Below are 49,170 nucleotides of genomic sequence, written 5' to 3'. Positions count from 1 at the left end.
TACGCGAGATCTTAACCTCGGCGACCATCACCACCCTGGTCGATCTGCCGTTTGCACTGTTCTTCATGCTGATCATCTATATCGTTGCCGGCGATCTGGCCATCATCCCTGTGATAGGCGGCATCATTATCATTGCCTATACCCTGATCATGCAGCCGCGCCTCAAGGCGGCTATCGAAGAGAGCAACAAGTTCTCTGGCCTGAAACATGGCCATCTGATTGAGTCTCTGGCCTCTATCGAGTCGATAAAATCCAGCGGTGCCGAAGGCCTAGTGCAAAAAAGCTGGCAGCAGATGATTGGCCACACAGCTAACTGGCAGCTGAAGGTCAAGAAGATCTCCACCTCGGTCACCAACGTTGCCAACTTCACCGTACAGCTCTCTGTGGTCTGCGTGGTGATCTTAGGGGTATATCGCGTCGCCGATAACGATATCTCTATGGGCGGCATTATCGCCGCGGTGATCCTGTCGAGCCGGGCCATCTCCCCCATGGCGCAGCTGGCCGGCCTGATGACCCGAGGCAACCATACCGCCAGCGCGCTTAGGCAGCTGGATCAGATCATGACCCAAGAAGATGAGTTTGAGAACAAGGGCCATCTGGTCAGCAAACAGCGTCTCAAGGGCCAGATCAACACCGACCACGTCAGCTTTAATTATCCTGGCTCAGAGCGTCCCGTGCTGCACCCCATGTCCCTGTCGATTGCACCGGGTGAACGTATCGCCATCATAGGTCGCAACGGTTCGGGCAAGAGCACCCTGGCCAAGCTCTTAGTCGGTCTCTACCAACCCACCAAGGGCAGTTTGCGCTACGACGGCCTGGATTCGGCACAGATCCACCCAACCGACCTGCGTAGAAACTTCGGTTACCTGCCTCAGGACATCACCCTATTCCACGGCACTATCCGCGACAACATACTCTTCGGTACCCGACAGGTCACCGAACATCAGCTGATCCGTGCGGTGCAGTTGTCGGGCGTCAACCAGTTTACCGATATCGAGACCGAAGGCTTAGATCAGCAGGTCGGCGAAGGCGGTCAGTCTCTTTCTCGCGGTCAACGCCAAACCATAGCGTTAGCACGGGCGACCCTAAACGATCCGCCTGTACTCTTAATGGATGAGCCCACCGCCAGCTTAGATGCGCGCGCCGAAAAGCAATTTATTCGCGCCATGAAGAATGTCTCCAAGGAGCGCACCCTGCTGCTTATCACCCACAAGATGCACCTGCTGAATCTGGTTGACCGTATCATAGTCTTAGATCGCGGCCACCTGGTGGCCGATGGCCCGAAAGAGCAGGTACTCAACCAGCTCGCCAAGGGACTGCTATCGGGAGGGCCGAAGAGTGAGTAAGCACTTAACTACCCAAGATCTCGAGATGGTCGATGACGTCTACGGCGCCATGATGACAGATGCACCCACCAGTCACAGGCTGATCATCTGGGCCCTGACCGCCCTCGCCTTTAGCTTCCTGGTGTGGGCCTATTTTGCCGAGCTGGATCGGGTCACGACAGGCACAGGCAAGGTGATCCCCTCGTCTCAGGTACAGGTGATTCAGAGCCTTGACGGCGGCATCATGAAAGAGCTGTATGTCCGTGAGGGCATGACGGTCACCAAGGGCCAGCCCTTGGTACGCATAGATGATACCCGTTTTCGCTCAGACTTCGCCCAGCAGGAGCAGGAGGTCTATAGCCTGCAGGCCAACGTTATTCGTCTGCGCGCCGAGCTCAACAGCATCACCATTTCAGATGTGGCCGCCGACTGGCGCGAGCAGGTGAAGATTGCCAAGCAGCCGCTACAGTTCCCAGCTGAGTTAATCGAAAGCGAACACGACCTGATACAGCGTCAGCGCGACGAATACTCGGGCAGGCTGGACAACCTGAGCAATCAGCTGGAGATACTGGCGCGCCAGATCCAACAGAAGCAGCAGGAAACCGAAGAGCTGGCCTCGAAGATCAATACCCTGACAACCAGCTTCCAGCTGGTAACCCGGGAACTTGAGCTTACCCGTCCGCTAGCCGATAAGGGGATTGTGCCAGAAGTCGAGCTGCTCAAGCTGGAACGCAACGTCAACGACATTCGCGGCGAGCTCAGCTCACTCAGGCTACTCAGGCCCAAAGTCAAGGCGTCACAGGATGAGGCGATACTGAAACGCCGCGAAGCCGTGTTCGTCTACGCCGCAGAGGCCCGCACCCAGCTCAACGAGATGCAGACACGTCTGTCGCGCATCAACGAGGCTCAGGTGGGCGCACGAGATAAGGTGAGCAAGGCCGAGATCGTCTCGCCGGTAAACGGCACGATCAAAACAGTTCATATCAACACCTTAGGTGGTGTTGTTCAGCCTGGCATCGACATCATAGAGATAGTGCCATCTGAAGATCAGCTACTTATCGAAACCAAGATCATTCCGAAAGATATCGCATTTTTACATCCTGGCTTACCCGCCGTTGTTAAAGTTACCGCCTACGATTTCACTCGTTACGGTGGCCTCAATGGCGTTGTGGAGCACATCAGTGCCGATACAACACAGGACGAAGAGGGAAACAGTTTCTATCTTGTAAGGGTTAGAACTGAACTATCAAGTTTGACGAAGGACGACGGCACCCAGATGCCCATCATACCTGGCATGTTAACCACGGTGGATGTGATCACTGGGCAAAGATCCGTTCTGGAGTACATACTTAATCCAATTTTGAGAGCAAGAGACACTGCTCTACGTGAACGTTAAGTTCACAACAATAACCAGGGGGGTTACCAAATGAGTAAGCAAACCATGCATCAACTAAAGCGCAGTGCCATGGCACTCGCCATTAGTGCGATGTTGATACCCGGGGCAGCCTCTAGCCAAACGCTAGAACAGGCTGTCGCCCATACGCTGGATACCAATCCAGATATTCGCATCGCATTTAATCGCTTCAAGGCACGCGAAGAGCAGGTCAATCAGGCAATCGCCGGTTACATGCCAAGCGTTGATATCAGTGGTGGCTATGGCTGGGAGCAGACAAATAGTCCTTCTACCCGCCGCCGTGCAGGCCAGGGCGACGTTGACGAGGATGGTGTCATCGAATTGATGCGTGGCGAAGTAGGTTTTAGCATCAAGCAGATGCTATTCGATGGTTTCTACACCTCGAGCGAAGTGGATCGTTTTAGCTTCGAAGCCAGCGCCGATCAATGGGCCCTGTTTGCCGCTGCCGAAGATATCGCACTGGATGTAGCTAAAGTCTACGTCAACTATATCCGTAGTGAGCAAGTGCTGACCCTGGCAGAGAAAAACCTGCAGAGTCATAAAGACATCTATGATCAGATCAAACAGCGTACCGATTCGGGCCTGGGCTCAGTCGCCGATCTGTCTCAAATCACAGGTCGTCTGGCCCGCGCCAACGCCAACGTGATCGCGGCGAAGAACAACTTCTTCGATGCCAAGGCGCAGTTTGTTCGTATCGTCGAGAAAGAGCCGGAAAACCTCATCGTTCCCGTGCCTGACGACGATATGCTGCCGACTAATCTCTCCGATGGCCTCAAGGTTGCTCAGGAAAACCATCCTATTCTGAAATCCGCCGCCAGTGATATCTCGGCGGCAGAGAACGAGCGTTCATCGGCCCAGTCCAACTACTACCCTAAGCTCTCGCTGGAATTAGGTGGCAACTGGAATGACAACCTGGACGGTGAAGACGGCTACTCAATTTTTGCCAACCAGAATGTCGGCGGTCACAACAATGATCTTGTCGCCATGGTAAGGGTGAAATACAACCTGTTTGCCGGTGGTAAAGATCTGGCCCGCGAGAAAGAAGCCGCCTACAAGATAGGTGAGGCGAAAGAGATTCGCCAGCGTGCCTATCGTCAGGTGGTCGAAGGAGTCAACCTGGCCTGGAACGCCTATGAGATGCTAGAGCCACAGAAGCTCTATATCCGCGATCACGTCATCGCAGCCAAAGACACTCAAGTCGCCTATAGCCAACAGTTCAACCTGGGACAGCGCACCTTATTGGATTTGCTGGATACCGAAAACGAACTGTTTGAAGCGCGTAAGGATTACCTCGATGCCGAATATGACGAGATCCTCTCAGAATATCGCATCCTTAACGCTACAGGAAGACTACTGGAATCGCTTCGTGTGACTCGCCCCGATGTCTGGAAGGGTGAGCGCGAATACGAAGGGGGAGTAAAATAATGAAAGCCTTACTGATTATTCTTAGCGTCGCCTTACTGGGCGGCTGCACCTCGCGCGACATAGTGACCATGGATACCCCAACCAATCAGGTATTCGATCTTAACGACAAAGATAAAGATGGTGTTATTGTCGCTCGCGAACGCTGTAACGATACTGTGCTCGGTGCCAACATTGATAACTACGGCTGTGGTAAGATTAAGCCGATCAATGAGCGTCAAGAGCTTAAGATATTGTTCGCCAACGACTCTTACTACATTGATCCCCAGTACTATGATCAGGTAGAAATGGTTGCGACTTTCATGAGACAGTACCCCAATACTAAGGTGACCATCGAAGGCCACTGCAGTAAGACGGGTAGCTATGAGCACAACCTGACGCTGTCGCAAAACCGCGCCGATGCCGTAACTTCGCTGTTGTCTGAGCGATTCGGTATCGCCAACGACCGTCTGACCGCCATAGGCTATAGCTACGACAGACCGGTAGACCCTACTCATACCAAGATGGCACACACACGTAACCGCCGCGTGATCGCAGAGGTAACGGGTGAAGACACCAGAGCCGATATGAAGTGGCACATCTACACAGTTGATGAACAAGTAAAATAAAAAAATAGTCGGAGAAGATGAAGGCCAAAATTGGCAGGCAAAAACGCTTTCAAAGGGTCTGCCAACTTTGCGTTGTGGCAACGGCCCTGGGATTTTCTTGCCTATACGCTTCTCCGACACAAACACTCGACGCCAACTACATAAAGTCCACCCTAGAAGCCCGATACGGTGAGCGCGCAGGCATGCGCGTCGCCGCCTGGTTTAAGGTGCTGGACGAATCGCAGGGGCTGAGTGAACAAGAGAAGATCACCAAGGTAAATAACTTTTTCAATCTGTTTAGGTTTGTGGACGACATCAAGTTGTGGGGCGTCAGTAACTACTGGGCCACACCGATGGAGTTTATCGGGGTGAATGGTGGCGATTGTGAAGATTTCTCCATCGCCAAATATTTCACCCTACTGCAGCTGGGCATTCCCGATGACAAGCTGCGGATCACCATGGTCAAGGCCACCTCGGTCAACCAGTACCACATGGTGTTAGCCTACTATGAAACGCCCGGCTCCATCCCCTTGGTGTTGGATAACCTGGACAGACAGATTAAACCAGCCACCCAGAGACAAGATCTGATCCCCGTATACAGCTTTAACGGTCGTCAGTTGTGGCTAAACAAAGAAAAAGGTCGCGGTGTACTTGCAGGCTCATCGGGACGCCTTGAAAAATGGAATGATCTCAAAAATAGATTAGGTGTTGAGCGACTCAAAATGCCTAAGTTAAGATTGGAGTAGCGAAAACAATGACACTGTTTCGACAGATATACTCACTGCTTTTTGGCCTGTTCTTGGTCGTTGTCATCAGCCTGGCTTATGTACAATTTACAGAGACACAAAGCTTTCTGACCAAGCAGATGGAGTCCGATCTCAATAACACCAGCCACAGTCTGGGGATCATGCTGGTTCCCGATCTGGAAGCGGGTGACATTGTCGGCGCGGAGACGCTGATTAACGTCATCTTCGAAGGCGGCTATTACCAACAGGTGAAACTCACCTGGCTGGTCGATGGCAAACAACAGGTATGGGAAAACGACGTTAAGATTGAGGGTGTCCCCCAATGGTTTATCGACCTGGGGTTCTTCGAAACCATTAAACGCGAAAGCACCATTACCTCGGGTTGGATCCAACTGGCCAAGCTAGAGATCACCGCCCACCCCGGCTTTGGTTACAACGAGCTGTGGCGCACCCTGACCAACGCCATCATAGTCATCTCTATCCTGTTTTTACTCGCCATCATGCTGGCGCGCTTCGGACTAACCTGGATCCTGCGACCACTGCATGAGATTGCCGAGCATGCGACCGAAATAGCCCAGCGCAAGTTTGGCCCCGACATGGCAATTCCCAAGACCTCTGAGCTTAAATCCGTGGTCGAAGCCTTTAACAGCATGTCTCACCAGCTCAAGCAGATCTTCAGCTCTCTGGACGAAGAGGTGACAGAACTGCGCAAGAAGAACCTAGTGGATCAAGTCTCTAAGCTGCCAAACCGACAATATATGATGGGCCGCCTCAACAGCTGGTTGAATGAACCCAACAATGGCTCGCTGATGATGGCCAAGTTTGACTGGCTCGAAGAGGTGCACAGCAAGTATGGCTATCAGGTTCGCGATGAAACCATACGCCTGCTGGCCGAGAAGATGCAGGAGCAACTCGACGAGATCGCCCCTTCGGTCATCGCCCGTATCGCCGCCTATGAATTTGCCTTCCTGATCACCAGTGCCGAACAGGAGCAGAGTAGCAAGTACCTGCATACCCTGATCAGAACCGTGAATCAGGAGATCTCTAAGGCGGGCTGTAAGCCTAACGAGCAGTTTGCCATAGGTATCGCCCAGCGCACCGACAACATGACGGTATCGGACATTCTGGCGCAGACAGATAACGCATTGCAGAAGGCGATCGCCGACAACAAGGTGTTCCATTGGTTCGAGAGTAACGAGAAGCAGCTTTACACCCGTGAGCAGTGGCGAGAACATTTGAGCGCGGCCATCAGCAGCAAGCAGTTCCAGTTCAAATGGCAGCCGGTCTATCATACCCACAAGGATGAGGTGGTGCAGCGTGAGCTCTATTGTCAGCTCACCATAGGCGATAAAGAGATCCACGCGGGCCAGTTTATGCCTTATGTCGAGCTGCTCTCACTGGGGTCTATGCTGGACAGATGCCTGATCGAAACCATAGTGGAAAATGGTCTGCTGGAGCGTAATGATGAGCCTATCGCCATCAACCTGACCTTCAACAGTCTGAGCGATACCAGTTTCCATAAATGGCTCAACAAGTTCCTGAGCAGTACGCAGCAGGCCCAGCGTATCGTGTTTGATATTCCAGAGGCCGGCGTCTATAGCGATCCCGACGCCTGTCAGGCCCTGTGCAACATCATTCGTGATAATGGCGCCCACTTCGGCATCGATCACTTCGGTCGTCAGTTTGGCTCTATGTCTTACCTGCAGAACCTTAGACCTAGCTACGTCAAGTTAGATCAGTCCTTCGCCTACTATGACGAGAACGAGCACAACAGCGAGCTGTGCCGCGCCCTGGTAAACGTCGCCAGAGGCCTGGATATCCAGATCATCGTCACAGGTATTCAGGAGCAGCCACAATTGACACGTTTCGAGCCGCTCAAGGCCAACGCCTACATGGGCTACATCTACCCGCCCACTCGGGTTGAGCTGTAACGAAAAAAGCTGCCCAAAAGGCAGCTTTTTTTATCCCGATAATACGGCTTAATAAATAGAAAGAGGGCCTTATACCAATCACAGTAAGTATGTGATCAGAAATAGCGCAGGAAAAACGTTTGAGAACAAAGCAGGATTTTTAGATAAGTCGTTATTCTACAATTAAAAATTGCTAATACAGTTATTGAGCGTTTTAACAAGCTAGAATGATCAATTATTTATTACGATTGGTATTATTTACAAAAGACAGGCAAAGAAAAAGCCCCTCGATTGCTCGAGGGGCTTATCTATGATTGGTCGGTGATAGAGGATTCGAACCTCTGACCCTCTGGTCCCAAACCAGATGCGCTACCGGACTGCGCTAATCACCGAAAATCTTTTTGTATCAGTAAATGACATCTTAAAACATCACTCACTTGGAAACTGGTCGGTGATAGAGGATTCGAACCTCTGACCCTCTGGTCCCAAACCAGATGCGCTACCGGACTGCGCTAATCACCGAAACAATGGATATTTTACGAGGTGCCGCCTCACTTCACTTTATCAAAAATTGGAATGACTCGTGAAGTCTGTTGCAAGAAGAAGTGGGGTGACTGATGGGACTTGAACCCACGACAACCGGAATCACAATCCGGGGCTCTACCAACTGAGCTACAATCACCACTGATGTTGACTTCTTTACGCTAACTTGACCCTCATCCAACTGGTGCACCCAGAAGGATTCGAACCCTCGGCCTCACCCTCCGGAGGGGTGCGCTCTATCCAGCTGAGCTATGGGTGCCTGCCTTGTTAGCGCCGCATATAGTATGGATTATTTTACTGCGCGTCTATAGCAAACACATATTTTTTTACGCGTTTGCTCAAGTTTTAGCAGATTTAAGGAGATATTAAGCTGACGACGTCAAAATAATGACTTGGTGCTGGTGTTTTTTTATGCTATTTATAATCATTACCCCAAATCCTAGCGAAAAAATATAATTACTTGTGATTGGCGGAACCATGTTTAGGGATAAAACAGGTCAACATTCACCCCGTGAAGTTGGCCGTTTATACAAAAGGATATCTCGCTTAAAGAGCCTGGCTCGGAAGTACAAGCGTTCTGAGATCGTCCAACATACACTATTGGATATCTCCAATCTTGCCGCTCGGGTCGAGCGCGCCGAAGACTTCTACGCAGGTATCCAGACCAATCTCAATCGCCTCCTCCCCGCAGACAACTTCTTCATCGCCATCACAGACAGAGAAACCAACAAATTAGGTGTACCTTTCTTTGTCGATGAGAAAGATCAGCATCCAAGCCAGCTTTACCCAAGTGAAGAACTCTCTACCACCCTCAACAGCGGACTCACTGGCTATGTGCTGCGCAGCCAAAAGCCCCTGCTATGTGATGACGATAAGTTTGAACAGCTGCTCGCCAACGGTGAAATCGTCAGTCGCGGCTCGAGTTGCCACCAGTGGCTGGGCGTACCTATCTTCAGCAGCGATCAGACCATAGGGGTGATCGCGGTACAAAGCTATGATGCCAACATCACCTATGGCGACATAGAAGTTGAGCTGATGACCTTCATCAGCCAGCATATCTCGGGTGTTATCGAGCGGGTTCAGTACCAGCACAACCTAGAGGCCGCTATTGAGCACAGGACCAAGGAGCTGAGCGTCGCCTACGATAAGCTCAAGCAGGAGGTGACCGAGCGGCGACGGGCGGAAAACCTGCAAAAATCACTGTTTGAAATTGCCGAGCTCTCCAACTCGACCATAGACCACCACAGCTTCTACAGAGAGCTGCACAGGGTGCTCAGCCATCTGCTCCCGGCCAACAACTGTTATATCGCCTTGCTCGAGGACAATGGCCGCGAGCTACATTTTCCCTTTTATGTCTCTCAGCTCAACGTGGGAGCACCACAGAGGCGCCCATTGGCCGATGGCCTGACGGAGTTTATCCTCAAGCATAAACGCCCCCTACTGCTCGATGGCAGCGATATCAAGACGCTGATCAAGAACAAGCAATTGTACGCCAAAGCACCCCAGCTCAACTACGCCGAAACCATACACCAGTGGATCGGCGTGCCGCTGTTTATTCAGGGCATAGTCAAGGGTGCACTAACCATCTACAGCTTTACCCCGTCGCAGACCTACCAGGAGAAAGATCTGGATCTGCTCACCTTCGTCTCGCAACATATCGCGGCGGCGATCGAGCGCAAGCTATCGGCGGAATCACTGAAACAGAGCTACGAACAGCTGGAAGAGAAAGTCGCCCAGCGAACCCGCGCCCTGGCGATGCTCAACCAAGACCTGGAGAAAGAGATCGCCCAGCGCCGTAAGGTCGAACAACAGCTGGTGCATGATGCCAGCCACGACACCTTAACCGGCCTGCCCAATCGCGCCATGTTTATGGAGCGGCTGGCACAGGCGGTCAAACATGTCAGACGCCATGCCAGAGACAGATTTGCCCTGCTGTTTATCGACCTCGATCGCTTTAAGCTGATCAACGACACCTTAGGTCACCTGCAGGGCGATCGCTTTCTAATCGAAACCGCTCGTCGCCTCAACCTCTGCATCAGGAGCAACGACACCTTAGGGCGGATCGGCGGCGACGAGTTTGTCATACTGCTGGACAGCATCAATACCAATAGCGACGCCATCGAGGTGGCCGAGCGCATCTTAGGCGAGCTGAGCGAGCCCTACCAGCTGTCAAATCAGAGCTTTACCTCGGGCGCCAGTATTGGCATCGCCTTCAGCGGCCAAAGCAGTGGCGATACCAGCGAATCGCTCTTAAAAGACGCCGATGCCGCCATGTATCAAGCCAAGTCCAACGGCAAGGGCTGCTTCGTCATATTTGATCACAATACCAGTCACCAGCAGAGCCACGACATCACCCTAGAGATAGAGCTGAGGGAGGCGATAGCCAAGAAGGCGTTGGCACTACAGTATTTCCCCGTCATGGCGTTGGCGACCCAGGAGGTTATCGCGCTGGAACCCAGACTCTACTGGCAACACGAGCAACTGGGGAAGATAAAGCAAGATCAGCTAAGCAACATTGCCGAACACTGCAACCTGACCAAGGAGCTGGATCTCTACCTCTTCGATCAGCTCAATAGCGACTATGACAAGGTCATGCAGCAGGTCGATGGCAAGGTGCAGCTACATATCAAAGTCGCCAGTCAGCACCTCAAGCATAAGCATGCGGTGCGTAAGCTCAAGAATCGCATCAAGCAGAGCTACTATAAGCCAGCCAATATCTGGGTCTTCTTCAACGAAAAGGCCTTTGTCGCCGACAGCGACAGCCATATTCAGGCCTTCGACATCCTGGCCAAGCAGTCAATAAACATAGGCCTCTGCGCCTACGGCAGTGCCCACACCGCACTGAGCAGCCTAAGCTTCCTGCCCTTGAGCGGCCTGAAGCTCGACCCTAGCTATATCAGTCACCTGAATAATCCGCAGCAGAAGAGGCTGCTCAAGGCGCATCAGCTAACCGCATCGGCGCTAGAACTGACCCTGTTTGTGGAAGGGGTTAAGACGGATCTGCACAGGCAGCAGCTGGTCAGCCTGGGCTTCGAGCAAGGTCAGGGCCAGGCGCTGGGCGAGTCTATCGACCCCAGTAAACTGCCTGAACCAAGCCTGTCTCGCAGCGGCAGCATCTCTGCCTAGGCAGAGATATCCATCCACTTAAGCTAGCCCAATTATTTCTTCAGCATATCCCGTATGTTGGCAATATTGGCCCGGCCCGATTGCACTCTTTGCTGCTCGGACTGAGGGGGCTTGCGGTTTTCCCAGATGAGGTCGTCCTGAGGCAGCTCCATCAAGAAGCGACTAGGCTCACAGCGCATCACCTCACCAAACTGTCGTCGCTCGCGGCAGATCATGAACCACAGCTCCCGCTGGGCCCGCGTGATCCCCACATAGGCCAGGCGCCTTTCCTCCTCGACATTGTCTTCATCTATGCTGGTCTGGTGGGGCAAGATACGCTCCTCCACCCCCACCATGAAGACATAGGGGAACTCCAGTCCCTTAGAGGCGTGCAGCGTCATCAGCTGTACCTGATCTCCTGCCTCATCTTCGCTGTTGCGCTCCATCATGTCTCTCAGTGTCAGACGGGTCACCACTTCCGGCAACGTCATGCCTTCGTCCAGCTCATCGCCCTCGAGCATCTCGGTCACCCAGCGGTATAGCTCGGAGATGTTCTTCATCCGCATCTCGGCGGCCTTGGCACTGGTACTGGTCTCGTACAGGTAATCTTCGTAGTTGATATGGCGAATGAGCTGCTTCACCGCCTCGACCGGCTCGCCGCGGGTCGCCGCCTCCCCCGTGTCGACGATAAACTTGCCAAACTGGTACAGGGCCGACATGGCCGCCGGCGGCAGATGATCATTTAGCTCGGGCTTAAATATCGCCTCGAACATGGAGATGTGCAGCTCGTTGGCAAAGTTACCTAAACGCTCCAGGGTCGCAGGCCCAATGCCGCGTTTAGGCAGGTTCACCACTCGCAGGAAGGCGTTGTCGTCGTCAGGGTTCACCACCAGACGCAGGTAGGCCATGATATCTTTGATCTCGGCGCGGCCGAAGAAGGAGGTGCCGCCGCTGAGCTTGTAGGGAATACGGTTGGTCATCAGCGCCCGCTCCAGCAGGCGCGACTGGTGGTTGCCCCGATAGAGGATGGCATAGTCGCCAAACTGAGTCTTACCCACAAACTTGTGGCGAATCATCTCTGCCACCACACGCTCGGCTTCCTGTTCCTCGTTGGCGGCGATCAACACCCGCAGCGGCTCGCCATAGGCCAGCTCGCTGAACAGCGACTTGTCGTAGACGTGTGGGTTATTGGCGATCAATATGTTGGCCGCCCGCAAGATCCGCTGACTCGAGCGATAGTTCTGCTCCAGTTTAATCAGCTTAAGGGCGGGAAAGTCTTGTCCCAGCAACACCAGATTCTGCGGCTTGGCCCCACGCCAGGAGTAGATGGACTGGTCGTCATCACCTACCACGGTAAAGCGGGCGCGCTCACCCACCAGCAATTTCACCAGCTCATACTGACTGGTGTTAGTATCCTGGTATTCATCCACCAGCAGGTATTGAATGCGTTTCTGCCAGCGTTCGCGCACCTCCTGCTTGTGTCTCAGCAGCAAGGTAGGCAGCAGGATAAGATCGTCGAAATCCAGCGCGTTGTAGGCCTTCATATGCTGGGCATAGCGCTGATAGAGCAGGGCGAATAGCTGTGACTGTTCATCTCGGGCACTCTTGATGGCGCGATCCGGCGTCATCAGATCGCCCTTCCAGTTGGAGATCGCCGTCATCAGCATGCGCAACAGATCTTTATCGCCATCGAACTCCTTCTCGGTGAGTTCTTTCAGCAGCGCCAAGGTGTCCTGATCGTCAAACAGGGAGAAGCCGGGCTTGAGGCCCACCACCTTATACTCCCGCTTGATGATCTCAAGCCCCAGGGTGTGAAAGGTCGAGATCCACAGCCCTCTGGCCTCTTTGCGCCCCATCGACTGGGCTACACGCTCCTTCATCTCCCGCGCCGCCTTGTTGGTAAAGGTCACCGCGGCGATGTTGCGCGCCTGATAACCACACTTCTGTACCAAATAGGCAATTTTATTGATGATCACGCGTGTCTTACCACTGCCCGCGCCGGCAAGCACCAGACAGGGACCAGAGACATAGTGAACAGCATCATTTTGACCGGGATTGAGCTTCATTAACTAACGGCTACCAACTAGAGAAATCTTAAGATCGGCCAGGGATCATACCAGAATCTTTGCCATAGCTCAGACAAAAATATCCAGGCTTTGCCCTGAGCTTAACCGCAGGTGACCGGCCTGCCTCAGACGTGAGCCCGCCCCCAACACGGGGCCAAGCCACCGGTTTTTAGTTGTCATCCCAGTAGGCTTAGGTACAATTCGGGCATAGCATTAAACGGCCAATGGCGGACAGAAAAGATGATTAACCCCAAAAAGATCGAAGAAGTAGCTAAGCAGCTAAGCGATAACCTCCCCAGCGGGCTTAAGCAGTTTGCCGGTGAGTTTGAAGAGAAGAGCAAGCAGATACTGCAAAACCAGCTGATGAAACTCGATCTGGTTTCGCGCGAAGAGTTTGATGTGCAGCAGCACGTGCTCTTGAAGACCCGCGAGAAGCTGGAATCGCTTCAGGCCCAGGTCGATGCCCTGGAAGCCAGACTCAGACAGCAAGACGACGCCTAAGCCTGTCTGCGTAAGGCGGCGCCTATAGCGCCCATCCACAAGAAAAGAGCGCCCGACGCTCTTTTTTATTGCCTCTTCCGACAGTTTCCTCCGCTGGCCCGGCTTTCGATTGCTCATTTTCAATTGCCTCTGTTTTGCCACAATTTGCCATCCTAATGCCCGCCTGTCTGGCAAGAGTTATGGTGTAATGGCGCAATACACTCAGACCGTCATTGAGAGGGAATTTTATGTTAAGTCGGTTACCCCTAGCCAACAGCCCCCTAAGCAAGAAACTGATCTTCATCGCCATTCTCACCCTGGTGGCGATGATCCCCCTGGGACTCATCGAGAGCCTCACCTCGGACAGGCAGCATCTGTACCACGACGTGGTCCATGAGATAGGTCGCTCCTGGGGCGAGCGACAGACTATTGCGGGGCCGGCGCTGGTTATCCCCTACACCTATGAAGTGGTGCAGGAGAGTATCAGCGACACCGGCAAGATGACCAAGGCAAGGCACACCTACGACAGCGAGCTGGTCGTGCTACCCGAGCAGCTCAATCTCGCCGTCTCGCTCGACCATAGCTTTCTGTCGCGCGGTATCTTTCGCTCGCTCGTCTATCAATCTCGGGTCACCGGCTCGGCGCACTTTCGCCTCGAACCTTACACTCCGGCCAACTTAGTCAGCCTGCACCCCGAGCGAGCCAGGCTGGTGTTTGGCATCTCTGCCAACCAGGCCATCGACAAGATCAACCGCTTCACGGCTAAGATTGATCAACAGGAGGCCGCTCCCCAACGCCTCATGCCAGGCACAGGTCTGGAGCAGCTCGGCGGCCTAGACAGAGGGTTTCATCAGCCAATCACCTTGCAATCTGACAACCAGCAACTCTGGGTAAACTTCGATATCAGCCTGCGCGGCTCCCAAGGGATCTCAGTGCTGCCCATAGGGCAACAGACCCAGGTCACACTATCGGCAGACTGGCCTCATCCGAGCTTCCACGGCCTGCTACCGACCGAGCGGCAGATCAGCGCCGAGGGCTTTAGCGCCCAATGGGACGTGAGCCACCTGACCCGCAACTATCCGCAGGTATTCACCAAGATACAAGAAGTTAACCTGCAGGAGATAGCGGCTCAGGCGACCCTATTTGAGCCGGTTACCCACTACGGTAAGATCGAACGCGCGGTCAAATATGGTCTACTGTTTATCATGCTCACCAGCATCATGCTGCTGATCTTCGAACTTGGGCAACAACAGACCCTAAGCTCGATTCAGTATCTGCTGGTCGCCAGCGCCATGGCCCTCTTCTATCTGCTGCTCCTCTCTCTGTCGGAACATATCAGCTTCGGTTACGCCTACCTGATGGCCGCCTCCGTCCCACTGCTATCAGTCTCGGCCTATATCGCCAGCGTCACCGCCAGTCGCCAGCGGGGCGTCTTCATGGCCATCATGTTGCTGGCGCTCTACAGCGTGCTCTACTCCATATTGAAGCTGGAAGACTATGCGCTGTTGATGGGTTCAGGGCTGCTGATGCTAGTCTTGCTGGTTCTGATGTACCTGACCCGCCACCAGGTCGAGCCGCCGCGGGCCGCGAACGACTAAATACAACGCCGAGCTAGCCAGCATCACCGCGGCAGGTTAGCCTAGCGCTTTTTAGGGAGCATTTATGACACGAAACGATCGGCTAAATCCCTACGCTTATCTGTTACTCCTCTGGGGCGGCCTAGCACTTATTCCCGCCGCGCTCTATCTGGGTGGCCTCAGCCTATTTCCCTGGCTCGAGCTAGACTCCATCAAGGCGCAGCTACTCTATGGCTTAACCAGCCTGGGAACGGCGCCCTATGGCATACTCACTGTGCTTGCCCTGCTGCTCATCTGTTATCTGTTACTGCCGCGAAAACAGCTAGTGCCACTGCTGCTTAGCGTTAGCTTGGCCATGGGGATCGGCCTGGTGCTCAATCATTTTCTCAAGCCCTACTTCGGCCATCCCAGACCCAACGTCCAGCTGCTGGCAGACAATCAGGGTCTTTCCCTAAGTGATTTTTATCAGGCCAGTGCACCGGCGCGGCGCACTTTGATGGCGCAAGAGATGACTAAACTGACGGAGCAGACGGACCTATCCCTCTCCCCCCAAATAGCCCAGCACTGGCAACATGAAGTAGGCTTCTCGTTTCCCTCCGGCCACACCCTGTTTGCCGTGACGCTTGCCTTAGTCGTCAGCTATTTTTTGTTGTCCGCGCAGCAGTTTTTATTCACGTCTCTGTTATGCTTATGGGCGCTGACCATGGGATTTAGCCGCATGTTACTCGGCATGCATTGGCCCCAGGATATCTTGGCCGCCACCCTGCTTGGCGGCGCTATCGCCCTGTTCTCCCTGCTGAGCGTTGAGAGATGGCGCGCCATCAGGCAAGACTAACATTTCACTTTTATCTGGCGACAAAGATGACAAGACTACAACTCGATAAGACCGACATTCAGATCCTCAAGTTATTACAGGCCCAGGGGCGCATGGCCAACCAAGATCTGGCGGCCAGTGTCGGCCTGTCGCCCTCACCCTGCTCGCGCCGGGTCAAGGCGATGGAGGAGGCGGGTATCATCGCCGGCTATGCCGCCATGGTCGATGCGCCCTACTTTCAGCTGACCCTGACCGCCTATGTGCAGGTGCGCCTGGAGAAGCATACCCAAGCCATACTCGATGCATTCGAACAGGCCATAGATACCTATGATGAAGTGCTCGAATGCGCCCTGCTCACGGGTAGCGACGCCGACTACCAGCTCAAGGTCTTGGTCAGAGACATGGATGCCTTCAAACATTTCTACTGGAGAAGCTCACCAGTAATCCGCATATCGCCGGCATTCGCTCAAGCTTCGTGCTCAAGCAGGTCAAGAACCGCACCGCTATTCCGCTACCCGAACTCGAGGCTCAGGACGATAAAGCTTGATAAATTGCACAAATTTCCATTTTTTTGACCACGCAATTCGATTGCGTCAAGGTGTTCCTCAGCAAAGGTGAAGCAATAATTTCCCACCAAAAGCCTTTTGGCGAAATTTTTCATCATAAAAAGGCAATTTTGAGACAAAATAATAAAGCAAAAACCTGTAAAGACGCTATTTCTCACCCTTGACCGACTAAAATAAAGCACTATGATGCGCCCTCTTTAGCACCTGGGTAAGAAATAAATGAGCACAAAAGATGTAGGGCATTTCAGCTCACGTATAGGCTTTATCATGGCGGCAGCAGGATCGGCCGTTGGCGTCGGTAATATCTGGGGGTTCCCCACCCAGGCGGCAACCCATGGTGGCGGCGCCTTCCTCTTAGTGTATCTGGTGCTGATTTTCTTACTGGGCTACCCCATGTTGGTGGCCGAACTCATGATTGGCCGCCATGGCCAAACCAACCCAGCAGACGCCATGGCCAAACTTGGCAGCAACGCCCTGACTCGTAAGCTGGGTAAGACGATTGGCTTCGCCTCTATCCTTACCGCTACCCTCATCTGCACCTTCTACAGCATATTATCGGGCTGGTTTGTCAGCTTCACCCTGGCCCCATTGGCCGAGATGTTGGGAGCAGAAGAGTTTGCCCACTGGCTAACGAGCTTCTCGCTGGAGCGCAATTTACTCTTCACCTTAATCTTTATCCTCATGGTGATCTTAGTGATCCGCCAAGGCGTGCAGCAGGGGATCGAGGCTTGGTCCAAACGACTCATGCCGCTACTGCTGGGGATCTTGATATTGGGGGTGGGCTATATTCTGACTCAGCCCGGAGCGGACCAAGGATTAAGCGCGCTGCTGATACCGGATTTCGACCGGATCTGGGAGCCGCAGGTGCTAATCGGCGCCTTGGGGCAGACCTTCTTCTCGCTCACAGTGGGGACGGGCGCCATGATGGTCTATGGCGCCTATTTGAATCAGAAGGAAAATGTCGCCAGGCTGACCGCCTATGTGACACTCACCGACACCAGTGTCGCCTTCCTGGCCGCCTTGATGATCATTCCCGCCATGTATGTGGCGCAGCATAACGGCGTCGCGATATTCGCCGAAGATGGCAGCCTGCTCAACGCCGATACCTTGGTCTTCACCGTGTTACCGGCTCTGTTTGATAGTTTGGGCGGCCTCGCGGGGCAGTCGATCGCCATCGTCTTCTTTATCCTGATGACCATAGCCGGGCTGACATCGGCGATCTCCATCGTCGAAGTGCCCACCAGCTATATGGTGGAGAAGACCAAGATTCCGCGCCACAGCGCCACCTATCTAGTGGGCGGTGCAATCGCCCTGCTGGCGACCATTATGGTATTTAACTTCGACGCCTTGTTTGGCTTAGTGATCACCCTGACTACAGAGCGTGCTCAGCCCTTTATCGCCCTGGGTATCGCCCTGTATACCGGCTGGGTATGGCACAGAAATAGTTTGCTAAACTCAATCGCCGCCCAGGAGGGCGCCAACCTCGACGGTTTTTTCTGGCGCATCTGGCCTGTGTACGTTAAGTATGTCTGCCCAGTGCTAATCCTTGCCATCATATTGCAGCTGTTAACCGCCTAGGATAGAGGCTAGCCAAGTGGCTTTAGGTATATTGCTTGATGATCATCTCGACCACGGTTTGGGTGATCTCATCGAGCTTGGCCTGGCTCGGCAGCGGCTCCCCCTGGATCAACTGAGGCCAGAAGCAGTAAGCCTTGATCACGGCCGTAAACTGAACCACTAGAGTCTCGCTATCCTTGGCCTTTAACACACCGGCGTCGATCGCCTGATTAAACCAGTTTGCCAGGGGTGACTCCTGCTTGCTGAACTCCGACATGGCATCTTGGATCAGCTCAGGCTTGTGGATCGCCTCGGCAATGATCACCCTGGCCGTATCGATAAAACCTTTATTGCTTAAAAGCTTAATCTCATGTTGTACCAACTGGGTCAATTGCGAGCTCAGGCTCTTATTTTCGTCGAAGGGCAAAGATTCGAAGGCGCACAGCATCTCCATCATCTCTAGCATGATGGCACTAAACAACGCCTCTTTACTGGGGAAGTGGTTATAAACGGTACGCTTGGACACATCGGCACGTTTGGCAATGTCATCCATACTCGCCAGGCTAAATCCCTTGTTTTGAAACTCTACACTGGCTGCCTCTACGATGGCCGCACGTTTCAGCTCCGAGCGAGTTAATTTTTTCTCTTTCATTTTAAATAACTTATTAGGTTTACCTTGGCGAACTTAAATTATTTTACACTTATTAGTTTACTTTTTAAACCAAGATTATGTAAACTACACTGACTAGTTTACATATGGTAACTGCAATGAAACGCAAATATCTCATTTCACTTGGCATCATACTCGGAGGCGGCATGCTGACATCTAACCTAATCAACTCCTCTGCGGCGCCAGCAGATTTGGCCACTGACACCAAGACTGCGCAAAGTAGCAGAGACCCCGCCGCACACCATAAGCCAGATGGAGGCTACCAAAATACCGCCGCCAACTTCACCGAGAACAGCGGTATGGGCACCATCCTGATGCGTTACCTGACCGAGACGCGAGTCGATGCCAGTCCCTCGAAGGCAATCCCCTTGATGTCCCTGACCCGCGAGCGTCTGAGCACACTCCCTGACACCCAGGACAGCGTGATCCGCCTGGGCCATTCGAGCATCTTACTCAAGATATCGGGTCAAACCTGGCTGATCGATCCCGTTTTTAGCAACCGGGCCTCCCCCTTCAGCTTTATTGGCCCCAAACGCTTTCATCAACCGCCCATCAGCCTAACTGACTTGCCCGAGATCGACGGTGTGCTGATCAGCCACGATCATTACGATCATCTGGACGAGGCCAGCATCAAGCAGCTCCACCACAAGGTAAGGCGTTTCATCGTGCCCCTAGGCGTCGAGCAACACCTCTTTCGTTGGGGCGTGACCAGAGATAAGGTGCAATCGCTGGACTGGTGGCAGAGCGTAACCCTCGATGATATCTATATCACGGCGACCCCTACCCAACACTTTTCCGGCCGGGGGCTGCTCGACAAGAACCAGACACTCTGGGCCAGCTACGTCATTCAATCTGACAAGAGTAAGCTGTTTTTCAGCGGCGACTCGGGCTATTTCGACGGCTTTAAGGCCATAGGCGAGCGGTTCGGCCCCTTCGATCTCACCATGATAGAGACAGGAGCCTATGATAAAGACTGGCCCAGCATTCATATGACCCCGGAGCAGAGCCTGCAGGCGCACCTGGATCTGGGTGGGCGTCAGATGATGCCGATCCACAATGGTACCTTCGACCTGGCCTTTCACAGCTGGTATGAGCCCCTTGAGCGAATCGCCACCCTGGCCGCCGATGCCGATACGCCGCTCGTCACCCCAGTCGTGGGACAGATACTCGACATTCACAACACGCCAGAGAGTGTTGCCTGGTGGCGTGAGTTAGTCAATCTGCCCAAGCTCGCATTAGCAGCACAGAATCAATGACATAAAAAGGCGCCCAATTAGGCGCCTTTACTCAATCGATTGATTTGCTATTGGTTAATCAAAGCTGTTATTCGTGGAAATCGACTTTCACCTTCTTAGCAACTTGCTGCAACTCGGCAGGTTTTGGCACATGAATGGCGAGCACGCCCTTCTTGTACTTGGCAGTGATCTGGTCGGCGTCGATATTGAAACCTAAAGGGATCTGCCGCTGGAACGAGCCGAATGAGCGCTCTCTCAGGTGATAGCCTTTCTCATCTTTCTCCTGCTCATGACGCTTCTCACCGCTGATGGTGAGGTAATTACCGCGGATGTCGACGTCAATATCCTTCTCTTCCATATCGGGCAATTCGGCCTTGATTTCGACATATTCGGCACATTCTTTGACATCTATGGCAGGCATGACACCCATCTCGGCGCGGGTGTTGGGCCAAGTGGTTAACCAGTCTTTAGCAAAATCATCGAATACATTGTCTAGCCGCGAATGCAGAGCGGTTCGCGGATCATCTTTATGAAAGATGGAGGGGAAGAAAGATCGCATAACAAGCTCCTTTGTTGGCTGAATCTCCCTAAGGCAAGATTCAGAGGATTTACGAACAACCCAAAGCGCAAGCCCTCTGGGCTCCCTGATCTAATTTTAGCCCCTTAGTCCCAATTTTTACTGCTGGCAAGGCACTATCTACAGCCGAATTAATCCAGATCAAAACAAGGTGAAAAAGCCTATTTCAAGGCAATATTCGGGCACAAAATATGCCCTCATCATCAAGGGAAAACAGCCCCTGAATCAGACAAAACAAAGGCAATATTATTATGAGGTTAGACAAGTTTTTACCTCACCTTTATCGACAAAATTTTTAAAGACAGCCGGGAGAGACTTAGGTATGCTTTGAGTGACACTCTTCAACGAAAGGAATCGTTCATGGACACAGCATCCATCGACAAGGGCGCGGCGTCTGAGCCGTCACCAGAAACCGCCTCAGCACTCACTCAATCAAACTCTCAGTCAGAATCTCAGCCAAACTCTCAGCTACATAGCCAAGCAAACATTCAGCCCGCTATGCAGGCGCCGAGCACACCAACCGCACCAGCGTTAAAACACTCGGGCCTTGGTATCGCCGCCTTCATTCTGAGTATTCTCTCGACTCTGCTCATCTTCGCGCTGGTCACCATTGCCGGCGTCCTAGAGGCGACCACGCCCGGTGGCATAGATGAAACCTCTCCCGAGGCGATCATCGTCGGTATGCTGATCTTTGCCTTTATCGGCCTGGCCTTGGTAGGCTTGGGACTGGGGATTGGCGGCCTGGTTCAGAAACAACGCAAGAAGATCTTTGCCATACTGGGCACCATATTCTCCTCGGTGACCATACTAGCGACCCTGGCGCTCATCGCTTATGGCACCACGATAGACTAAATCGAAGGATTTCCCTCTAAACAGGGAGGCGCTAACAACAAAAAAGGGGCCTAAGCCCCTTTTTTAGATTTGCAGTTGGTTTAACGTAGCACTTCCTCTAACGCTCTTAGGCAGAGGGCGACATTTTCGCGTCGCGCCCCGAAGCCCATCAGGCCTATACGCCAGGCCTTACCGGCGAGGGCACCCAGTCCGGCACCTATCTCAAGATTATAGTTTTCAAGCAGCTGCTTACGCACCTCGCCATCGTCGACGCCCTCAGGGATATAGACGGCGTTGAGCTGCGGCAGGCGCGAAGATTCCTCGACCACAAACTTAAGCCCTAGACTTTCCAGTCCATCACGCAACAAGCCATGCATAGACTGATGACGCGCCCAGGCATTCTCCAGCCCCTCTTCGGCGAGCAGGCGGAGCGACTCATACAGCGCATACAGGGCATTGACCGGCGCCGTATGGTGATAGCTGCGTTTTCCGCCCGCGCCCTGATCGCCACTCCAGTAGCCCATGACCAGGCTCTGATCTAAAAACCAGCTCTGCACCGGCGTCTTACGCGCCTTAAGCTTCTCTACTGCCGCCGGCGAGAATGAAACTGGCGAGAGGCCGGGCACACAGGAGAGACACTTCTGACTGCCGGAATAGATGGCATCTATGCCCCACTCGTCGACCCTTAGCTCCACGCCGCCGAGGGAGGTTACCGCATCGACGATAGACAAACAGCCGTGAGCCTTGGCCAGCTGGCACAAGCCCTTGGCATCCGACAGCGCCCCGGTCGAGGTCTCGGCATGCACAAAAGCCAAGAACTTGGCATCGGGATGAGCCTTAAGCGCCGCCTCGACATCGCTCAGTGACACAGGCGTGCCCCACTCGTTATCGACCACCATGGCGGTGGCACCGACGCGCTCGACATTCTGGCGCATACGCTCGCCAAATACGCCGTTACGGCAGACGATCACCTTCTCACCCGGCTCGACCAGATTAACGAAACAGGTTTCCATGCCGGCACTGCCAGGAGCAGAGACCGCCAGCGTCATGGCATTTTCAGTCTGAAACGCATATTGGATCAGCGATTTAAGCTCATCCATCATGCCGACAAACAAAGGGTCAAGGTGGCCTATGGTCGGTCTTGCCTGCGCCGCCAGTACCTCGGGATAAACATCGGACGGGCCCGGGCCCATCAAGACTCGGCGCGGGGGATTAAAGGGGGTAACTTTGGGTGCTGCTAACATCTCATATCCTCTATCAAGCCTTAGCTTGAGAAGTTAGGGTTAAGGCTAACTGTCGTTTTGTTTTGATGACGAGATGATAAACGCCCCATCATCACCCTACGGATGAACAGTTATTTTCGTGCCATGGCTGGCATCTTATTGCTTTGATTCTGTTGCAAGATAACATAAAAAAAGGCGCCATCGCGCCCTTTAACCGTTAAAGTTTGTCTCTGCTCGCGAAAGCAAAAACGATTATTCGCGATTATCCAGAAACAGCTTATAGGCCGGGCTCTGAGTCTCTTCCTGATAGACGAAACCCAGCTCGGTAAGAAACTGCTGAAAGGCGACGCTATCGCTCTCAGGCACCTCGAAACCGGCCAGCACCCGGCCATAGGCCGCACCATGATTGCGATAATGAAACAGGCTGATGTTCCACTTGCTGCGCAAGGTGGTGAGAAACTTAAACAGGGCGCCCGGATGCTCGGGAAACTCGAAGCTGAACAGTCGCTCTTGCAGCGGCTCGGGCGGCAAGCCGCCGACCATGTAACGTACGTGCAGCTTGGCTGTCTCGTCGTGAGACAGATCCTGCACCTCGAAGCCATCGCCTTCGAGCCTGGCGACGATTTCATCTAACTCCGCCTGACCGTGAGATAGGCGAATGCCGGCAAACACCACCGCCTTCTCACGACTGGAGAAGCGGTAGTTAAACTCTGTCATGGCGCGCTTTTCCAGCAGCTCACAGAAGCGCAGGAAGATCCCCGGACGCTCCGGCACCTTGACCGCCAGAATCGCCTCCTTCTGCTCACCCAATTCACAGCGCTCGGACACATAACGCAGGCTATGGAAGTTGACATTGGCACCACTGAGAATCGCCGCGACCTTCTGCCCCTTGCCCTCATCGCCAATATATTTCTTCAGTCCAGCCAGAGAAAGCGCCCCCGCAGGCTCGGCGATGGCACGGGTGTCTTCGAAGATATCCTTCACCGCGGCGCAGATCTCGTCCGAAGAGACAGTCACCACCTGATCCACATACTCGCGAGCCAGCCTGAAGGGCTCGGCGCCAATCTGCTTCACCGCCACGCCATCGGCAAACAGGCCCACCAGTGGCAGCACCACCCGCTCGTCGGCCTCCAGCGCCGCCTTGAGGCAGGCCGAGTCTTCCGGCTCTACCCCGATAATCTTTACCTGGGGCATCACCGCCTTATAGTAGGCCGCGATCCCGGCAATTAGGCCGCCACCGCCCACGGGCACAAACACCACCTCGAGATCCCGCTGCTGTTGCAGCATCTCCTGGGCGACCGTGCCTTGCCCGGCGATCACCGCCTCGTCATCGAACGGCGCCACATAGATGCGCCCCTCATCGCGGGCGAGTTGCTGAGCATGCTCGTTGGCCATGTCGAAGGACTGACCATGCAGCACCACGGTACCGCCGAGACGACGCACGGCATCCACCTTGATATCCGGCGTGGTCTGAGGCATGACGATCACCGCGCTGACTCCTCGCGCCGAGGCCGACATGGCGACCCCCTGGGCATGGTTGCCCGCCGAGGCGCACACCACACCGCGCTGACACTCCTCCTGACTCAGCTCGGCGATACGGTTATAGGCGCCGCGCAGCTTAAAGGAGTGCACCGGCTGCATATCTTCACGCTTGAGAAATACCTGACACCCGAGGCGCGCCGACAGCTTATTAAGGCTGGAGAGCGGCGTCACCTTGGCGACATCATAGACGGACGACAGCAAGATCTTCTGCAGATAATAGTGCGCGAGATCCAGCTGTGACTGAGAGGCTAGGGCCAACATATTAATCCTCCAGCTTACTGGTATCGCGCACCGCGCCCTTGTCGGCACTGGTGGCGAGCATGGCATAGGCCTTGAGGGCCATGGAGACGGCGCGCTCACGGTTGACCGGCTTCCAGGCCTGCTTGCCACGGGCCTGCATGGCCTGGCGGCGCGTCTCGAGCACCTCGTCGCTCACCGCTAGGGTGATAGAGCGTGCAGGGATATCGATCTCGATGCGATCACCCGTCTCCACCAGGGCTATGGTGCCACCGGCCGCCGCCTCGGGTGACACATGACCGATAGACAAACCCGAGGTGCCACCGGAGAAGCGTCCGTCGGTGATAAGCGCACAAGAGGTGCCCAGCCCCTTAGATTTGAGGTAACTAGTGGGGTAAAGCATCTCCTGCATGCCTGGACCGCCCTTAGGGCCTTCGTAGCGGATCACCACCACATCCCCGGCAACCACCTCACCGCCTAAGATACCGGCCACGGCATCGTCCTGGCTCTCATACACCCTGGCATGACCGACGAAGGTATGGTTGGCCTCATCGACCCCAGCCGTCTTGACGATACAACCATCGACGGCGATATTGCCGGAGAGCACGGCCAGACCGCCCTCCTGGCTGAAGGCAAACTCACGGGTGCGGATACAACCCGCTTGACGGTCGACATCCAGGCTCGGCCAGCGGCAACTTTGGCTAAAGGCTTTTGTGGTCGGAATACCCGCAGGACCCGCCGCAAAAAACTGCTGCACCGCCTCATCCTGGCTCTGGGCGATATCATATTTGGCCAGCACCGCCTTGAGGTTCTCGCCCGCCACATGGCTGACGTCCGTGTGTAACAGCCCAGCTCTGTCCAGCTCACCCAGGATGCCCATCACGCCACCGGCGCGATGCACATCTTCCATATGATATTTAGGGGTCGACGGCGCCACCTTACACAGGTGCGGCACCTGACGCGACAGGCGATCTATGTCGGCCATGGTGAAATCCACCTTGGCCTCCTGCGCCGCCGCCAGCAGGTGTAACACGGTATTGGAAGAACCGCCCATGGCGATATCGAGCGCCATGGCATTCTCGAACGCCTTGAAGCTGGCGATATTGCGCGGCAATGCCGACTCATCGTCATCGCGATAATAGCGGTTAGCCAGCGCCATCACCCGGCGCCCCGCCTCTAGGAAGAGTTCACGGCGATCGCTGTGGGTCGCTAACATCGAACCATTACCCGGCAACGACAGACCAAGGGCCTCGGTCAGACAGTTCATCGAGTTGGCGGTAAACATCCCCGAGCAGGAACCACAAGTCGGGCAGGCACTGCGCTCTATCTTCTCGCTGTCTTCATCCGAGACGCGATCGTCGGCCGCCGCCACCATAGCGTCCACCAGGTCGAGCTTGATCAGCTTATCCGACAGCTTGGTCTTACCCGCCTCCATGGGGCCGCCCGAGACAAACACCACTGGGATGTTGAGCCTAAGCGCCGCCATCAACATGCCGGGGGTGATCTTGTCACAGTTAGAGATACACACCAGGGCATCGGCGCAGTGGGCGTTCACCATGTACTCGACGCTGTCGGCAATCAGCTCTCGCGATGGCAGGGAGTAGAGCATGCCACCGTGGCCCATGGCGATACCATCGTCCACGGCTATGGTGTTAAATTCTTTGGCGATGCCACCCGCCTCTTCGATGGCGCTCGCCACCAGGGCCCCCATGTCCTTAAGGTGCACGTGACCCGGCACAAACTGGGTGAAAGAGTTGGCAATGGCGACAATCGGCTTACCAAAATCGCTGTCTTTTACCCCGGTCGCCCGCCAGAGGGCGCGGGCTCCGGCCATGTTGCGCCCTTGGGTACTGGTAGCTGAACGTAGTTTTGCCATGACACTTTCCTTATTTTGCGTTTGGCGGCCAGGCCACCTGAGCTGAAATATTGCCCCAGCGGCCAATTGGCGGCCGGGGCTTTAATCTTATCTTATATGCTGTGGTTTGCGCCTTAAAGCGGCTCTAACCAGCCCCACTTATCCTGGGTCTCACCATTAAACAGGCCGAAGAAGCTCGCCTGTAGCGCCGCCGTCACCGGGCCTCGACCACCAGCCCCCACCTCGATACGATCGACGCTGCGCACCGGCACTATTTCGGCGGCGGTTCCCGTCATGAAGATCTCATCCGCCAGATAGAGAAATTCCCGCGACATAGGCTCTTCGACCACCTCATAACCTTTATCTCTCGCCAGGGTGATGATGGTATCGCGAGTGATCCCCAGCAAGATGGCGGCCGTGGCAGGCGGGGTGTAAAGCTTGTTCTTCTTCACCACAAACAGGTTGGCACCGGCGCCTTCGCTCACCAGGCCGTTGACGTCTAGGGCGATCCCCTCGTCGAAGCCGTTGCGCTTGGCCTCGGTGGAGATCTGCAAAGAGGAGAGATAATTACCGCCCGCCTTGGCGCCGGTTGGAATCGTGTTCGGCGCCAGACGATTCCAGGAGGTCACGGACACATCGACGCCGCGCTCCATGCTGCCCTCGCCCAGATATGCGCCCCAAGGAAAGGCGGCGACCATGAGATCGCACTCGGCATCCTTAGGCGGGGTGATTCCCATGCCCACATCACCAAAAAACACCAAGGGGCGAATATAGGCGCTGTCGAGTTGATTGCTTTTGACTATGTCGCGGCAGGCCTGCATGGTCTGCTCGAAACGATAGGGAACAGGCATGCGATAGATCTTGGCCGAGTCATACAGGCGCTGTACATGATCGGTTAGGCGAAATCCCGCCGGTCCCTGTGGCGTGTCGTAGACGCGGATGCCCTCGAACACCGAGGTGCCGTAATGCAAGGCATGCGACATCACGTGTACCTTGGCATCTCCCCAAGGCATGATCTCTCCATTAAACCAAATCCATTCTGCTGTTTTTGCGGCCATCTTCTCTCACCTGTCTGTTTCGCGTTTAGGCGCTTGCGTGTTGGGGGTATCTTGTCGCCGTTTGTTGAGGCGCTAAGACCTCGCATGCGGTGACATCGATCAATTTGCTTAGCTGATGACTCAGGAGTTCGAGCGCGCGATCGCTCTCGACCACCAAACCGAGTCGGGTGGTACCGTTGTCACCCAGATGCATATCCATCTCGGTGACTCTAAATCCACGGTGACGTGTGACTCGCAGGACACGTTCTACCACCTCGGGTTGCTGGGCTAAGGTTAAGGCTAGGTTATAGATCATGTCTGCTTCTCCATCTCATCCATCATGTCACGGTTACTGGCGCCGGGCGGCACCAAAGGCCATACGTTGTGGGCCTCATCAATTCTTACGTGCAGTAAGAAGGGGCCCTTTGCATTTAGCAGCTCGTCGAGCGCCGACTCCACCTCACCCGCCTGGGTGATGGTGCGTCCGGGGATGTCGAAGGCCGAGGCCATGGTGACAAAGTCCGGGTTGTCGGAAAGATCTGTCTCGCTGAAACGCTCTTCGAAAAACAGTTGTTGCCACTGCTTGACCATCCCCAGCTTCTGGTTGTCGATCAGCAGTATCTTGAGCGAGATCTGACGTCGCTTGATGGTGGTCAGCTCCTGCACATTCATCATGAAGGAACCGTCGCCTGAGACGGCCACCACACAGGCGTCAGGTCTGGCGACCTTGGCACCTATGGCCGCCGGCAGTCCGAACCCCATGGTACCCAGGCCTGCACTGGAAAGATGATCTTCCGGGCGTCTAAACCACATGTGCTGGGCGACCCACATCTGATGCTGGCCGACATCACAGGCCACTACGCTATCCTCGGGCAGCTTGGCCGCCAGACGATTGAGCAACTTGGGCGCGAAGATAAGCTCGCCAGGCCTGTCGTAGCACCAGGCATGTTGCGCCTTCAGTGCGGCGATCTCGGCCAGCCAGGGAGCGATATTGAGCGGCTGCGCCAGTGCGGGAAGGATCTGACGTAGGTCTCCGGCCATGGCCACATCCGGGCGCCTTAGCTTACCCAGCTCGGCGATATCGATATCCAAGTGCACCACCTTGGCATGTTCGGCGAAACTGGCTAAACGGCCGGTGACTCTGTCGTCGAAACGGGCACCGACCACCAGCAGCAGATCGCACTCCTGCACCGCCAGGTTGGCCGCCTTACCGCCGTGCATGCCCAGCATGCCCAGATAGCCAGGATGATCATGGGCTATGCTGCCCAGCCCCTTGAGGGTCGCCACCGAAGGCATGCCTGTCTTGTCGATAAAGCCTCTCAGCTGCTCGACCGCACCCGCCATGCCGACGCCGCCGCCCACGTAGAGCATGGGGCGCTGAGCCTGAGCGATTAGCGTCCTGGCGGCATCAAGTTGGCTAGATTCAACTTCGGGTTCGGGCTGTATCGCCTGCAGCGGCGCCTTGTAGTCCAGCTGGGCGATCTGGATATCTTTGGGAATGTCCACCAGCACAGGACCGGGGCGGCCAGAGGCGGCAATTTCGAAGGCGCGGTACAGGGTCGGCACTAACTCATCGACATCTGTCACCATGAAGCTGTGCTTGGTGCAGGAAAGCGACATGCCGAGCACGTCGATCTCCTGAAACGCATCTGTGCCGATAACTGCGGTAGAGACCTGACCCGTGATGGCCACCAAAGGCACGGAATCGAGCAGGGCATCGGCCAGGGCGGTCACCAGGTTTGTGGCACCTGGGCCCGAAGTGGCGAAACAGACCCCCGTCTTGCCGCTGGCTCTGGCATAGCCCACGGCGGCGAAGGCGGCGCCTTGTTCATGACGACTGAGCAGATGTTCAACCGGGGCGCCAACCAGGGCATCGTAGATGGGCATAATGGCCCCACCTGGATAGCCAAATACCGTGGTCACGCCGTGCGCGGCCAATGCCTTGATGACGGCGTCTGCGCCTCTGATCTTCTGCCCTTGTTCCATCTGCCCTATCCTGCGTATTTAAGTGTTTTTCTGGGTTAAGCAAGTCATGAGTGCTAAAAACAAAAAACCCCCGGTCCTTTCGGAGCGGGGGTTCTTGTTGCAATCTTGACCTGATTAGGTGTGTCGACGCGCCATGCGATGCCCCCGCTGTGATTGAATAATCACTACGGTAATAATCTCAATAATGAGGAGGGCAGCTTGGTTAAACATGGTGTATCTGTATTTCCTAATCTCTGTTTGCTTAAATTCTGTATCTCGGCCGACTCAATTTAGTCGACCTTTTAATCAATACCACAAAGCCAACGAATAACACAACCAAAACCTGCAACTATCTGTTAAAAGCCCTTTCACAGGCGTCTTGGGCCGCGCTAGCAAGCCAATCAAGACCAGATTTTTCCCTACTCATGTGACTCTTGGGTTTGACTCTTGGGCCGACTCAATTCTTCTGTTTCGAAACTGAGTAAACTCGGCCCAACCACTAAAAAATCGTGGATTAATATATTGATAATTAAGCTTCTTCTACGATGCGCTTCATCTCGGTCATGTAACCGCGAAGCTCGGCACCTATGTACTCTACCGCGGTGTGACGAATAGCATCATTCACCTCGATCAGACGTAGGTTATCGACACCGTTGCCAGCGTCTTTCAGACCGCCACCCAGGTACTCGGAAGACATCTGATTGACATAGTCACGCAGCAATGGCACGGCGGCATGGTTAAACAGGTAACAGCCATATTCGGCGGTATCTGAGATCACCACGTTCATCTCGTATAGACGCTTACGGGCGATGGTGTTGGCGATCAGCGGTGTCTCGTGCAGCGACTCATAATAGGCCGACTCCTCGACGATACCGGCCGATACCATGGTATCGAAGGCCAGCTCTACACCCGCCTTAATCATGGCGACCAGGAAGATCCCCTTATCGAAGTAGGTCTGCTCGTCGATCTGCTCGCTGCACTCGGGAGCATTCTCGAAACCTGTCTCGTTGGTCTCGGCGCGCCATTTCAGCAAGTTGGCATCGTCGTTGGCCCAGTCTTCCATCATGGTCTTGGAAAACTCACCACTGATGATGTCATCCATGTGCTTCTCAAACAGCGGCTGCAGAATGACCTTGAGCTCTTCGGCCATCTCGAATGCGGCGATCTTGGCGGGATTAGAGAGGCGATCCATCATGTGGGTAATACCACCATGCTTGAGCGCCTCTGTAGTGGTCTCCCAACCTTGCTGGATAAGCTTGGCGGCATAGCCAGGCTCGACACCATCGGCAACCATCTTCTCATAACCCAGGATGGCACCGGTCTGCAGCATGCCACACAAGATGGTCTGCTCACCCATTAAGTCTGACTTCACCTCGGCGATGAAAGAAGAGTGCAGTACGCCGGCGCGATCGCCACCAGTTGCGCTGGCATAGGCCTTGGCCACTTCCAGGCCATCGCCCTTAGGATCGTTCTCAGGGTGTACGGCGATCAGAGTCGGTACACCGAAACCACGCTTGTACTCTTCACGTACCTCGGTGCCTGGACACTTAGGTGCCACCATGATGACAGTGATGTCTGGACGCACCTGCATGCCCTCTTCCACTATGTTGAAGCCGTGAGAGTATGAGAGTACCGCGCCCTGCTTCATCAACGGCATCACCGCATTCACGGCGTCCGTGTGCTGCTTGTCTGGAGTCAGGTTAAGCACCAGATCCGCCTCCGGGATCAGCTCTTCGAAGGTACCCACGCGGAAACCGTTGCCGGTCGCTTTCTGGTAGGAGGCACGTTTCTCGGCAATCGCCTGCTCACGCAAAGCGAAGGAGATATTCAGGCCCGAATCGCGCATGTTGAGGCCCTGGTTAAGACCTTGGGCACCACAGCCCAGGATGACGATATTCCAGCCCTTGATATAGTCACAGCCTTGACTAAATTCGCTGCGGTCCATAAAACGACACTGGCCAAGCTGCTCTAATTGTTGGCGTAAATTCAGAGAGTTAAAGTAATTAGCCATCAGATTCCCTACCTTTAAAACGAAACCGTTGAATATGGGCTCAACCGCCTTGGCCAAGCTGTGATTGCAATCAACTATAGCCCATGTATTCCATTGCTTAAAATGATATATTCGAAACATCACGTTGCATAAAATGCAATATTTAGCTCAACAACTAGACGATAACACGAGGCGGGATCTTGGATATTCGTACCATCAAACTTTATCTGCACCTGAGCAACAGCCTGCATTTCGCCCGTACCGCGCAGCAGATGCATGTCAGCCCCTCCACCCTGAGCCGTGCCATGCAGCGCCTAGAAGAAGAGGTGGGCGCCAAGTTGTTCGAGCGCGATAATCGCAGCGTGACCCTCACCAATGCCGGCATCGAGTATCGCCACTTTGCCGAGCAGACCCTAGATAACTGGAGCAAGCTGAAACACAGGCTGGATCCCAAACAAGATCTGCTGCGCGGCCGCCTCAACATCTACTGCTCGGTCACCGCCGCCTACAGTCACCTGCCGGCACTGCTGGATCGCTTTCGCAACGAACATCCCATGGTGGAGATCGCGCTGACCACGGGAGACGCCGCTAATGCGGTGGAGATGGTGCGGCAGAACCGCGCCGACATCAGTATCGCCGCCAAGCCCGAATCCCTGCCGGAATCCTTGCACTTCATCAAGATAGATAATGTGCCCCTGGTGATCATCGCCCCCACCTTCAAGTGCGCCGTGCAGGAGCTGCTGGCCGAGCCCTACATCCCCTGGGATCGCCTGCCTTTCATCTTGCCGGAACATGGCCCGGGACGGCTGAGAATCGAGAACTGGTTCAAGCAACTGGGGCTCAATGCCAATGTCTATGCCCAGGTCTCAGGGCAGGAGGCGATCGCCTCCATGGTGGCGCTGGGCTGTGGGGTAAGCATTACCCCTGAGGTGGTGATTCAAAACAGTCCGGTGAAAGACAGAATCCAGCAGCTGGCCTCACCTGTGGCGATCCCCCCCTTTGAGCTTGGTTGTTGCAGTAAGAAGAGCCGCGAAGATGAGCCTGTGATTGCCGCCTTCGTCAAAGAACTCAATGAGGTCAAGTAGTAAAAAAGTGGCAGAGTGCAGACCTCTGCTATACTGATTTCATCTACTAATTATCAAGAGGTTAGCTATGGTGTCATGGAGACTCTGGGTCACCCACTTATGCTGTGGCCTCGCCTTGTTATGCTCGGCGCTTCCCGCCATGGCCACGGCCTCTATCACCATATGTGTCGAAAATACCGAATTCCCCCCCTTCAACTATTTCGATCGCAACCAGAGCGTAGAGCCCCGCACCATAGGCTATGATATTGACCTACTCAAACTGGCCTTCGACCAGAGCGAGTTAAGCCACAAGGTGGTCGCCCTCCCCTGGAATCGCTGCCTGAAGGAGGTCAAACAAGGCACGGTCGATGCGGCGATGAGCGCCTCACTCAACGGTGAGCGACGCCGGGACTATCTGATCTCCAGCCCTTACTATTTCCTCACACCCAGCTACTACTACCTAAAGACGGACTTCCCCAAGGGGGTACAGGTAAAGCATCTCGAGCAGCTTAAAGACTATGGCAGCGTGTGCGGCATTAGAAACTTCAACTATGAAAACTTTGGCCTCAAGCCAGACTTTCACATGTTTCAAATCCGTAACCTGGCTCATCTGCCCGAGATGCTCACCAAGAAGCGCTGTCAGTTCTTTCTCGCCCGCAAAGAGACCCTTAGCGGCACCTTAGCCATCAATAAGATGGATGACTTTTACACCCAACTCGCCGGTATATCTGTCCCCGATATCCAGCCTGAACCCTTCTACATGCTGATCTCTAAAAACTCGCCTCACAAGGAGACCATTAAGCAGTTGTTCGATACCAAGGTCGACAGGCTCAACAAGGAAGGTAAGTTACGCCCGCTGCTGGAACACCATCTACAGCTGCTAAGGCAGACTCGTTAATGTACTTTCGATGAGATAACGGCGGCGCTCGTCATGCTTACAGCCAACTTAGCCTATACTTAAGACCGATATATCAGCCATATGACTCTCAAGCAGTTGGCGAGCCGGACGTAGCCTTTTCCCCAAAAGATGGCACGTCCATGCCATGGAATGACGCCTCAACGCCAATATGCAGTACAAGGGGAAGACATGACCGCCTTTGCCATTTTTATCGTACTGATCGGTTTGATGGGACTACTCGCATCGCTCACTCCTACCTATCAGATCTGTCAGCTAAAACCGCCACAGAGTCAGGGCTGGTATCTGTTGCTGTGCATGATAGGTCTGTTTATTTTCGGCTATCTGGGTTTTCTGTGGATGCTGCTGAACCGCGAAATCGGCCCTCTGGAAACCGTGGTCTCCCTGGTGTTTTCCGCCGGCGGCGCCTTCGTCTGGCTGGTTGTGAAGATGAGCAAGAAGACCATAGTCAAACTGCAAGACACACTGGAGGATAAACATTACCAGGCCTATCACGACTCTTTGACCGATCTGCCCAATCGCCACATGCTGTATGAAACCATGGAGCGCCTGATTAAAGAAAATGGTTCATCCTTTACCTTTATCATGATGGATCTCAATGATTTCAAGATGATCAACGACAACCTGGGTCATGATGCCGGTGACAAGGTGCTGGAGATCATCGCCTATCGCATCGAGCGTATCATGCCCCCTCAGGCCTTACCCGCGCGATTAGGAGGTGATGAATTTGCCGTGCTCCTCCCCAAGAGCGAACTCGGCCAGGCGCAGCGTCTGGCAGCACAGATCCAGAAGGCGGTGATTGAAGATATTCACTGCGAGGGCCACCTGCTGGCCGTCGGCATCAGCATAGGCATGGCACTCTATCCCCAAGATGGCGACGACAGGAAGACCCTGATGAAGCATGCCGATATCGCCATGTATCGCAGCAAACAAAATAACAGCGACTATGAGACCTTCTCACAGGTGATCGACACGCCTCCGCCTCTGGGGCAATTCAGCCCTTAAGCAAGAGCATTTAAAGCTCTACGCCCGTGGTCAATGGCAGCGTAGCCTCGACGGGGATGCGCGTCACCAGTAGCTGATCCACCTTGTAGGCATCGATATCGACCACCTCAAACTTATAACCACCGAAATTGACAAAGTCGGTGCGCTTGGGGATCTTGCGCAGCATAAACATCATGAAGCCAGCGATAGTTTCGTAATTCTGACTCTGGGGAAAGGCCTCGATACCGAAGGCGCGCATCACATCGGTAATGGGTGTCACGCCATCCACCAACCAGGAATCTTTGTCCCGGGCGATGATCTGCTCCTCGCTCTCATGGAGTGACCAGGCCCCCATCACGGCGCTCTGCAAATCGTTGGTCGTCACGATACCAACCACCAGGGCATACTCGTTCATCACCACGGCAAAATCGGCCCTGTGATTCTTAAAATATTCCATCGATTCCGACAGGCTAAGGCTGTCAGGAATGATCAGGCAGTTATGCACCAATGAGCTGTCCTTGAGGGTGATGCTCTGACCATTTATCACCCTAATCAGCAGTTCTTTGGCATCGACGACTCCCTTAATAGTGTCCAGCTGGCCGTCACACACCAAAAACTTGGTATGGGGATCTTCGGCGATCTTACGCTTAATCACCTCTTCATCATCCTGCAGCAGGAAATAGACCAGGCTCTCGCGCGCCGTCATGGCCGCCGTTACCGGCACGGTCTGCATCTCGAACACATTCTCGATCATCTGCTGCTCATCCTTGTCCAGCACCCCCGCTTCGGCGCCGGCATCCATCACCGCATAGATATCGTCCGAGGTTACCTGGTCGTTGCGCGCCGTTGGGATCTGCAGCAGGCGAAAGATGGCATTAGCCAGGCCGTTGAAAATCCATACCAGCGGCGTCAGCAGGCGGATACAGAAGATCATCGGCTCCACCAGCACCAGAGCCACCCGCTCAGGCATCGCCATAGCCACTCGCTTCGGCATCAGGTCGGCGATCAGGATAAACAGGCTGGTGACTATGATGAAAGACAAGATGAAGCTCAGCTGGCTGAGCCAGGGATCGGCCAGCCAGGAGTGCAGACCCGCCTTAATGTAGGGGGTGAAGGCCGACTCACCGACGATACCACCCATGATAGCGACCGCGTTCAACCCTATCTGTACCACGGTAAAGAAGCTGCCGGGGTGAGCCTGCAGATGCAACACCCTTTCCGCACGCAGGTCTCCCTCGTCGGCCAGCTGACGCAGGCGGATCTTACGCGCCGCAGCCAAGGCGATCTCCGACATGGAGAAGAAACAACTCATGCCGATTAACAACAAAATAATCAAGATGTTATCTAGTAGACTCATTTTAAACCTAACCTAAACCTCATACAGGCCAGCGACGGCCAGGAACTCCCCGTATCAGGGGATAAAGTGACATTAACCCTAAATGATGTAAGCCGTGTGAAGACGCCGACAATTATAGTGATCTACGCCTTCAGAAGACGTGATTGAGATTCCACCTCAGGATGCAAGTTTGCGGGAAATTCGCCACGACAGAATGCGGCTGAAAACATGGAGCACCTTTTATCAGAAATTGGCCAATAGGCAACTAAATTTTGTACAGACAGTCCAAATAATTCATTGCTGCTACACTTATTTAAAAAAGGTTTAATAACAAAAACAAAAGGATTTGTTTATGGCCATTGCCTGCGTCACCACGCGCGCCAGCCTGGGCGTGGCAGCCCCCGAAGTCACAGTCGAAGTACATCTCAGCAATGGCTTACCCGCCTTCAACCTGGTGGGGCTACCTGAAACCTCGGTCAAGGAAGCCAAAGAGCGTGTGCGCAGCGCCCTGATCAACGCAGGATTCGAGTTCCCACAACGCAGGATAACGGTCAATCTCGCGCCAGCCGATCTGCCCAAACAGGGTGGCCGCTACGACCTCCCCATCGCCATCGGCATACTGGCGGCCTCCAAACAGGTACCCGATACCCACTTAAGGGATCATGAGTTCATCGGCGAGCTGGCTCTCTCCGGACAAATAAGGCCCTGCACCGGCATATTGCCGGTGATCATAGATGCCCGTAAACAGGATAAGGCCTTAGTCCTGCCCCTAGACAATCGCGCCGATGCCGAACTGGTGGGCTACCGTAAATGTTTCTTCGCCGCCCACCTGCAAGCTTTAGCCCAATACCTGCACGGACAAACCTCCCTGCCTGGACTGACACAAGATCTAGAGTGGCTCGATACCCAGGCAGACACGGACCACAAGTGCCTCAGCGATGTGATCGGCCAGTATCAGGCGAAGCGCGCGCTGGAGATCGCCGCCGCCGGTAATCACAACCTGCTGTTTCTCGGTCCTCCGGGCACGGGCAAGACCATGCTCGCCAGCCGCATGATGCAACTGCTACCACCACTGGACTATGATGAGGCGTTAGAGGTCGCCGCCATTCACTCGGTGGCGGGGATCAGCATTCCCATGCAGGCCTTTTATCAACGTCCCTTTCGCAGTCCTCATCACACCAGCTCGGCCATCTCACTGGTGGGCGGCGGCAGCCATCCCAAGCCAGGGGAGATCTCTCTGGCCCATCGCGGCGTGCTCTTCCTCGACGAGGTTGCCGAGTTTCCCCGCAAGGTGCTCGACTGCCTGCGCGAGCCGATGGAAACCGGCGAGGTGGTGATCTCCCGTGCGGCCGCCAAACTCACCTTTGCCAGCCGTTTTCAGCTCATCGCCGCCATGAATCCCAGCCCTTGCGGCGACAGCGTTAACGCCAGGGCCACACAGGATCAGATCCAGCGCTATCTCGCCAGACTGTCGGGTCCCTTCATCGATCGCTTCGATCTCACTATAGAGGTACCGCGTCTGCCCCAGGGCACCCTGACCACAGGTGAGCGCAGCGAATCCAGCCGCGATGTTGCCCAGCGGGTGCACCAGGCAAGGGAGCGTCAACTGAGCCGCGCAGGGGTACTCAACGCCGAGCTGACCGGCAAACAACTCTCGCAAACGGCAGGATTTAACCAGCAAGATCTCGAGTTTCTCGAGCAGAGCGTTAACCAGCTAGGCCTGTCGGTACGCAGCTATCACAGGCTCCAGCGCGTCGCCCGCACCATAGCGGATCTTGAACAGAGTACAGTCGTCGACCGCCGCCACATCGCCCAAGCTCTTGGCTATCGCGCCATGGATCGACTGCTCAATAGCCTAAAGGCGCCTTACTGAGGCTATCGCCAGTTTTTGTACAACAACGAGCACCACAATAGGTTCTGCCTTATATAAAACGCCTGCAACCGGCAGTAAAACTGACTGGAAAGGCCAATAGCCCCTGGATATGTCCATAGATAAATCAGGGTTATCTGGGCAAGATGAACAGGATAAGATTGAGCAAATGGGCTCAGGCGAGTAACATAGGTCTCCGAATTTTTTATGGGGGCTTTAATGGGCGCGGTGTTATCACTAATAAGAGGCAGCTTGGCATTTAGCTGTTATGTCATCAACACCCTTTTTTGGGTATTACCTATCTTATTGGTAAGTATATTAAAACTTATCCCCATCACGCCGCTACGTACCCTGTGTAGCTACCTGCTGGATCACTGTGCGACCGCCTGGATCAGCGTCAACACCTTTATCGAGCGCCTGTTTCACCGGGTGGATATTCAGGTTGAGGGCGACAAGGATCTCTCCCTCAAGGAGTGGTACATGGTGATCGCCAACCACCAATCCTGGGTCGACATCTTAGTCTTACAGCGCATCTTCAACCATAAGATCCCCTTCTTGAAGTTCTTCCTGAAGCAGGAACTGCTCTACGTGCCTGTGCTTGGCCTCGCCTGGTGGGCGCTGGATTTCCCCTTCATGCGCCGCTACAGCAGCGCTCAGCTACGCAAGAACCCCAAGCTCAGGGGTAAAGATATCGAGATCACCCGTAAGGCCTGTGCCAAGTTTAAGACTAAGCCGGTCAGCGTGATGAATTTTGTCGAGGGCACGCGCTTTAGACCCGAGAAGCATCAGAAGCAAAACTCGGAATTTAACCACCTGCTCAAGCCTAAGGCGGGCGGCATGGCCTTCGCACTATCGGCCATGGGCAATCAGATCCATAAATTAGTCGATGTCACCATCTACTACCCGGGCAAGACGCCCAGCTTTTGGGACTTTATCTCTGGGCAGGTCAAACAGATCCGGGTACACATCAAGGTCAGCGACATTGCCCCAGAGATGCGCGGCGACTACCTCAACGATCGCGCCTATAAGATCAGTTTCCAGGAACAGCTCAATCGCATCTGGCAAGAAAAGGATGCCAAGTTGACCCAAATGGCAGAGCAATAACCGCAGATAAGGTGTTTTAAAAAGATGCTAAATTTTTTACCCGGCCCGCTACTATTCGTGCTCAGCCTGACGCTGTTGATCATCAACACCGTCATTTGGAGCAGCATCATCTGCATCGGCGGTTTAATTAAGCTGCTGTTGCCGATCGCACCACTGAGAACCGGCATTTCGCATCTGATGAATCGTTGCATGTGGAGCTGGGCCTGCGTCAATGGTGGCATACTGTTTCTAATCGCCAAAATAGAGTGGGACATAGAGGGGCTGGAAGGATTGAAGAAAGATGGCTGGTATCTGCTGATCAGCAATCACCTGAGCGGGTTTGACATCGCCGCCCTCACCTATGTGCTGCGTAACAACATCCCTATGCTCAAATTCTTCCTCAAGAAAGAGCTGCTCTATGTGCCATTCCTCGGCCTGGGCTGCTGGGCATTGGACATGCCCTTCATGAACCGTACCAGTGCCAAGCAGCTGCGTAAAAACCCTAAGCTCAAGGGTAAAGACCTGGAAACCACTCGCCGCTCCTGCGAGAAGTTTAAGAGCATTCCTACCTCTATCATCAACTATGTGGAAGGCAGTCGTTTCACCCCGGAGAAGAAGGCGCGTCAACGCTCTCCTTACCGCTACCTGCTGCGTCCCAAGGCAGGCGGCATCGCCTTTACCATCTCGGCCATGGGCGAGCAGTTTACCAGCCTACTCAACGTTACTCTGGTCTACCCAGATTCGGCCGACAACACACTATCGCAAGTAATGCACGGCAAGGTGAAGCGTATCGTGGTACGCATCGAATCTATGCCGGTACCCGAGGTCGACGACCAGAGATACTTCAACGACGCCGAGTGTCGTGCTCAGTTCCAGCGTTGGCTCAATGGCGTCTGGCAACAGAAAGATGAGCAGATTCATCAGATCTTGACCCGCTATAACTCAGATCAGCTGATCACCGAAGAGACCCCATCTCTGGCAGAGAGTCGCTAATCTTATTGGGTTCGTCGCCTTTTCGGGCGGCGAACACCTAAGGTTGTCTACAATACCAATCCAACAAAGCCCTGAGCCATCCATAAAATGACGAATTAAAGGCTAAAACCCCGGGTTAGACTTAAGTTTTACCGACAGATTGTTGACAATCCATAACATCCGCACTAACTTCATTACTCCTCTTATCCCTTAATGAGCAAGCCGATGGCGTTAGACGCATTAAACACCATAGACACTGAGACGCCCGCACTCACCCTGGCGGATAAGGCATTGCAGGCAATCCAGACCAGTATCATTAAGGGAGAACTCGCCCCTGGCAGTAAGATCAACGAGCAGATGCTCGCCCAGCGATACGGCATCAGTCGCGGCCCCACACGGGAAGCCCTGTTGACCCTGGAGCGTCGCCGCCTCATCGTCAGAATTCCCCACGTCGGCGCCCGCGTCGCTCAGCTGTCGATAGATGAGCTGGGCGATCTCTATCGTCTGCGCAGCGTGTTAGAAGGCATGGCCTGCGAACTGGCCGCGAAGCATATAACTCCCACAGCGCTGATGCAGTTGCAGCGTCTGATGGATAGCCAGGAAGAAGCGCTGGCCAAGGGCGATACCTATTTTCAGCAAGATGGCGATGTGGATTTTCACTACCGCATCATACGCGCGAGCGGTAGCAAACATCTGCAGGAAACCCTCATCGGCAACCTCTATCATCTGCTGCGCATGTATCGCTATCAATGCACCAGCGAGACGCGACCGATCAAGGCGATCGCCGAACACAGACGCATTGTCGAAGCCATTGCCGCTGGTGATGGCGAACTGGCTAGCCTGCTGATGCGCCGTCACATAGAGCAGGGCCGAATCAACACAGAGAAACGACTTAAGGCGCTACAGGCAGAGTAGCATCAACCAGGTTCATGCCAGCGAACACTCGTTGGCATCGACTCGAAAAGGCCTTGCCCCTCCCTTCCGGCAAGGCCTTTTCTCTATATTAAGCAAGTGTCACTCATCTTTAACGCCAAATTATTGTAAATGTCACAAAACTGACTACAACTTTTAAGTGAATGCTAATATACTTGACCGCCTAAATGAGCAAGATATATGCATAAAAACGCATTAACGGAGAGTAGTTGCTGTGAACCCACTCCATGTTGTCGCCAGACACAAACTATCATCACTATTTCGCTTGGCTGCGCTACTCGCATTACCGCTACTTGTCTCCGCCTGCCAGAGTAATGCTATTACCCAAACTCCAAGAGACTATCTGGAAGTCACCCCGACTCAGCTAAGCAAGTATTGGGTCATACAAGACAGCACCCTGAATTGGAAAGGTTTGGTAGAACAAAAACAGAAGCTCAACATCAGCTTTGGCATCAATGGGTCGGGGCAGTTAGTGGATCTTGAACTCGACGACTTGACCCTCTCCCCCGAACAGAAACAAGCACTGCTCACCAGATTTAGCCAGCAGAGATTTAACGCCACGGTTTACAACAAGACGGCCCAGCCAGTTCGGGTCTCAGCAACCGTAACATTCGATTAAAAAAGGCGCCTCCTGGGCGCCTTTTTCTTTTCATGGGTATAGCTATCATTGGTATAGCTATCACGGGCATAGCTAGGGGTTAAGGCGCGACGCGCTCAACCTTCTGCATCCAACCTTCGGGGCCCTGACGCTTGCCCTTCTGAATATCCGTCAACACCTGATAGATGCGGCGGGTATGCTCGCCCACCTCACCATCGCCGACCGTCACAACCCTATGGTCTTCGAAGATATAGGAGCCTACAGGCGACACCACGGCGGCGGTACCAAAACCACCGGCCTCGACGATCTCGCCAGACTCGATATCGGCAATAAACTTATCCAGCATCACAGTCTCTTGACGCACCTCGCAGCCGAGGGTCTCCCCCAGCTCCATGATGGATTGCGAGGTAATAGACTTCAAAATGGTATCGGTAAATTTAGGTATGATGATGGTGCCATCTTTTAGCACATGGAAGTGGTTCATCGCGCCCACCTCTTCGATCTGCTTGTTGTTGGCATCGAGATACAACACCTGGGCCGCGCCATATTCTGCCGCCGCCTTGCCCGCTCTCAACGAGGCCGCGTAGTTGCCCGCCGCCTTAGAGGCACCAGTGCCGCCCGATACCGCGCGGTGGAAACGTTCGGTGATCAACAGACGAATCGCCTTATCGAAACCATCGGCATAGTAGGCGCCGCTTGGGCTCAGCATGACACAGAAGGTGTACTGCTGGCTCGGACTCACCGACAGTCTGTCTTCGGTCGCAAATACAAAAGGACGAATATAGAGGCAGGCCCCTTCCTGCATCGGAAACCATAGCCTATCGACATCGATCAACGCATTGATACCCGCCAGCTGCATCGCCTCGGGTATAGGCGGAATACAGATCACCTCGCCGCTCAGGTTGAGACGTTCGGCATTCTTGTTTAAACGGAAGGTATAGATCTCGCCATCGTCATGCATGAAGGCCTTAGCCCCCTCGAAGATGGATTGACCATAGTGCAGTGCCATGGCACCCGGTGCCATCTCGAATGGTCCGTAAGATACGATTCTCGGATCCCGCCACTCCCCATCGCGGTAATCCATCAAAAACATATGGTCAGTTCTAAGATTACCGAAGCCCACATTGGCTTCAGGCTTAAACTGCTGTGTTCGGCGTTCAGACGCAGGTTTTAAATTATAATTTATTTGCATTGCATACCACCTTGAATACTGATCTAGCAGACTATGGACGCCCTGCTTTAAAGTCAAGCCATAAGCGGTCTGGCACGAAATTCTTCATCCTCTATGCAGTACAGATTTTTAAACAGCCTGGCTCTTATACCTAAGGCTTTTCCTCCTTATTGCGACCGGGCGGCAACTCAGCACAAGGCGAGAAAGGGAATGCATCATCTTGCTAAAACCTTTAGGGCCACTCTATTGCTCATCTAATCACACCAGCGCGACAAATTTGGCCCGGCCCTCGACCTATCGAGGGCTTTTTTCGGTGAGCTTATGCCTAGGGCCTGTTGATCTTTTTCGTTTGTTTTTGCAGCAGTTTGAAGGTGATTTATACAAGGCAGAGCCTGTGCCGTGTAGTCCTCTACACAAACTGGCGATAACGCTGTAGAAATGGCCTACAAACGCTGCCCAACGGGTTTATCTAAACGCGCGCTGCACTTTATGAAAGGCTTCCTGCCTTTCACCGCAGGCGGTCAGCTACGCTGTTAGAAATCGTTCCAGACGATTTCTTTGTTGTTCGCCATTCACATAGAGTAACTATGCTTCATGGCTCTCGCCTCGCGCAAAACGCGTTTAGATTGAACAAAAATTAAACTTGAAAGGTCAACAGGCCCTAGTACACTGGGGGGAATCCTGCAAATTCACGCTCGTCAGCGCACTGCAGGCGGCGCAGCTCATATGATCACGATAGTGCTGGTCGAAAAACGCCGTGGTTTGTGCCTCAAGCGAATCGAATAATTCAGGGGTTAATGGCCTATGCCAGCGATACTGCCCCATCAACTTGGCGAGATGGCGATAACAGGTCTCACGTCGATTTGACAGGTACTCGGGCGCGATCAACTGACTTTCAAACTGGGTCAGCGAACCGGTCAGATAGAAGGTGATGCCTTGCACTAGCTCCTTAACCTGCAAGGGGGTCGCCTCCAGCTCCCCCCTCTCTACCGCCTGGTGCAACGACTCGGTAAACCAGCCCCAAAAGGCATTGATTCGCTTCTTAAATCGCTCAATTTTTTCGTCGCTGGCAAGCTGCCACACCATGGTATTGACCGACACCGAGCGCAGGGTGAAAAAGCTCTTGCTGCGTTTAATGGTCTCGAAGGTGAACATGATAGGCAAGAGCACCCTCTCCTGCGCCGTCAGTTCCGGATGTTTATCGATAAAGATGGGTAAATGATTCGATGTCGCACTCCTCAGGAAGAGGCAGACCAAGACATCTTCTTTTCGCTCGAAGAATTTATAGAGTGTCCCGGTCGAGCAACCCACCTCTTTCGCCAACTGAGAGAATTTAAATGACACTATCCCTTGAGACTCGATAAGCTGCTCCGCAGCATCCAAGATCTGATTGCAACGCATCATTGGCAAAGTATCGGTGGGACATTTCATCGTTTACACCCTTATCGTGGAGGAGGCGAGAGTATGCGCCCAATTTATTTTCGAATTACAGTGACCCCTTAACTAATCGGGACAAACCTCACGTAAAACGGCCGCTACTGTCTGGCTTTGTGAATCACGTCAAACAAACATTCACGCAGAAAAATTTACGCCCAGATACACTAGCGCCTACATTTCGCCAGCATAGAAACATTTCAGAAAACTTATTCGAGACATGGTTCACGAATAAGTTTGCCACTCAAAAAAAGCCGTGACTTACTTCACCTTTAACGCTTAGCAGAACCTCTATCTTTGCCTGCATAAAGAGACAGAGGACATTAGCAATGCACAACAGAAGAAACTTTTTAAAGCTTAGTGCGGGAGCCGCCATAGGTGGCATGGCCGCGGCAATGCCCGCCACCTCCTTAGCCAAAGAGTGCAAAGAGATACAATGGGACGAGTCTCATGACGTTATCGTCGTAGGCTCCGGCTTTGCCGGATTGTCGGCGGCGCTCAATACCAAGCGACAAGGCGTCGGCTCGGTATTGGTACTGGAAAAGATGCAGGTCATCGGCGGCAATTCGGCCATCAATGGCGGCTGGCTAGCCATCCCCAAGAACCCGATTCAGCTGGCACAGGGCATCAAAGATGACTCTCCCGAAGAGTTAGTCAAAGACCAGATCATCTCTGGCCGCGGCATGCAGAACGAGGCGGCGCTGCGTCAGATCGCCAATCGCGCCCTCGATGCCTATGAGCTATGCATAGGCACAGGCGTCAAGTTCCGCGATGGTTTCAACATTCAGGTCGGCGGCCATAACAAGGCTCGCGCCATACGGACACAGCATGGTACGGGTGGCGACATCACCACCAAGCTGTATGAGGCAGGTGTAAAAGAGGGGGTAGAGTACCGTCTGCAACATTATATCGAAGACTTCATCATGGACGGCCAAACCATAGTCGGTCTCAAGGTACGTAAAAACTATCGCTTCCCCGACATCAAGACCGGCAGCACTGTCTACATCAAAGCCAACAAGGCCGTGATCCTGGCCAATGGCGGCTTCGCCCGCAACATGAAGCTGCGCGAAATGGTCGACCCTTCACTCGATCCAACCTTAGATTGCACCAACGCCCTTGGCGCGACTGGGGAAGTCACGCTAACCGCCATGGCACACGGCGCCTTGCCGGTGCACATGAACCTGATTCAAACCGGCCACTGGGGTTCACCCGATGAGGGCGGTTTTGGCTGGTCAAATGCGCTGCTCTCAATTGGTTGGCACCAAGGCGCCGCCATCAGCGTCCTCAATGGCAAACGCTTCATGGACGAACGTGCAGACCGTAAAACCTGCTCCGAGGCCATCATGAAAAACCGTTATCCAGACAACAGTCCGGCCTACCCAGTAGTCTTGTTCAACTACGAAAAGTACAAGGATGACGACCGTGTAGTGCGTGCGCTGCGCGACAAGATGGCCTGGAAACTGGACAGCCTAGATGAGATAGCCAGCAAGTTTACTATCCCTGCGGCCGAGCTAAAACGCACCATCAGCGAGTACAACGGCCATGTTAACGCCCGTAAAGACCCGCTATTCAACCGCAAGATGGACACGGCCGAGGTATTGACCGGCCCTTATGTAGTCTCGCGCATCTGGCCGAAAGTGCATTACTGCATGGGTGGCCTAAAGACAGATCTCGGCGCCCGGGTCATCGATGGCCGCTCCATGTCACCCATCAACAAGCTCTATGCCATTGGCGAGGTCACAGGTGGCGTTCACGGCGAGGCCAGACTCAGCTCGACCTCTTGTCTGGAATGTTTGGCGATGGGAATCGTCGTTTCTGAAACCATCAAATCTGACGCGCAGGCTTAATCACTATGAACAAATCTATTTTAACCCTCCTACTGGGACTCGCACTGTCTTCAAGCGTCTACGCCGGCGATCTCGTCAAGATGAAGGGCAAGACTCAGGGACGCACCAACCACGAGTTTATCTACCAAGATGGCTGCCAGGGCTGTCACCAGGGTTCAGGCAAGAAGAACGCCACAGATGCCGCCTGCGTCGAGTGTCACGGCGAGATCAATAGCATCCCGGTAGACGAGAGCAAGCTGGCCATCCCAGAGGCCCATCCCCATAAGTCTCTGCACTATAACCAAGGCGCGAGCTGCCTGGCCTGCCATGGCGAACACGAGAAGAAGGCGCCAGTCTGCGCCGAATGTCACCGCACCTGGTTCGGTGAGATGTAACAAATTCTGACGTAAATACTTAAAAATACTAATAGGTAATGATGATGAAAAAGACCACTCAATTTATGTTGTCTATGGTCGCCACCGCGATAGCCCTTTCTGGCTCAACGGCGTTTGCCGGGGAACAGGAAGACGGTATCAATGTTGGCGGTGCAGTACGTGTTAACTATGGCTACAAAGACTATAGCGAGGCCTCTAAGGACAAGGGCGGCGACCTGACCTTCGATATGGCGGCCATCAAGTTCAACGGCCAAAAAGGCGACTGGGGCCTGGCGGCAGAATACCGCTTCACCTCCAGCACCGACTATATCAAGTATGGCTACGGCTACTACAATATCGACCCCGACTGGCAGTTGCAGTTCGGTATCAACAAGGTGCCGTTTGGTAACCGTGACTTCATCTCCAACAGCTGGTGGTTCGGCATCCCCTACTACCTGGGCTTCGAAGATGATCATGATGTAGGTATCAAGGCTATCTATGAAAAGAACGGCTGGCACACAGACCTGGCCTTCTACAAGAACCCTGAGTATGGCCCGACAGAAAACAAACGTTACGCCACAGATCTCTACACGGGCACCATCAACGGCACCGAGTACAACAACGAAGAGACCAACCAGTTCAACGTGCGCCAAACCTACACCATGGAGCATGAAGGCGGCTCGACCACGGTTGGCGGTTCTGTGCAGTATGGTCAGATCTATAACAACAAGACGGGCAACAACGGTGACCGTTATGCAGTCGCGCTGCACCTAGACAGCAGCTACAAGGGCTGGAACCTTCAGCTGCAGGCCATGCAGTATGAATACGACGCCGCCGACGCCGTCGACCCAAACAAGATTGGGGTCTCAGTGGTGAGCTGGCAGTATGAGATCGCCAGTAAGGGTCAGGCATATAGCGTGAACCTTGCCAAGACCTTCAACACCGACTGGGGTAGCGTGAAGTGCTACAACGACTTCGGTGTGATGACACCTGACGTTGCCGATGACAGCTATGACAACAGCATGCAGAACGTCACCGGCTGTGCCATCGCCGCCGGCCCGACCTACACCATGGTCGACTTTGTGATGGGTAAAAACATGACCTTCTCAACCGCTAACAACGACCATGTGGGGCTTCCAGAGGTTGGCGACGATTGGGATAAGCGGGTCAACATCAACTTTGGTTACTATTTCTAACCTGGCATAAGTGCCCGGCAGAAACCTGATCGCTCTCACTGGGTTTCTGTCATTTCCCTTTATTGAGATTAGATGCCGCTCCCCACGCATAACGCATTTTCAATCTGGCCCTATCTGATAGGGCTTTTTTTTTAATTTTTCTCCATCAATCGACGCCAGGACTATGAAAACATACTTAAGCTGTGCCCTCTTCTGCCTCAGTCTTTCAGCCACTTCGGCTCATGCCACCAGCATCGAACTGGGTGGTTTTCTCAAGGCCAATGCACGCTATGTCGACGGTAACATCGCCTTTCAAGACAGCTGGAGCGGCGGCGGCCGGGTCGTCGACCCGGCTAAGCGCACGCAATTTAGCGCTCAGGAGAGCCGCTTCAACGTCAAACTCAATCATGAGCAGATCTTCGGCTTCGCCGAGATAGACTTTGTCGGCTCGAGCCAGGGCAACCCTATCATCTCGAACTCTTATGCGCCCCGGCTCAGGCATGCCTTCATCCAGTATCAAGGCATCACCGCCGGACAAACCTGGTCCACCCTGGTCAACACCAGCAGCTTTGCCGAAACCGCCGATCTCGGTGGCCCCTTGGTCGGTCAGGCTATGGTCAGACAGACGCTATTTCGCTATAGCACGCCCCACTGGCAGTTTGCCTTGGAAAACCCCTACACCTACGGCACCACTCCCCAACAGAATGAGGATAAAAACCAGTGGATAGACACGAGCAACGATTACCTTCCCGACACCATTATTCGTTACAACCAGGCGGGTGATTGGGGCAATGTGTCGATATCGGCACTGATGCGCTACCTCGACGCCAACGACTCCAAACAGTGGGGCAGCGGGTTGTCGGTGGGGGCCAAGCTGTTCACCTTTGGACGAGACGATCTGCGCCTGCAGCTGCACTACGGCAACCTGGGGCGCTATGTAGGCACAGATGCCGCTAGGGACATCATAGAGGGCGAGATAGAGACGTCGCTATCAAGCATGTTTGCCTATCGCCATTTCTGGAGCGAACGCAGCCGCTCGACCATCTTCTATGGGCGCACCACCACAGAGGTCGAACAGACCGACCGCTACCATTGGGGCGTCAACCTGTTTACCGATCTCACGCCGGCGCTCAGCGTCGGGGTCGAATTCGGGCGCTATGAGATTCAGGACACCACAACAGAGACGACTGCCCCGAGCCCCCGCGGGGCCTCAAACTATGCCCAGTTGAGTATGCAATTCTCACTGTAATAGGCGGCGATAGGTAAGATTATTCGCGAGCTGAGTCACGAATAAGTTTGCTGTTAAAAAAGTGGCGTGATCCATTTCACCTTTACAACAAACCAATCATTTTATCGTTAGTCCATACACAAATTTACACCCAAAATAACGCGGCCATTGGCTGCAAAAATAGGACAGGAATGATGAAATTAAAAATGCTATTAGGTGTGGCCGCTCTGGCTTCAACAACCGCCGTGGCCCAGGGCCCACAATGTAACCATGCGCAGCTGCCGTTTCAGCAGATGACGCCAGTGCCATACGACAGCACACCTTACTCACCGCAAGACACTATGCCAGAGCAGTGCAGCAACCCTGAGGTCGAGGCCTATATTGCCGATTGGGAAGCGGGCAAGATCGACTTCAGCACGATTCAAGCCAACGACAGTATCGCCGCCGATCAACGCTTCTGTAAGACCTTAGATGACGATGGCAACATCCTGGAAGTCAAAGACTGTGACCGCACTAAATCCCCTGTGGGTTATATCTGGAAAGAGCTGTCTGATAGCCCTGTGGTGATCGGCATCACCGATGGCGGTAAGTCTGACCATGCACCGCACTTCCACGGCCAGCCAGAATGTTACTATGTGGTCAACGGCGAGGGACAAACCCTGGCAGACAACCAGTTTAAGAAACTCGGCACCGGCCAATACTTCTATATTCCAGGGGCCACTATCCACAACACGCCTATCATGTCTGAAAAAGGCCTGGGTGTGATCTACTGGTATCCGAACAACGCCCACTTCGACGGTTTCAAATACTACTGGCGTAAAGACGTGAAAAACCTGCGTGTTGCCGAAGAAGCCTTCGATCGCGTCGATGCCATCCGCAAGCGTGATCTTAACTTAGGCCCCTACGGCACCAACGAAGCCTTCTTTAAGAAA

Annotated in this window: 39 protein-coding genes, 4 tRNA genes and 1 pseudogene; 27 read left to right on the top strand and 17 right to left on the bottom strand. The window is 54.0% G+C overall.

The genetic code is table 11. The features are described from left to right. The 6 genes from DB48_RS19550 to DB48_RS19525 form a co-directional block, all read left to right on the top strand. Positions 1–1,346, top strand: a 1,346-nt coding sequence (locus DB48_RS19550; RefSeq protein ID WP_041511859.1) for an ATP-binding cassette domain-containing protein, incomplete at its 5' end; no start/stop codon positions are given. Beyond that, complete coding sequence (locus tag DB48_RS19545; RefSeq protein ID WP_041511858.1) at positions 1,339–2,721, top strand: HlyD family type I secretion periplasmic adaptor subunit; 1,383 nt, start codon at positions 1,339–1,341, stop codon at positions 2,719–2,721. The genes DB48_RS19550 and DB48_RS19545, both read left to right, overlap by 8 nt. A 30-nt stretch (positions 2,722–2,751) precedes the next feature. Further along, positions 2,752–4,164, top strand: a complete 1,413-nt coding sequence (locus DB48_RS19540; RefSeq protein WP_041511857.1) for a TolC family outer membrane protein — start codon at positions 2,752–2,754, stop codon at positions 4,162–4,164. Next, positions 4,164–4,769 (top strand): OmpA family protein, encoded by a 606-nt coding sequence (locus DB48_RS19535; protein WP_041511856.1) that lies wholly within the window; start codon positions 4,164–4,166, stop codon positions 4,767–4,769. Before DB48_RS19540 ends, DB48_RS19535 begins: the two co-directional genes overlap by 1 nt. A gap of 17 nt (positions 4,770–4,786) precedes the next feature. After that, entirely contained in the window at positions 4,787–5,494 is a 708-nt protein-coding gene (locus DB48_RS19530) for a transglutaminase-like cysteine peptidase (protein WP_041511855.1), read from the top strand. An 8-nt stretch (positions 5,495–5,502) separates the two neighbouring features. Next, on the top strand, positions 5,503–7,425 hold the full coding sequence (locus DB48_RS19525; protein WP_041511854.1) for a bifunctional diguanylate cyclase/phosphodiesterase: 1,923 nt from the start codon (positions 5,503–5,505) through the stop codon (positions 7,423–7,425). 294 nt (positions 7,426–7,719) lie between these two features. On the opposite strand, the gene DB48_RS19520 is transcribed toward DB48_RS19525, so the two are convergent. The 4 genes from DB48_RS19520 to DB48_RS19505 form a co-directional block, all read right to left on the bottom strand. Further along, positions 7,720–7,796 (bottom strand) — tRNA-Pro (locus DB48_RS19520). A gap of 53 nt (positions 7,797–7,849) precedes the next feature. After that, positions 7,850–7,926: transfer RNA gene (locus DB48_RS19515), tRNA-Pro, on the bottom strand. 84 nt (positions 7,927–8,010) lie between these two features. Continuing rightward, positions 8,011–8,086, bottom strand: a tRNA-His gene (locus tag DB48_RS19510). A 43-nt stretch (positions 8,087–8,129) separates the two neighbouring features. Next, positions 8,130–8,206: transfer RNA gene (locus tag DB48_RS19505), tRNA-Arg, on the bottom strand. Between the two features lie 218 nt (positions 8,207–8,424). Between DB48_RS19505 and DB48_RS19500 the strand changes: the two genes are divergently transcribed. Beyond that, entirely contained in the window at positions 8,425–11,073 is a 2,649-nt protein-coding gene (locus DB48_RS19500; protein ID WP_041511853.1) for a sensor domain-containing diguanylate cyclase, read from the top strand. A 32-nt stretch (positions 11,074–11,105) separates the two neighbouring features. Here DB48_RS19500 and rep read toward each other — a convergent pair whose 3' ends face one another. Continuing rightward, a complete protein-coding gene (rep, locus tag DB48_RS19495) occupies positions 11,106–13,118 on the bottom strand; it encodes a DNA helicase Rep (protein ID WP_041511852.1) in 2,013 nt (670 codons plus the stop codon). Positions 13,119–13,358: 240 nt separating this feature from the next. On the opposite strand from rep, the gene ubiK reads away from it, so the two are divergent. From ubiK to DB48_RS19470, 5 genes and pseudogenes are all read left to right on the top strand, one after another. Continuing rightward, positions 13,359–13,619: a ubiquinone biosynthesis accessory factor UbiK gene (ubiK, locus tag DB48_RS19490; RefSeq protein WP_041511851.1), complete on the top strand. Its 261-nt coding sequence runs from the start codon at positions 13,359–13,361 to the stop codon at positions 13,617–13,619. Positions 13,620–13,846: 227 nt separating this feature from the next. After that, entirely contained in the window at positions 13,847–15,196 is a 1,350-nt protein-coding gene (gene creD, locus DB48_RS19485) for a cell envelope integrity protein CreD (protein ID WP_041511850.1), read from the top strand. Between the two features lie 64 nt (positions 15,197–15,260). Beyond that, positions 15,261–16,010 (top strand): phosphatase PAP2 family protein, encoded by a 750-nt coding sequence (locus tag DB48_RS19480; protein WP_041511849.1) that lies wholly within the window; start codon positions 15,261–15,263, stop codon positions 16,008–16,010. Positions 16,011–16,036: 26 nt separating this feature from the next. After that, positions 16,037–16,536: pseudogene (locus tag DB48_RS19475) on the top strand (Lrp/AsnC family transcriptional regulator). Between the two features lie 238 nt (positions 16,537–16,774). Continuing rightward, complete coding sequence (locus tag DB48_RS19470) at positions 16,775–18,133, top strand: sodium-dependent transporter (RefSeq protein WP_041511848.1); 1,359 nt, start codon at positions 16,775–16,777, stop codon at positions 18,131–18,133. Positions 18,134–18,155: 22 nt separating this feature from the next. Here the strand turns inward: DB48_RS19470 and DB48_RS19465 are convergent, their stop codons facing one another. Beyond that, entirely contained in the window at positions 18,156–18,764 is a 609-nt protein-coding gene (locus DB48_RS19465; RefSeq protein ID WP_041511847.1) for a TetR/AcrR family transcriptional regulator, read from the bottom strand. 116 nt (positions 18,765–18,880) lie between these two features. Here DB48_RS19465 and DB48_RS19460 point away from each other — a divergent pair, with 116 nt between their 5' ends. Then, positions 18,881–20,038 (top strand): MBL fold metallo-hydrolase, encoded by a 1,158-nt coding sequence (locus DB48_RS19460; protein WP_235375449.1) that lies wholly within the window; start codon positions 18,881–18,883, stop codon positions 20,036–20,038. A gap of 67 nt (positions 20,039–20,105) precedes the next feature. Here the strand turns inward: DB48_RS19460 and DB48_RS19455 are convergent, their stop codons facing one another. Continuing rightward, positions 20,106–20,576 carry an Hsp20/alpha crystallin family protein gene (locus DB48_RS19455; protein ID WP_041511845.1) on the bottom strand — a complete coding sequence of 157 codons (471 nt, stop codon included), beginning with the start codon at positions 20,574–20,576 and terminating at the stop codon, positions 20,106–20,108. Between the two features lie 378 nt (positions 20,577–20,954). Here DB48_RS19455 and DB48_RS19450 point away from each other — a divergent pair, with 378 nt between their 5' ends. After that, the gene (locus tag DB48_RS19450) at positions 20,955–21,446 is read left to right on the top strand and encodes a hypothetical protein (protein ID WP_052813882.1); all 492 of its coding nucleotides are present in this window, start codon (positions 20,955–20,957) and stop codon (positions 21,444–21,446) included. 80 nt (positions 21,447–21,526) lie between these two features. Here the strand turns inward: DB48_RS19450 and DB48_RS19445 are convergent, their stop codons facing one another. The 7 genes from DB48_RS19445 to ilvC form a co-directional block, all read right to left on the bottom strand. Beyond that, positions 21,527–22,669 (bottom strand): pyridoxal-phosphate-dependent aminotransferase family protein, encoded by a 1,143-nt coding sequence (locus tag DB48_RS19445; RefSeq protein ID WP_041511844.1) that lies wholly within the window; start codon positions 22,667–22,669, stop codon positions 21,527–21,529. A 231-nt stretch (positions 22,670–22,900) separates the two neighbouring features. After that, positions 22,901–24,451 (bottom strand): threonine ammonia-lyase, biosynthetic, encoded by a 1,551-nt coding sequence (ilvA, locus tag DB48_RS19440; RefSeq protein ID WP_041511843.1) that lies wholly within the window; start codon positions 24,449–24,451, stop codon positions 22,901–22,903. A 1-nt stretch (position 24,452) separates the two neighbouring features. Beyond that, positions 24,453–26,303: a dihydroxy-acid dehydratase gene (gene ilvD, locus DB48_RS19435; protein ID WP_041511842.1), complete on the bottom strand. Its 1,851-nt coding sequence runs from the start codon at positions 26,301–26,303 to the stop codon at positions 24,453–24,455. Between the two features lie 113 nt (positions 26,304–26,416). Then, positions 26,417–27,340, bottom strand: a complete 924-nt coding sequence (locus DB48_RS19430; RefSeq protein ID WP_041511841.1) for a branched-chain amino acid transaminase — start codon at positions 27,338–27,340, stop codon at positions 26,417–26,419. A 25-nt stretch (positions 27,341–27,365) separates the two neighbouring features. Beyond that, positions 27,366–27,635, bottom strand: coding sequence for an acetolactate synthase 2 small subunit (gene ilvM / locus DB48_RS19425; RefSeq protein WP_041511840.1), 270 nt, complete (start codon positions 27,633–27,635; stop codon positions 27,366–27,368). Further along, on the bottom strand, positions 27,632–29,305 hold the full coding sequence (ilvG, locus tag DB48_RS19420; protein ID WP_041511839.1) for an acetolactate synthase 2 catalytic subunit: 1,674 nt from the start codon (positions 29,303–29,305) through the stop codon (positions 27,632–27,634). Before ilvG ends, ilvM begins: the two co-directional genes overlap by 4 nt. Positions 29,306–29,813: 508 nt before the next feature. Then, positions 29,814–31,295 carry a ketol-acid reductoisomerase gene (gene ilvC, locus DB48_RS19415; RefSeq protein WP_041511861.1) on the bottom strand — a complete coding sequence of 494 codons (1,482 nt, stop codon included), beginning with the start codon at positions 31,293–31,295 and terminating at the stop codon, positions 29,814–29,816. Between the two features lie 179 nt (positions 31,296–31,474). Between ilvC and ilvY the strand changes: the two genes are divergently transcribed. The 3 genes from ilvY to DB48_RS19400 all read left to right on the top strand — a co-directional run bounded on the left by ilvY (position 31,475) and on the right by DB48_RS19400 (position 34,259). Further along, positions 31,475–32,359 carry an HTH-type transcriptional activator IlvY gene (gene ilvY / locus DB48_RS19410; protein ID WP_041511838.1) on the top strand — a complete coding sequence of 295 codons (885 nt, stop codon included), beginning with the start codon at positions 31,475–31,477 and terminating at the stop codon, positions 32,357–32,359. Positions 32,360–32,426: 67 nt separating this feature from the next. Then, positions 32,427–33,236: a substrate-binding periplasmic protein gene (locus tag DB48_RS19405; RefSeq protein ID WP_052813881.1), complete on the top strand. Its 810-nt coding sequence runs from the start codon at positions 32,427–32,429 to the stop codon at positions 33,234–33,236. Between the two features lie 150 nt (positions 33,237–33,386). Continuing rightward, a complete protein-coding gene (locus DB48_RS19400; protein ID WP_082035690.1) occupies positions 33,387–34,259 on the top strand; it encodes a GGDEF domain-containing protein in 873 nt (290 codons plus the stop codon). A gap of 10 nt (positions 34,260–34,269) precedes the next feature. On the opposite strand, the gene DB48_RS19395 is transcribed toward DB48_RS19400, so the two are convergent. After that, the gene (locus tag DB48_RS19395; RefSeq protein WP_041511835.1) at positions 34,270–35,595 is read right to left on the bottom strand and encodes a hemolysin family protein; all 1,326 of its coding nucleotides are present in this window, start codon (positions 35,593–35,595) and stop codon (positions 34,270–34,272) included. 331 nt (positions 35,596–35,926) lie between these two features. Here DB48_RS19395 and DB48_RS19390 point away from each other — a divergent pair, with 331 nt between their 5' ends. From DB48_RS19390 to DB48_RS19370, 5 genes are all read left to right on the top strand, one after another. Next, on the top strand, positions 35,927–37,447 hold the full coding sequence (locus tag DB48_RS19390) for a YifB family Mg chelatase-like AAA ATPase (RefSeq protein WP_041511834.1): 1,521 nt from the start codon (positions 35,927–35,929) through the stop codon (positions 37,445–37,447). 216 nt (positions 37,448–37,663) lie between these two features. Beyond that, entirely contained in the window at positions 37,664–38,548 is an 885-nt protein-coding gene (locus DB48_RS19385; RefSeq protein ID WP_041511833.1) for an acyltransferase, read from the top strand. Positions 38,549–38,572: 24 nt separating this feature from the next. Beyond that, positions 38,573–39,520, top strand: coding sequence for an acyltransferase (locus DB48_RS19380; RefSeq protein ID WP_041511832.1), 948 nt, complete (start codon positions 38,573–38,575; stop codon positions 39,518–39,520). A 204-nt stretch (positions 39,521–39,724) separates the two neighbouring features. Beyond that, entirely contained in the window at positions 39,725–40,414 is a 690-nt protein-coding gene (locus tag DB48_RS19375; RefSeq protein ID WP_235375448.1) for a GntR family transcriptional regulator, read from the top strand. Positions 40,415–40,646: 232 nt separating this feature from the next. Further along, on the top strand, positions 40,647–41,051 hold the full coding sequence (locus DB48_RS19370) for a hypothetical protein (protein WP_041511830.1): 405 nt from the start codon (positions 40,647–40,649) through the stop codon (positions 41,049–41,051). Between the two features lie 79 nt (positions 41,052–41,130). Here DB48_RS19370 and DB48_RS19365 read toward each other — a convergent pair whose 3' ends face one another. Then, positions 41,131–42,222, bottom strand: coding sequence for a branched-chain amino acid aminotransferase (locus DB48_RS19365; protein WP_041511829.1), 1,092 nt, complete (start codon positions 42,220–42,222; stop codon positions 41,131–41,133). Positions 42,223–42,852: 630 nt separating this feature from the next. Beyond that, a complete protein-coding gene (locus DB48_RS19360; protein WP_041511828.1) occupies positions 42,853–43,632 on the bottom strand; it encodes a TetR/AcrR family transcriptional regulator in 780 nt (259 codons plus the stop codon). 332 nt (positions 43,633–43,964) lie between these two features. Between DB48_RS19360 and DB48_RS19355 the strand changes: the two genes are divergently transcribed. The 5 genes from DB48_RS19355 to DB48_RS19335 all read left to right on the top strand — a co-directional run. After that, the gene (locus tag DB48_RS19355) at positions 43,965–45,482 is read left to right on the top strand and encodes a flavocytochrome c (protein ID WP_041511827.1); all 1,518 of its coding nucleotides are present in this window, start codon (positions 43,965–43,967) and stop codon (positions 45,480–45,482) included. 5 nt (positions 45,483–45,487) lie between these two features. Beyond that, complete coding sequence (locus DB48_RS19350; RefSeq protein WP_041511826.1) at positions 45,488–45,856, top strand: cytochrome c3 family protein; 369 nt, start codon at positions 45,488–45,490, stop codon at positions 45,854–45,856. A gap of 41 nt (positions 45,857–45,897) precedes the next feature. Further along, positions 45,898–47,031, top strand: coding sequence for a hypothetical protein (locus tag DB48_RS19345; RefSeq protein WP_041511825.1), 1,134 nt, complete (start codon positions 45,898–45,900; stop codon positions 47,029–47,031). Positions 47,032–47,194: 163 nt separating this feature from the next. Continuing rightward, on the top strand, positions 47,195–48,259 hold the full coding sequence (locus DB48_RS19340; protein ID WP_041511824.1) for a hypothetical protein: 1,065 nt from the start codon (positions 47,195–47,197) through the stop codon (positions 48,257–48,259). Between the two features lie 170 nt (positions 48,260–48,429). Beyond that, the coding region (locus DB48_RS19335) for a cupin domain-containing protein (protein ID WP_041511860.1) at positions 48,430–49,170 on the top strand (741 nt) is incomplete at its 3' end.

The organism is Shewanella sp. cp20 (assembly GCF_000832025.1).
In the GTDB taxonomy this organism is placed as follows: domain Bacteria; phylum Pseudomonadota; class Gammaproteobacteria; order Enterobacterales; family Shewanellaceae; genus Shewanella.
This window is presented reverse-complemented; position numbering and strand designations above follow the sequence as displayed.

Excerpts from the sequence above, each read along its gene's own strand:
- DB48_RS19540 (WP_041511857.1), top strand. The coding sequence starts at position 2,752 with ATGAGTAAGCAAACCATGCATCAACTAAAGCGCAGTGCCATGGCACTC.
- DB48_RS19535 (WP_041511856.1), top strand. The coding sequence starts at position 4,164 with ATGAAAGCCTTACTGATTATTCTTAGCGTCGCCTTACTGGGCGGCTGC.
- DB48_RS19530 (WP_041511855.1), top strand. The coding sequence starts at position 4,787 with ATGAAGGCCAAAATTGGCAGGCAAAAACGCTTTCAAAGGGTCTGCCAA.
- DB48_RS19525 (WP_041511854.1), top strand. The coding sequence starts at position 5,503 with ATGACACTGTTTCGACAGATATACTCACTGCTTTTTGGCCTGTTCTTG.
- DB48_RS19500 (WP_041511853.1), top strand. The coding sequence starts at position 8,425 with ATGTTTAGGGATAAAACAGGTCAACATTCACCCCGTGAAGTTGGCCGT.
- rep (WP_041511852.1), bottom strand. The coding sequence starts at position 13,118 with ATGAAGCTCAATCCCGGTCAAAATGATGCTGTTCACTATGTCTCTGGT.
- ubiK (WP_041511851.1), top strand. The coding sequence starts at position 13,359 with ATGATTAACCCCAAAAAGATCGAAGAAGTAGCTAAGCAGCTAAGCGAT.
- creD (WP_041511850.1), top strand. The coding sequence starts at position 13,847 with ATGTTAAGTCGGTTACCCCTAGCCAACAGCCCCCTAAGCAAGAAACTG.
- DB48_RS19480 (WP_041511849.1), top strand. The coding sequence starts at position 15,261 with ATGACACGAAACGATCGGCTAAATCCCTACGCTTATCTGTTACTCCTC.
- DB48_RS19470 (WP_041511848.1), top strand. The coding sequence starts at position 16,775 with ATGAGCACAAAAGATGTAGGGCATTTCAGCTCACGTATAGGCTTTATC.
- DB48_RS19465 (WP_041511847.1), bottom strand. The coding sequence starts at position 18,764 with ATGAAAGAGAAAAAATTAACTCGCTCGGAGCTGAAACGTGCGGCCATC.
- DB48_RS19460 (WP_235375449.1), top strand. The coding sequence starts at position 18,881 with ATGAAACGCAAATATCTCATTTCACTTGGCATCATACTCGGAGGCGGC.
- DB48_RS19455 (WP_041511845.1), bottom strand. The coding sequence starts at position 20,576 with ATGCGATCTTTCTTCCCCTCCATCTTTCATAAAGATGATCCGCGAACC.
- DB48_RS19450 (WP_052813882.1), top strand. The coding sequence starts at position 20,955 with ATGGACACAGCATCCATCGACAAGGGCGCGGCGTCTGAGCCGTCACCA.
- DB48_RS19445 (WP_041511844.1), bottom strand. The coding sequence starts at position 22,669 with ATGTTAGCAGCACCCAAAGTTACCCCCTTTAATCCCCCGCGCCGAGTC.
- ilvA (WP_041511843.1), bottom strand. The coding sequence starts at position 24,451 with ATGTTGGCCCTAGCCTCTCAGTCACAGCTGGATCTCGCGCACTATTAT.
- ilvD (WP_041511842.1), bottom strand. The coding sequence starts at position 26,303 with ATGGCAAAACTACGTTCAGCTACCAGTACCCAAGGGCGCAACATGGCC.
- DB48_RS19430 (WP_041511841.1), bottom strand. The coding sequence starts at position 27,340 with ATGGCCGCAAAAACAGCAGAATGGATTTGGTTTAATGGAGAGATCATG.
- ilvM (WP_041511840.1), bottom strand. The coding sequence starts at position 27,635 with ATGATCTATAACCTAGCCTTAACCTTAGCCCAGCAACCCGAGGTGGTA.
- ilvG (WP_041511839.1), bottom strand. The coding sequence starts at position 29,305 with ATGGAACAAGGGCAGAAGATCAGAGGCGCAGACGCCGTCATCAAGGCA.
- ilvC (WP_041511861.1), bottom strand. The coding sequence starts at position 31,295 with ATGGCTAATTACTTTAACTCTCTGAATTTACGCCAACAATTAGAGCAG.
- DB48_RS19405 (WP_052813881.1), top strand. The coding sequence starts at position 32,427 with ATGGTGTCATGGAGACTCTGGGTCACCCACTTATGCTGTGGCCTCGCC.
- DB48_RS19400 (WP_082035690.1), top strand. The coding sequence starts at position 33,387 with ATGACGCCTCAACGCCAATATGCAGTACAAGGGGAAGACATGACCGCC.
- DB48_RS19395 (WP_041511835.1), bottom strand. The coding sequence starts at position 35,595 with ATGAGTCTACTAGATAACATCTTGATTATTTTGTTGTTAATCGGCATG.
- DB48_RS19390 (WP_041511834.1), top strand. The coding sequence starts at position 35,927 with ATGGCCATTGCCTGCGTCACCACGCGCGCCAGCCTGGGCGTGGCAGCC.
- DB48_RS19385 (WP_041511833.1), top strand. The coding sequence starts at position 37,664 with ATGGGCGCGGTGTTATCACTAATAAGAGGCAGCTTGGCATTTAGCTGT.
- DB48_RS19380 (WP_041511832.1), top strand. The coding sequence starts at position 38,573 with ATGCTAAATTTTTTACCCGGCCCGCTACTATTCGTGCTCAGCCTGACG.
- DB48_RS19375 (WP_235375448.1), top strand. The coding sequence starts at position 39,725 with ATGGCGTTAGACGCATTAAACACCATAGACACTGAGACGCCCGCACTC.
- DB48_RS19365 (WP_041511829.1), bottom strand. The coding sequence starts at position 42,222 with ATGCAAATAAATTATAATTTAAAACCTGCGTCTGAACGCCGAACACAG.
- DB48_RS19360 (WP_041511828.1), bottom strand. The coding sequence starts at position 43,632 with ATGAAATGTCCCACCGATACTTTGCCAATGATGCGTTGCAATCAGATC.
- DB48_RS19355 (WP_041511827.1), top strand. The coding sequence starts at position 43,965 with ATGCACAACAGAAGAAACTTTTTAAAGCTTAGTGCGGGAGCCGCCATA.
- DB48_RS19350 (WP_041511826.1), top strand. The coding sequence starts at position 45,488 with ATGAACAAATCTATTTTAACCCTCCTACTGGGACTCGCACTGTCTTCA.
- DB48_RS19345 (WP_041511825.1), top strand. The coding sequence starts at position 45,898 with ATGATGAAAAAGACCACTCAATTTATGTTGTCTATGGTCGCCACCGCG.
- DB48_RS19340 (WP_041511824.1), top strand. The coding sequence starts at position 47,195 with ATGAAAACATACTTAAGCTGTGCCCTCTTCTGCCTCAGTCTTTCAGCC.